Genomic DNA, 54456 nt, shown 5'->3' with positions numbered 1-54456 from the left:
GTACGCCAAGAACGCCGGCGCCACCGTCGTCGCCCTCGCCGGCGGCCCCGCCAAAACCGCCCTCGCGGCCGCGAACGGCGCCGACCTCGCCCTCGACTACACCGCGCCCGGCTGGCCCGAAGCGGTGCGCGCCCGCTACCCCGACGGCGCCACCGTCCTCTTCGACTCCGTCGGCGGCGCCACCGCCCGCGCCTGCCTCGACCTGCTCGCCCCCGGAGCCCTGCACCTGGTCTTCGGCTGGTCCGGCGGTCCCCTGACCCTCACCGACACCGAACGCGCCGCGCTCACCGCCCGCGGGATCACCACACAGCACGTCCTCGGCCCCGCCATGCTCCAGCGCGTCGGCACCCCCGACCCCCTGCGCACCCTGGAGACCCGCGCCCTCGCCGAAGCCGCCACGGGCCGCCTCCGCCCGGCCCTGACCCGCTACCCCCTGGCCGAGGCCGCCACCGCCCACCGAGCCCTGGAAACCCGCGCCACCACGGGCAAGGTCATCCTGGAACCCGTCCCCCGCCCCTCCTGACCCCCGCGCTCACCGCGCCCCGGCCGCGAGCCCGCGCAGCGCGTCGTCCGTCAGCCGGTTCACCGTCCACTCGTCCATCGACACCGCCCCGACCGACTGGTAGAAGTCGACGGCGGGGGTGTTCCAGTCGAGGACCGACCACTCCAGCCGCTCGTACCCGCGCTCCACACAGGTCCGCGCCAGCTCCGCCAGCAGGGCCTTGCCGTACCCGCCGCCGCGCGCGCCCGGGCGTACGTACAGGTCCTCCAGGTAGATGCCGTGCACCCCGCGCCACGTCGAGAAGTTCAGGAACCAGAGGGCGAAGCCGACGACCTCCCCGTCCTCCGTCTCCGCGATGTGCGAGAACGCCGCCGGCCGCTCCCCGAACAGCGCCTCGCGCAGCTGGTCCTCGGTGACACGGACCTCGTGCAACGACTTCTCGTAGTCCGCGAGTTCGCGGATCATGGCGTGCAGGGCGGGGACGTCGGTGACGCGAGCGCTACGGATCATCCGTGCAGCCTAAGTCGTCCCGCCCACGCCCCGCCCGACCCCTTCCATCCCCCGGCGCCCGGCCCCGCCCGGCCCCGCCCGGCCCCGCCCGGCCCCGCTCACCCCTCACCACTCACCGCCGCCCGAGCAGCAGCTCCGCCACCACCAGCTGTTCCTCCTGCATCTCGTCCTCCCCGTCCTCCACATCCCACAGGCAGTTCTGCAGCACCCGCGCCAGCGTCCACGCCCGCGCCCGCTCGCGGTCCAGCCCCAGCACCTCCGTCAGCAGGTCGAACCGCCACCGCACCTCGTCCGCACGGAAGTTGTTGTTGATCGCCGGCAGCAGGTCGAAGCCCGGATCGCCCGCCAGCGGCTTCGGGTCGATCGCCAGCCACGCCTCCCGCTCGCCGGCGAGCACGTTGTCGTAGTGCAGGTCCCAGTGCAGCAGCCGGTCCCCCGGCTCCGCCGCGACCTCCGCCACCGCCGCCGCGCAGTCCCGCAGCAGCGCCCGCGCCCGTGCGTCGGGCAGCCGCCCCAGCGCGTCCGGTACCCCGTCCAGCATCCCCGCGGTGACCTCCCCCAGCCCCCGCAGCCCGGCCGGCGCCCGTACCGCCGTCAGCCGCGCCAGCAGCTCCGCGACCACCCGCACCGCGCGCCGCGAGTCCCGCTCCGCCAGCCACGACAGGTGCCGGCCCTCGTCGAGCCGCTCCAACAGCAGCGTGCCCGTCCCCTCGTCGTGCTCCAGCAGCCGTACGGAGCCCTGCCCGGCCCAGGCCCGCAGCGCGACCGGTTCCCCCGCGCTCTCCTCGTCCAGCAGCTGCAACTTCAGCGCGGCCGCGCTCCCGTCAGCCCGCTCCACCGGCAGCACCAGAGCCGTCACCCCGTGCATCCCGGGCCCGGTGCGCCGCAGCTCCCACCGTTCCAGGAACTCCGCAGCCCGCCCCGGCAGCGCCGCGATGAACTCCCGCCCCGCGTCGCCGTTGTACCTGATCTGCGCCTGGACCAACCCGTCCGGAATGTCGACCATGCCCCGAGCCTAGGCCGATCCACGGCACCCGCTCAGCCGATCCCCACACCCTTCAGCGCCCCCGCGAAGGCCGCCGCGTCGAACATCGACCGGTCCTTGGCCCCCACCGGCTGCCCGTCCACCAGCACCACAGGAGTCCCCTGCGCCCCCGTCGCCTCAAAGGCCCGCTCCGCCTCGCCGACCCACCCCTCGTACGTCATCTCCGCGACGGCCCCGTCGAACCGCGCCCCGCGCAGCCCCGGCACCCGGTCCGCAATCTCCAGCAGCAGCTCGTCCGTGAACTTCCCCTTCGGCTGACTGGCGAAGACCGCCGCCTGGTACTCGGCGAACTTCCCCTCGTCCACCGACGCCCGCAGCGCGTTCACCGCCTTGACCGAACCGCTCACCCCGTCCCGGTCCAGGAAGGACGCCAGCAGGTACTCGACCTTCACGCTGCCCTCCGCCGCCAGCTTGAGCAGCGTCTCGCCCCCGGCCTCCTCGAACCGCGCGCAGTAGCCGCACCGCGGGTCCACCAGCACCTGCGCGGTGCGCGGCGCCTCCGGACGGCCCACGACGACCTTCGCGCCCTCCACCCTCGCGGGCAGCTGCGCCAGTACGTCCGCGATCGGGCTGGTCCGCACCACCGCAGCGGAGGCGGCCGCCCCCGGACCGTCCCCGGAGCCGGAACCGGGCCCGCCCCCGCAGCCGGCGACGGCCCCGCCCAGCAACGCCGCCGCCGCGACCGCCACGACGACGCGCCGCGCGCGCCCTGCCCCACGTACGCCCACCATGAAACGAACCTCTCACCCTAAAACCAGACAAAACCCCCATCACCCTACGGCCCCCAGCACCCCTCCCACATCAGCCATCCGGCCACCCCTCCCGCCCCGACGCACGACAACCCGTCCCTGGACACCCCTCTCGCGCGCCGTGTACCAACTCCCCCATGACGATCAACGGCGGCATCTCCTTCTGGCACGCGACGGACCGCACCGCCCCCACCGCCCCACCCCGCGCCCCCCTCACCAGCGACGCCACGGCCGACGTCGTCATCGTCGGCGGCGGCTACACCGGCCTGTGGACGGCGTACTACCTCAAGTCGTCCGCCCCCGACCTGCGCGTCACCGTCCTGGAGCAGAAGTTCTGCGGCTACGGGGCCTCCGGCCGCAACGGCGGCTGGCTCTACAACGGCATCGCCGGCCGCGACCGCTACGCCGCCCTCCACGGCCAAGAGGCCGCCCGGCGCCTCCAGCTGGCCATGAACGACACCGTCACCGAGGTCATCGACGTCGCCGCCAAGGAGGGCATCGACGCCGACATCCACCGGGGCGGCGTCCTCGAAATCGCCCGCAACCCCGCCCAGCTCACCCGCCTCAAGGCCTTCCACCGCGCCGAAGTCGCCTTCGGCGAGACCGACCGCGAGCTGTACGACGCCGCCACCGCCGCCGACCGGATCGGCGTCGCCGACGCGGTCGGCGCGAGCTGGAGCCCGCACGGCGCCCGCATCCACCCCTTGAAGCTCCTCAAGGGCCTGGCCGCCGCAGCCGAACGCCTCGGCGTCGTCATCCACGAGTCCACGCCCGTCACCGAGATCGCCCCGCGCAAAGCCGTCACCCCCTACGGCACCGTCCGCGCCCCCTACGTCCTGCGCTGCACCGAGGGCTTCACCGCCTCCCTCAAGGGCCAGAAGCGCTCCTGGCTCCCGATGAACTCCTCGATGATCGCGACGGCCCCGCTCCCGCCGGAGACCTGGGACCGGCTCGGCTGGTCGGGCCGGGAGGTCCTCGGGGACATGGCGCACGCCTACATGTACGCCCAGCGCACCGCCGACGACCGCATCGCGATCGGCGGCCGCGGGGTCCCGTACCGCTTCGGCTCCCGCACCGACAACGACGGGCGCACCCAGCCCGCCACGATCGAGGCCCTGACCGACCTGCTGACCTCGTTCTTCCCGATCCTCGCCGGTACGGAGATCACCCACGCCTGGTCGGGCGTCCTCGGCGTCCCCCGCGACTGGTGCGCGACGGTCACCCTCGACCGTGCCACGGGCCTGGGCTGGGCGGGCGGCTACGTCGGCTCGGGCGTCGCCACCGCCAACCTCGCCGCCCGCACCCTGCGCGACCTGGTCCAGGGCGAGTCCACCGACCTGACCACCCTCCCCTGGGTGAACCACCGCGTCCGCCGCTGGGAGCCGGAGCCCTTCCGCTGGCTCGGCGTCCAGGCCCTCTACACCGCCTACCGCGCCGCGGACCGCCACGAAACGGCCACCCACACCCCGACGACAACCCCCCTGGCCCGCCTGGCCGACCGCATCTCGGGCCGCCACTGACGAAACGACGGAAGGCCCCGGGTGATCACCCGAGGCCTTCCGCTTCCGTACATATTCCCTCGATCAACAAGCCTCTGACCTGGGATGGAGCCCCCTGTCGGATTCGAACCGACGACCTACGCATTACAAGTGCGTTGCTCTGGCCGGACTGAGCTAAGGGGGCGCGACAACGCCCGCACATCCACTGCGAGCAAAGCCGCCATCACTCTACACAGCGCCCGATTACCCGAGCCATCACGTTAAGACCACCGGTGCCCTGCCCACGCGAAGTCACCCCGGGGCACCCGCCGCGGGCCCGGACGGCCAAACCGTTGCCCGGGGGGTGCTGACAGGAGCCGTGCGGGCGGGGTAGCGTCGGGCGGAGTCCGGTCAACTGGACTAGACCTTCCACTCGGATCGTCCGGCACGTTCCTGCCGGTAGAAGGGATTCATCACCATGGCTTCTGTCACTTTCGACAAGGCGACCCGGCTGTACCCCGGCGGCGACAAGCCCGCCGTCGACGCGCTGGAGCTGGAGATCGAGGACGGCGAGTTCCTCGTCCTCGTCGGCCCGTCCGGCTGCGGCAAGTCCACCTCGCTGCGCATGCTCGCCGGCCTGGAGGACGTCAACGGCGGCGCCATCCGCATCGGCGACCGCGACGTCACGCACCTGCCGCCCAAGGACCGGGACATCGCGATGGTGTTCCAGAACTACGCGCTCTACCCGCACATGTCCGTCGCCGACAACATGGGCTTCGCGCTCAAGATCGCCGGTGAGGACAAGGCCACCATCCGCCGCAAGGTGGAGGACGCGGCGAAGATGCTGGACCTGACCCAGTACCTCGACCGCAAGCCGAAGGCGCTCTCCGGCGGCCAGCGCCAGCGCGTCGCCATGGGCCGGGCCATCGTGCGCAAGCCGCAGGTGTTCCTCATGGACGAGCCGCTGTCGAACCTCGACGCCAAGCTCCGCGTCTCCACCCGTACGCAGATCGCGGCGCTCCAGCGCGACCTCGGCATCACCACCGTCTACGTCACCCACGACCAGGTCGAGGCCATGACCATGGGCGACCGGGTGGCGGTCCTCAAGGACGGTCTGCTCCAGCAGGTCGACACCCCGCGCAACATGTACGACCGCCCGGCCAACCTCTTCGTCGCCGGCTTCATCGGCTCCCCGGCCATGAACCTGGTCGAGGTCCCGATCGCCGACGGCGGCGTGAAGTTCGGCGACAGCGTCGTCCCGGTGTCGCGCGAGGCGCTGTCCGCCGCGGCCGACGCGGGCGACCGCACCGTCACGGTCGGCGTCCGCCCCGAGCACTTCGACGTCGGCGACACGGGCGGTCTGACCATCACCGTGAACGTGGTCGAGGAACTCGGCGCCGACGGCTACGTCTACGGCTCCACCCCGGCCGCCGAGGGCGGACAGGACATCGTGGTCCGCGTCGGCGGCCGCCAGGTCCCCGAGAAGGGCTCGACCCTGCACGTGGTGCCGCGGGCCGGCGAGATCCACGTGTTCTCGACCTCCTCCGGCGAGCGGCTCTCCAACTAGCAGCGCCGCCGCAAGGGTTCGAAGGGGCGTCCCGTCAAGGGGCGCCCCTTTCCCGTGCGTTGGGGGAACGGGCGCGAGAGAGCCGCCCCGGAGACTCCGCCGGAGGGCCGTCGCAGGACCGTCCCAGGACCCGCCGGAGAGCCCCGCGCAGGACCCGCGGGAACCAGGAAGGAACCCTGGCAGACCGGGCATTCGGCCCCGCCCGTCAACCCATAATTCGAAAAGCCACATCGAACCATCCCCCGACCGGGTGACTAAATGTCGCCAAATCTTCACCGAGCGCTACTCTCGCCCTCGTGACCCACACTGCCCGCCGTATCGGCCGTTCCCTCGCCCTGGTCCTGCCCGTCGTCCTGGTCCTGTCCGGGACCCTCGCGGTCACCATGGTCCCCTGGGCGGACACGTCCTCCTCCCAGATCCTGACCGCTTCCGCCGAGGACGTCTCCGTCCCCGCGAAGCCGCGCGCCGCGCAGGAGCTGCTGCGCGACAAGCTCGTCGACGAGCTGCGCGCCGGCCAGGAGCCGGGTGACGTCCTCACCCACCTCCAGCAGGAGGTGAACAAGCGCCCCTCGCTCGCCGAGCACTGCGTCGGGATCGCCCGGGCGCTGGGGCGGGCCGCCGTGGAGGTGTACGGCCCGACGAAGGCCCAGTCCGTCGCCCGGCCCGTGTGCGACACCTCGTACGCGTCCGGCGTCGCCTCCATGGGCTGAGGGCCGCCGCGTCCCTACGCTGGCCGCCATGACCGACGCGCCTCCCGCACCCCGATCCACCGATCCCGCAGCCGCGTTCCCCGCCGCACCCACCCAGGCAGTCGTCCTGGCGGGCGGCCAGGGTTCGCGGCTGCGGCCGTACACGGACGACCGCCCGAAGCCGATGGTGGAGATCCCGGGGACCGGGGTGCCGATCATCGGGCACCAGCTGGCCTGGCTGGCCGCCGAGGGGGTCACGCACGCCGTGGTCTCCTGCGGGCACCTCGCGGAGGTGCTCCAGGAGTGGCTGGGGCAGGCGCGGCTGCCGCTGCACGTGACGACCGTGGTCGAGGAGGAGCCCCTGGGGCGGGGCGGCGGCCTCAAGTACGCCGCGCGGCACCTGCCGTTCCCCGAGCAGGCCTGGTACGCGACGAACGGTGACATCTGGACCCGTTTCTCGCTCCGGGAGATGGCCGCCTTCCACGCCGAGCGCGGTGCGACGGCGACCCTCGCCCTCGCCCGGCCGCGGATCCCCTGGGGGGTGGTGGAGACGAACGAGTTCGGGCAGGTGCTGGACTTCATCGAATCCCCGCCGTCGCCTTATCTGATCAACGCCGGCGTGTACGTCTTCGGTCCCGAATTCGCCGCGCTGCTGCCCGACTTGGGCGACCACGAGCGCACCACTTTCCCGCGCCTGGCCCGCGAACGCCGCCTGGCGGGCTTCCCGCTGCCCCAGGGGGCCTACTGGCGGGCGATCGACACGGCCAAGGACTTGACCGAGGCGGCAAGGGAGTTGGCCGCGCAGACGGCCTCCTGAGGCTTTTCATACGCGAGTTCGGCGCCCGTACGCAGGTCCCGTACGGGCACACGCGGCCCGGCACACGCGGCCCGGCACACCCGCAGCAAAGGCACGGCACACACGGCCCGGCGCACGCACACCCGCACCCGCACGGCAGAGCCACGGCACACGCGGCGGGGCCCGGCACGCTCGTGCGTACCGGGCCCCGTCGCTTCGTCCGCCGGGCTGATCAGCCGAGGAGGCCGCCCACCAGGCCGGGCTGCTTCGTCGGGGTGCTGCTCCCGCCCGTTCCGCCGCTCCCCGAGGAGGAGGACGGCGCCTTCTGCGGGGCGGACTGCCGGGGGGTGCTGCGCGGGGTCTGCTTGCCGGTGGTGCCACGGGTCGCGGTGGGCGACTCGGAGCCGGTCCCGGCGGTCTCCCGGGCGGGGCCGCCCGAGGCACCGCGTCCGGACTTCGCGGCGGGCTCGGTCGGGGTGGCCGAGGGCTCCGCCGCCTTCGAGGGCTGCTGCGAGGGCTGCTGCTGCTGCGGCTGGCGGGCCGGGGTCTGCGGCAGCGGCGTACCGGGCAGGTAGTTGGCCGGGGGCTGCCCCGGGCCGGGCACGGTGACCACGGTGGTGGAGCGGACGGCTCCGCCGAGGAGCGAGCCGACGAGCAGGGTCAGGCCGCATACGACGGTGGCCATGACGGCCCCGCGCCGCAGGACGCGCCGCCGCAGCCGCCACACCTCGGAGCGCGGTCCGAGCGTGCGCCAGGCCTCGCCGGCGAGCCGCCCGTCGAGGGAGTACACCGGCGCGCCGGCGATGATCAGCGGGGACCAGGCGGCGAGGTAGATGATGTCGGGCGCGTCGTAGGCGGGGACGGTCTTCCAGCTCACCGTCATCAGCAGCGCGGCGGACAGCAGTGCCCCGAAGCAGGCGGCGAACCGCTGCCACAGGCCGAACACCGTCAGCACGCCGACGATGACCTGGAGGAACGCGACGCTGAGCCCGGCTCCGACCGGGTGCGCGAGCGCGAAGTCCCGCAGCGGCTCGGCGAGGGCCCAGGGGTGCAGGGTGTGCAGCCAGGTGACCATGGAGCCGCGTTCGCCGCCGTCGAAGTAGACGGGGTCGCACAGCTTGCCCATGCCGGCGTAGATGGAGATGAAGCCGAGGAAGACGCGCAGCGGGAGCAGCACGACGCCGAGGTTCATCCGGCGGCCGGGGTAGTACGAGGCCTGTCCGCGCGCGTCGGGGCCGCCGCGCCGGGCGTCCGGCCCGGGTTCGGGCGGCCCGTCCGCGTATCCGGCCGCGTACGGCAGGTCGCGTACGGCGGCCAGCGGGCGCGTCTCGCCGGGATCGCCGTAGGTGCGCTGGCCGATGACGGTCGGCGTGACGAGGGTGTCCTCGGCGAGGTCGTGGGCCAGGTCGATGCGCGGGATGACCTGGGTGGCGCCGCCGTCGTACCCGTCGCTGCCTCTGCCTGCCTCCCGTACGGCCTGGAGGAGTCCGCCCATGGCCGCGGCGTCACCGGCGTCCGACTTGCCGCTCCAGACGACGGGGGCCCGGCGGCGGGTGACCCCGGCGGCGGCGACCACGGCGCCGCCGAGCACGGGGGCTCTGCCGGGGGCGTTCGCGGGCTTGGAACGCGCGCTCGGGCTCGGTGCGAGCCGCACGCGGAAGCTGGCGTGGTTGACGATGACCTGTGCGGGATCGCACGGCACCTTGACCATGCTCAGCGCGGGCTGGTCGTCGAACCCTGACGTTCTGGTGTCCACACTCATCTAACCGAGTGATCAGTGTTTAGGACACTGCCTTGACATCAGGGATCTGTCCGAGACCCGTCAAGATCAAGTCACCCCGCCCGAAAAGGACGGGGTGACACGCTCACGGGTCACGGACCGTAGGCCATTCGGCAGAGCTCCGACGCGCGGAGAGCTCAGACGCGCCCACGGTTCGCGCGGCTGCGGGCCGCCTCGTACAGCACGACGCCCGCGGCGACACCGGCGTTGAGGGATTCGGCGCCACCCGGCATCGGGATGCGGACGAGGTAGTCGCAGTTCTCGCCGACGAGCCGGCCCAGGCCCTTGCCCTCGGAGCCGACGACGATGACGACCGGGCCGCCGAGCGCCGCCAGGTCGCTGACGGTGTGCTCGCCCTCGGCCGCGAGACCGACGACGGTGATGCCGGCCTTCTTGTACTCCTGGAGGGCGCGGGTCAGGTTGGTGACGCGGGAGACCGGGGTACGGGCGGCGGTGCCGGCCGAGGTCTTCCAGGCACCGGCGGTCATGCCGGCGGCGCGGCGCTCGGGGATGACCACGCCGTGGCCGCCGAAGGCGGAGACGGAGCGGACGATCGCGCCGAGGTTGCGCGGGTCGGTGACCCCGTCGAGCGCGACGATCAGCGGGTCCTCGCCGTTGTCGTACGCGGCGGCGGTGAGGTCCTCCGGGTGCGCGTACTCGTACGGCGGGACCTGGAGGACCATGCCCTGGTGGTTGAGCCCGTTGGTCATGCGGTCGAGCTCGGGGCGCGGGGCTTCCATCAGGTTGATGTTGCCGCGCTCGGCCGCGAGCTGGAGGGCTTCGCGGACGCGCTCGTCGTTGTCGATGAACTGCTGCACGTACAGGGTGGTCGCGGGTACGCCGTCGCGCAGCGCCTCGAAGACCGGGTTGCGGCCGACGACCATCTCGCTGGTGCCCTTGGGGCCGCCGCGGCGGGGGGCCGGGCGGCGCTTGGCGGCCTGGCGGGCCATGGCGTTGCTGATGCGGTTCGCCTTGTGCTTCTTGCGGTCCTCGGCCTTGGGCGTGGGGCCCTTGCCTTCCAGGCCCTTGCGCCGCTGGCCACCGCTGCCGACCGTCGCGCCCTTCTTGTTGGACGTGCGACGGTTCCTGCGCTGGCTGTTCCCGGCCATGACTTCTACCTGTTTTCGTTGATGCTGCGGTATGTACGTATGAAGAGTGTGCCGCCCGGAGCGCCGGGCGGCACACCAAGTTCAGCGGGCCGGGCTCAGCGGGGGCCGAGCGTCCAGCGCGGACCCGTCGGGCTGTCCTCGATGACCAGGCCGGACTGCTGGAGCTGGTCGCGGATGGCGTCGGCGGTGGCCCAGTCCTTGCGGGCCCGGGCGGACTCGCGCTGCTCCAGGACCAGGCGTACGAGGGTGTCGACGGCGCCGTGGAGGTCCTCGCCGCGGTCGGTCTCGCCCGCCCAGTGCGGGTCGAGCGGGTCCAGGCCGAGGACACCGAGCATGGCCCGGACCTCGGACAGCCGCGCGATGGCCGCGTCCTTGTCGTCGGCGGCCAGGGCGCTGTTGCCCTGGCGGACCGTGGTGTGGACGATGGCGAGCGCCTGCGGGACGCCCAGGTCGTCGTCCATGGCCTCGGCGAAGGCGGGCGGGACCTCGGCGGCGGGCTCGACCGCGCCGCCGGCCTTCTCGATGACGCGCTGGTAGAAGCCCTCGATCCGGGCGAACGCCGACTCGGCCTCGCGCAGGGCCTCCTCGCTGTACTCGATCATCGACCGGTAGTGCGGGGTGCCGAGGTAGTAGCGCAGCACGATCGGGCGCCACTGCTTGACCATCTCGGAGACGAGGACCGAGTTGCCGAGCGACTTGGACATCTTCTCGCCGGACATGGTGACCCAGGCGTTGTGCACCCAGTACGCCGCGAACGCGTCGCCGAAGGCCTTGGCCTGGGCGATCTCGTTCTCGTGGTGCGGGAAGATCAGGTCCAGGCCGCCGCCGTGGATGTCGAAGGCCTCGCCGAGGTACTTGTGCGCCATGGCGGAGCACTCCAGGTGCCAGCCCGGGCGGCCGCGGCCCCACGGGGTCTCCCAGGAGGGCTCGCCGGGCTTGACCGACTTCCACATGGCGAAGTCGCGGGCGTCGCGCTTGCCCGTCTCGCCGGTGGACTCCGGCTGGCGGATGTTGTCGAGGTCCTGGCGGGAGAGCGCGAGGTAGTCGGGGTACGACTTCACGTCGAAGTAGACGTTGCCCTCGGACTCGTAGGCGTGGCCGCGCTCGATGAGGCCGCGCATCATCTCGACCATCTCGGTGACGTGGCCGGTGGCGCGGGGCTCGTAGGTGGGCGGGAGGCAGCCGAGGGCGGCGTAACCGTCGTTGAAGGCGCGCTCGTTCTCGTACCCGATGGACCACCAGGGGCGGCGCTGCTCGGCGGACTTCGCGATGATCTTGTCGTCGATGTCCGTGACGTTGCGGATGAAGGTGACCTCGTAGCCCCGGTACTCGAACCAGCGGCGCATCATGTCGAAGTTGAGGCCCGACCGGATGTGCCCGATGTGCGGGGCGGCCTGCACCGTGGCGCCACAGAGGTAGATCGAGACACAGCCCGCTGTGAGCGGGGTGAAGTCGCGGATCTGCCGGGCGCTGGTGTCGTACAGGCGAATAGTCACGGCATCCAGGGTAGTGCGCCTGTAGCAGTGCCCCGCGACCCTTTCGGGACGCGGGGCGGGTTTGTTGCCGAAGCGGTGCGTCGGCGAGCGGGACTCAGGTCCGGCTCGTGCGGTACACCAGGGCGGTGGCGATGGCGGCGAGCCCCTCGGCGCGGCCGGTGAGGCCCAGGCCGTCGGTGGTGGTGCCGGACACGGACACGGGGGCGCCCGCTGCGGCCGCGAGCGCCTTCTGCGCCTCTTCGCGCCGCTTGCCGATCTTCGGCCGTACGCCGATCACCTGGATCGCGATGTTGCCGATCTCGAAGCCCTCGGCGCGGACGATGCGGGCGGCCTCCGCCAGGAGGGTGACCCCGGCGGCGCCGGACCACTCGGGGCGGGAGGTGCCGAAGTGCGCGCCGAGGTCTCCGACTCCGGCGGCGGAGAAGAGCGCGTCGCAGGCGGCGTGTGCGGCGACGTCGCCGTCGGAGTGCCCGGCGAGCCCGTCCTCGCCCTCCCACAGCAAGCCTGCGCACCACAGCTCACGGCCGGTCTCGAAGGCGTGCACGTCGGTGCCGATGCCGACGAGCGGGATCAGCGGCTGGGCGGTGCGGTCAGTAGGCATCGGTGGCCCTCCTGCGGGCGAGTACGGCCTCGGCGAGGACCAGGTCGAGCGGACGGGTGACCTTGAAGGCCTCTTCGTGGCCGGGGACGACCGTGACGGTGATGCCGAGGCGTTCGACCATCCCGGCGTCGTCGGTGGCGCCCTCGCCGCCGAGGTCGATCTCCCGGTGCGCGCGGGCGAGGGTGGCGAGGTCGAAGCCCTGCGGGGTCTGTACGGCGCGCAGCCGGGCGCGTTCGGGGGTGGCCACGACCGGCTCGGGCTCGCCGGGCTTGCCGGGCTCGACCTCCTTGACGGTGTCGGCCAGCGGCAGGCCGGGGACCACGGCGGGGGCGCCCTCGCGGACGGCCTCGACGACGGCGTCCACGGTGTCCACGGGGACCAGCGGGCGGGCCGCGTCGTGGACGAGTACGGAGGTGATGTGCCCGGGGAGGGCGTCCAGGCCGGCGCGCACGGACTCCTGGCGGGTCTCCCCGCCGGGGACGACCAGGACCTCGGTGCGGTCGGGCAGCGCGTGCTCGTCGAGGAGCAGGCGTACGTCGGCGGCGTCGGCGGGCGGCGCGACGACGACCACGACGGAGACCGCGCGCGAGCGGGCCATCGCGCGGACGGCGTGGACGAGCATGGGGATGCCGCCGAGGGACCTCAGGGCCTTGGGGGCGCCTGGGCCGAGGCGCACCCCGCGGCCGGCGGCCGGGATGACCGCGGCGGTGTGGTGGGGGTGCGGGGCGCCCTCGGGGCGCGATTCGTCATACATCGATGGCTCCGATAGCTCCGGGTTGCGCAGCCAGGTTTGTGGCTTCGGCCGACATGGGTATGGCCTGAAGCGTGCCGGGTGCGACGCCCCTCGCCCCTTCCGTGACGACCGGTCGAGCAGGCTGCCCGGGCCCGGCACGCCAGTGAGGCAACACGCCAGTGAGGCAATGGCTTCAAGGGGTACGTACGGGTGTGCGGGTGCAGACATGCCGCAGCGCCCGGCAACAGGTCTCTCGTGGAGGAGAGACCGCGTCAGCGGGCACCGCGGCACAACTGTGTAAACACTGTTTTGATGAACCCGTGTGATCAGCCGCGTCGAGGACAACGCGGATGAACGCTGATCGGGAACGGTGGACGGGGCCTCGCGTCAGGACGCGAGCACCTCGTCGAGGAGGGCCTCGGCCTTGTCCTCGTTCGTGTTCTCGGCGAGCGCGAGCTCGCTCACCAGGATCTGGCGTGCCTTCGCGAGCATGCGCTTCTCGCCCGCGGACAGCCCGCGCTCGCGCTCACGACGCCACAGGTCGCGCACAACTTCGGCGACCTTGATGACATCGCCAGAAGCGAGCTTCTCCAGATTTGCCTTGTAGCGCCGGGACCAGTTCGTCGGCTCTTCTGCGTACGGTGCGCGAAGCACCTCGAAGACCCGGTCCAGCCCGTCCTGGCCGACTACGTCGCGAACACCGACGAACTCCGCATTGTCCGCAGGCACACGAACCGTCAGGTCGCCCTGGGCGACCTTGAGCACCAAGTAGGTCTTGTCCACGCCTTTGATCTGACGAGTCTCAATGGCCTCGATCAGCGCGGCCCCGTGATGGGGATAGACCACGGTGTCGCCAACCTTGAACGTCATGTGACAGGTACCCCTTCCGTGGCTATCCAGGGTAACACGAGAACTGACTGTTATGAATGGCGTTTTCGCAGGTCAGGGCATATCTCGGGGCTTGACAACAGCGACAGGAACGTGCTGCGGAGGGCTCCTGGAAGGGGGTAATCGCAGGTCGGGGGCGCTGTGCGGACCAGGCGAAAGGGCCACGCTACACCTGTCCGGCACACCCGTCAGCGTGACGTACGTCCCGTTTTGCCGGGTTCGAGGCCGGGAAACCGAACTACTCCGATCGACTGGCGGGCGCCCGTACGGAGGGGTTCCGGCCCAATCCGCAATTGATCACGGAGGCGCGTTCGGGGGAATCCCGGAATTGATCACCGGGCGGCCGCGCGCACGTTATACGAGCGGAACATGATCGGCGAGGGGAACCCCGACGGGGCCGCACCCGGAATGCAAGATCGCGGGACGGATCGCGGGATGGGGCGAGGGTGGCCCGTGTGCTGCGGAGGGTCGGGTGCGGGGGCGGGGCGGCGGCTCGGTAACCTAAGCGCGCTGACACACCCTTAGAGCGGCTTTACCTTCGCCGTTCCGAGCGTCCACCTTCCCGTTCCGTACGTCCAAGGAGATGCCGCCGCCGTGAGCCGCAGCCTTCGACGCGGCGCCCTCGCCGCCACCGCCGTCGTGTTCTCGATCGCCTCGCTGGCCGCCTGCGGTGCGGGCACCCACGCGGAGACCCTCCAGATCAAGCCCGACAACGCCGCCGCCACCAAGGGCGACATCAAGATCCAGAACGCACTGGTCATCACCCAGGGCGAGAAGGACAAGAAGGGCCCCGCGGCCGTCTCGGCGACCGTGTTCAACGCGGGCACCGAGCCGCAGACCCTTGACGCCGTCACCCTCGGGGGTGGCAAGGCCAAGGTCGCGCTGAAGGCCGCCGAGGGCTCCGGCAAGGTCACCGTGCCCGCCGGCGGCTCCGTGGTCCTGGGCGGCCAGGGCAACGCCTCCGCCGTGATCGAGGGCGCGGACGCCCTCGTGGACGGCAACGTGCAGCAGGTCGTCTTCCAGCTGAGCCGCACGGGCAAGGTCGAGCTGGAAGCCTTCGTGGTCCCGGCCACGGGCATGTACGCCGGCTTCGGCCCGACCGTGGCCCCCGCCGCCGGCTCCACCCCGTCGGGCAGCCCCTCGGGCACCCCGTCCGGTTCCCCGTCGGGCGCGGCGTCGGGCTCGCCCTCCGGTGCGGCGTCGGGCAGCCCGTCCGGCACCCCTGCGGGCAAGCCGGGCGGCTCGCCGTCCGGCTCCGCCTCGCACGCCGCGGGTCACTGAGGCCCGCCGCACCACGACGACGTACGGGAAGGGCCCCCGGCCGCTGCTGCGGCCGGGGGCCCTTCCCGCTGTCCCGTCCCACGTGCCCACGTGCGCCCCTCGCGCGGCTGAGGCCCCGGGGGCATCACCGGCTTCCAGGCGCTGCGCCGGCCTCCGACCGGCGTCGGACCGCCGGAACGCCCTCGGCTTACGGCTCGAACTTGTAACCGAGGCCGCGAACCGTGACCAGGTAGCGCGGCGCACCCGGATCCGGCTCGATCTTGGCGCGCAGGCGCTTGACGTGGACGTCGAGGGTCTTGGTGTCACCGACGTAGTCGGCGCCCCAGACCCGGTCGATCAGCTGCATGCGGGTCAGTACCCGCCCCGCGTTGCGCAGCAGCATCTCCAGCAGGTCGAACTCCTTCAGCGGGAGGTCCACCTTGCCGCCCGCGACGGTGACCACGTGGCGGTCGACGTCCATCCGTACGGGACCCGCCTCCAGGGCCGCCGGGGTGACCTCCTCCGGTTCGCCGCGGCGGCGCAGGACCGCGCGGATGCGGGCGACCAGCTCCCGCGAGGAGAAGGGCTTGGTGACGTAGTCGTCGGCTCCTATCTCCAGCCCGACGACCTTGTCGATTTCGCTGTCCTTGGCGGTCACCATGATCACGGGGACGTTGGAGCGGCCGCGCAGCTGCCGGCAGACCTCCGTGCCCGGCAGGCCGGGGAGCATCAGGTCGAGGAGGACGAGGTCGGCGCCGTTGCGCTCGAACTCGTCGAGCCCGTCGGGCCCGGTCGCGGCGATCGCGACCTCGAAGCCCTCCTTGCGGAGCATGTAGGACAGGGCGTCGCTGAAGGATTCCTCATCCTCGACGACGAGCACTCGGGTCACGGAAGGACCTCCGGGGCAGGAATGGCTGGTGCTGTTTCTGGTTCAAGCAGGGGCTGGGTGGATTCGGTGGCCGTCGCCGGGGCCGGCGCGGCCGCTTCGGGAAGTCGCAGGGTGAACGTGGAACCCTGACCCTCCGAGCTCCAGACCGCCACCTCCCCGCCGTGCGAGGCCGCCACGTGCTTCACGATCGCGAGGCCGAGGCCCGTTCCTCCCGTGGCACGGGAGCGGGCCGGGTCCACGCGGTAGAAGCGCTCGAAGATGCGCTCGCGGTCCTTTTCCGGGATGCCGATGCCCTGGTCGGTCACGGCTATCTCGATCAAGTCTCCCCCAGGTGCCGCCACCCTGCGTCCGGCGATGCCGACGCGGGTGCGGGCGGGGCTGTAGTTGACGGCGTTCTCGACCAGGTTTCCGAGGGCTGCCGCGAGCTGTCCGCGGTTGCCCCAGACGCGCAGGTCGGCGGTGCCGCCCGCGGCCATGGTGATCTGTTTCGAGGAGGCCGTGTGACGGCAGCGGTCGATGGCCTCGGCGACCAGCGTGTCCACGCGGACGGGCTCGGCGTCCTCCAGAGGGTCGTCGTTCTGTACCCGGGAGAGGTCGATGAGCTCCTGCACGAGGTTGATCAGCCGGGTGGACTCGATCTGCATCCGGCCCGCGAAGCGGCTGACCGCCTCGGGGTCGTCCGCGGCGTCCATGACCGCCTCGGAGAGCAGGGAGATCGCTCCGACCGGTGTCTTCAGCTCGTGGGACACGTTGGCCACGAAGTCACGGCGTACGGCCTCGATGCGGCGGGCCTCGGTGAGGTCCTCGACCAGGAGGAGCACCAGGCGGGAGCCGAGCGGGGCCACGCGCGCCGAGACCGCGAGGGCCTCGCCGCGGCCGGTGCCGCGCCGGGGCAGGTCGAGCTCGACCTGGCGTATCTCCCCGTCGCGGCGGGTGTCGCGGGCCATGTGGAGCATGGGCTCCACGGCGAGCTTGCCGCCGCGGACCAGACCGAGGGCGTACGCCGCCGAGCTGGCCTTGACCACCGCGTCGCCCTCGTCGAGTACGACGGCGGAGGAGCGCAGTACGGAGAGGACGGTGTCCACGCCGGGCGGGAGCACCGCGTTGATGTCGGGGCGCATGGAGCTCCGGGTGGGGCGGGCTTGGTCGCGCTCGCTCCAGCGGAACGCCAGCATCGCGATCACACCGGTGCAAAGACCGGCGATCGCTGCAGCTGCGGCGACCGCCGCGTTCACGTCCATGCATCCAGGTTAAGCAGGCTGAACGGCACTTCCACAGCCGTTCGGGTGGCACCTCGAACAGTCGTCGCCCAGAGTTCACCCTGGGGACGGGGCTGATTCACTTGCGGTGCCGGAGTCGGACGCGTTTGCGGCTCACCTTGTCAACGTAGGGCGAGAGGCCACTCCCGGCCGGCCGCCCCGGCAGCAGTGCAGTAGGTCAAGAGAGGGACACCAGACATGCGTGACGCGTACCACGAGGAACTGGACTCGATCGGAGAGGGCCTGGTCGAGATGGCCCGGCTGGTCGGTTCCGCGATCGGGCGGGCCACGACGTCCATGCTCGACGCCGACCTGAAGCTCGCCGAGAGTGTCATCGCCGCCGACCAGAAGGTCGACGACCTCCAGCACGACCTGGAGGCCCGCGCCATCGCCCTGCTGGCCCGGCAGCAGCCGGTCGCCACCGACCTGCGCATCGTCGTGACCTCGCTGCGGATGAGCGCGGACCTGGAGCGCAGCGGCGACCTGGCCCAGCACGTGGCGAAGCTCGCCCGGCTGCGCTTCCCGGCCACGGCCGTGCCGCGGGACCTGCACGCCACCATCCTGGAGATGGGGCAGCTGGCGCAGCGCCTGATGGCGAAGGCCGCCGAGGTCATCATCACCAAGGACGTCGACCTGGCGCTCCAGCTGGAGCAGGACGACGACGAGATGGACCAGCTGCACCGCACGCTGTTCCAGCACCTGATGGACGACCGCTGGAAGCACGGCATCGAGACCGCGGTGGACGTGACCCTGCTGGGCCGCTACTACGAGCGCTTCGCGGACCACGCGGTGTCGGTGGCCAAGCGCGTGGTCTACCTGGTGACGGGCGAGCACGCGGACGAGCTCCAGGCGCCGACCCAGGTCGACGGCGTCTGACCCACGGGCGGGCCCGCGGGGGTCCACCGGGGGGGTAGGTCCACAGGGGCAGGTGGTCCAGCACGGCTGGTGGGTCCAGCAGGCCGCGAGGGTCCACCGAGACGGGTGGGCCCAGCGGGCCGTGGGGGCCCAGCGGAACGGTTGGGCCCAGCGGGCCGTGGGGGCCACCGACCTGCGGCGGCCGCGGGGGCGCGAGCCCCAATGCGCCGTTGACGCGCCGGTGTGGCTGGGCATGAATGAGGCGAAGGCGGTCCGTCGTACGGCGGCCCGTACGCCGCCTGCACGAGGAGGAACCATGCCCGATTCCCCCGTCCCCATCACCCCGGAGCAGGAGCAGCAGCCCCGGCCGGAGCCGCTGCGCCTCCCGCTGCTCGCGGCCTGCGGCTGCGGCTCGGGCTGCGGCTGCGGCTGCCAGTCCGGCGCCCCCTGCCAGTGCGGCGGCTGACCCCGCCCATCCCGGCTCGCACGCGCGCGGGGGCCCGAAGCCGGGCCCGGACCAGCGAACGGCCCCCCACCGGCGGACAAACCGCGGGCGGGGGGCCGTTTCGTGCGTGAGGGTTACTTCTTGCCCTGGTTCTTGACGGCCTCGATGGCGGCCGCGGCCGCGTCCGGGTCGAGGTAGGTGCCGCCCGGCTTGAGGGGCTTGAAGTCGGCATCCAGCTCGTAGGCGAGCGGGATGCCGGTCGGGATGTTCAGGCCCGCGATGTCGGCGTCGGAGATGCCGTCCAGGTGCTTGACCAGGGCGCGCAGGGAGTTGCCGTGCGCGGCGACCAGGACCGTGCGGCCGGCCAGCAGGTCCGGGACGATCGAGTCGTACCAGTACGGCAGCATGCGGACGACGACGTCCTTGAGGCACTCCGTGCGCGGGCGCAGCTCCGGCGGGATGGAGGCGTAGCGCGGGTCCTCGGACTGGGAGAACTCCGTGCCGTCCTCGAGGGCCGGCGGCGGGGTGTCGTACGAGCGGCGCCACAGCATGAACTGCTCCTCGCCGAACTCGGCGAGGGTCTGGGCCTTGTCCTTGCCCTGGAGGGCGCCGTAGTGGCGCTCGTTCAGGCGCCAGGAGCGGTGGACCGGGATCCAGTGACGGTCGGCGGCCTCGAGCGCCATCTGCGCGGTGCGGATCGCGCGCTTCTGGAGCGAGGTGTGCACGACGTCGGGGAGCAGGCCGGCGTCCTTGAGCAGCTCACCGCCGCGGACCGCCTCCTTCTCGCCCTTCTCGTTGAGGTTGACGTCCACCCAGCCGGTGAACAGGTTCTTCGCGTTCCACTCGCTCTCGCCGTGGCGGAGGAGGATCAGCTTGTACGGTGCGTCGGCCATGCGTACGAGCCTAATGGACGGGCCGGGCCGCTCGCGCGCGGTCCGGGGGTCGCCCGCGGGGGGCGCCGATTGACGTCGGGCGTCAATTCGCTGGCGCCGGGAAGGGGCCGACTCGTAACGTGCGGAAAGCCGTTGAGACGCTTACACCGCCGGGGGGATCCCTTATGTCCGTTGCCAGTGTCAGACGGGCTGCCCGGGAGAGCGTGTCGGGTCTGCCGCGTGCGTTCTGGTGGCTGTGGGCGAGCACCCTCGTCAACCGACTCGGGGCCTTCGTCGCCACATTCATGACCATGTACCTGACCCTCGACCGGGGCTATTCGGCCTCCTTCGCGGGACTTGTGGTCGCCCTGCACGGGCTCGGCGGTGTGCTCTCCTCACTCGCCGCGGGGGTGATGACCGACCGGCTGGGGCGGCGGCCGACGCTGCTGGCGGCGAACGTCTCGACGGCGTTCTCGGTGGCCCTGCTCGGCTTCATGGAGCACCCGGCGGCCATCGCGGCGGTGGCGCTGCTGGTCGGCATGACCTCGAACGCCTCGCGGCCGGCGGTCTCGGCGATGATGGCGGACATCGTCCGCCCCGAGGACCGGGTACGGGCCTTCGCGCTCAACTACTGGGCCATCAACCTCGGCTTCGCGGTCTCCGCGACCGCGGCGGGGCTGATCGCGGAGTACAGCTACCTGGCCGGGTTCCTGGGCGAGGCCGCGCTGACGCTGGCCTGCGCGGTGCTGGTGTACGCCAAGCTGCCGGAGTCCCGGCCGGACGCGGGCACGGCCGACGGGACGCGTGCCGCGGGGACGGCCGACGGCAAGACCGGCGGCAAGACCGGCGGCAAGGCCGACGACGAGTCCGGGATCGGGCTGGGGACCGTCCTGCGGGACAGGCGGTTCATGGGCGTGGTCGGGCTGTCCTTCCTGATCTCCCTGATCTTCACCCAGGGCTCCGTGGGCCTGCCCGTGGCGATGGGCGCCGCCGGGTTCTCGCCCGGGGACTACGGGCTGGTCATCGCCGTGAACGGCCTGCTGATCGTGCTGCTCCAGCTCCCGGTCACGCGGTTCATCGAGCACCGCGACCCGCAGAAGCTCCTGGTGGTCTCGGCGCTGCTGGCCGGGTACGGGTTCGCGCTGACGGCCTTCGCCGGGCCGCTGTGGGCGTACGCGCTGACGGTGGGCGTGTGGACGCTGGCCGAGATCGTGAACTCCCCGACCCAGATGGGCCTCGTCGTGCGCCTCTCGCCGCTGCACGGCCGCGGGCGCTACCAGGGGATGTACAACATGTCCTGGGCCGTGGCCGCGCTCGTCGCGCCGCTGATGGCCGGTTTCGTGATCGACCGGTACGGGGCGGACTGGCTGTGGGGCGCCACCGGCGTACTGGGCACGGTGGCGGGTGCGGGCTACTGGCTGCTGATGCGGAGGCTCCCCGAGAGTGACGCGGGTTCGGGGCGCGGCGTCGAAGCCGGTACGGCAGGCGGAGCCGGTACGGCAGCCGGAGCCGGTACGGCAGGCGGAGCCGCGGAGACGGCGAAGCCGGCGGCACCGGCCGGCGTGGCGTAGCCACCGGGCTCTGCCCGGATCCGCGCCTCAAACGCCGGCGGGGCTGGATTTGCCCGAACCCGCGCCTCACCCGCGGGCGGGGCCGGATCCACCCGGCCCCGCCCGCGCTACGACGGCTGCGTCAGGTGCTTGAAGGCGTCCAGGTTGTAGGTCGGCTCGCCGCGGGAGACGCGCCATTCGTACTCGCGGCGGATCGCGCTCGCGAAGCCCAGCTCCAGGAGCGTGTTGAAGGCGCCGTCCGCCGCTTCCAGGACCGTGCCCAGTACCCGGTCCAGTTCCTCCGGGTTCACCACCGACAGGGGGAGGCGGGCCGTCAGGTAGACGTCCCCGAGGCGGTCCACGGCGTAGCTCACCCCGTACAGCTTGAGGTTGCGCTCCAGGAGCCAGCGGTGGACGCCCGCCTCGTTCTCGTCGGGGTGACGGATCACGAAGGCGTTGACCGACAGCGAGTGCCGGCCGACCCGGAGGGAGCAGGTGGTGGACAGCTTGCGGGTGCCGGGGAGCTGGACGACGTACGAACCCGGCTCGGGGCTCTCCCAGCTCAGCTCGGCGCCGGTCAGCGTCGCTTCGATGATCTCGGCGGTGTCAGCCATGGTGGGAGCGTACGCGACGGCGATGATCATGCATGGCCGCGGTGTACACGTCGGCCGTGCCGCTCGCGGCCGTGTCCCAGCCGAAGAACTGCGCGTGCCGCGCGGCCTCGCCGCCCATCCGCTCCGCGAGCCGGGGCTCGTCCACGAAGCGCCGTAGCTCCCGCGCGTAGTCCACCGGGTCGTGGCCGGGTACGAGGATCCCCGTGACCCCGTCGTTGACGGCGACCGGCAGCCCGCCGACCTCGGCCGCGAGCACCGGCGTACCGGCGGCCTGGGCCTCGATCGCGACGAGCCCGAAGGACTCGCTGTACGAGGGCATGACCAGCACCGAGGCCGCCCGGAACCAGTCGGCGAGCCGGTCCTGGCCCACCGGCGGGTGGAAGTGCACGACGTCGGCGATGCCCAGCTTCGCGGCGAGCTTCTGCAGCCCCTCCGGCTTGGCCAGACCACTGCCGCTGGGGCCGCCGACGACGGGTACGAAGAGCCGCGAGCGCAGCGACGGGTCCCGGTCGACCAGCTCGGCGACGGCGCGCAGCAGGATGTCGGGGGCCTTGAGCGGCTGGATCCGGCCCGCGAAGAGCGGGATCACGGCGTCCTGCGGCAGTCCGAGGCGGGCGCGGGCGGCGGCCCGGCCGTCGCCGACCGTGAAGCGTTCGAGGTTCACGCCGGGGTGGACGACCGCGACCTTGCCCGGGTCGGCCTCGTAGTGGCGGACGAGTTCGTCGGCTTCCTCGGCGGTGTTCGCGATGAGCCGGTCCGCGGCGGCCACGATCTGGGTCTCGCCGATGACGCGGGCGGCGGGCTCGGGGGTGTCCCCCTCGGCCAGCGCGGCGTTCTTGACCTTGGCCATGGTGTGCATGGCGTGCACGAGCGGGACGCCCCAGCGCTCGGCGGCGAGCCAGCCGACGTGGCCGGACAGCCAGTAGTGGGAGTGGACGAGGTCGTAGTAGCCGGGGCGGTGGCCGGCCCAGGCCTGCATCACGCCGTGGGTGAAGGCGCACAGCTGGGCGGGCAGCTCCTCCTTGGCGAGGCCTTCGTACGGGCCCGCGTCCACGTGCCGTACGAGGACCCCGGGGGCCAGCTCGACCACGGGCGCGAGGCCGCCCTCGGTGGCCCGGGTGAAGATCTCGACCTCGATGTTGATCGCGGCGAGGCGTTTGGCCAGCTCGACGATGTACACGTTCATCCCGCCGGCGTCGCCGGTGCCGGGCTGGTGCAGCGGCGAGGTGTGCACGCTGAGCATGGCGACGCGGCGCGGCTTGCGGTGGTGGCCGACGGCCGGGAGGCGCAGCCGCGGCGGGTCGTGGCGGGTGCCGCGCGCGGAGGCGATCCGGCCGCTGATGCTGCCGCCGAGGCGGGACACGTACTGACTCAAGGGGAGCAGTCCTCTCGCTCGGGCGGCATGACGCGAAGAGCGCGGTCGGCGCGCTTCAAGCAGTGCAACCCGGATGGCCGTGCCCCGCATTCCGTGGCGCGCTGACTTTTCCTCGGGTTGCCGGGTTTTCCTCCGGCATGCGCGCACCGGCAGGGGGTGTCCGGCGGCTCAGGGACGGAAGCGCCTAGTCTCGCCTCATGTCCTCGCGCAGTACCCCGCCGCCCCCGAGCCGCCCCGGCCGCCCCGTGGGCACGGTGACCCGCGGTACGACGAACCCGAACCGCTTGCGCCGGATGGACCGCTGGATCGCGGCCACGCACGGGGCCGCGCTGCGCCGTGCGCAGGCGCCGGTCGCGGTGGACCTGGGGTACGGGGCCGCGCCCTGGACCGCGGTGGAGCTGCTGGCGCGGCTGCGGGAGGCGGCCCCGCAGGTGCGGGTGGTCGGCATCGAGATCGAACCGGCGCGGGTCGCGGGGGCGAAGCCGTACGAGCGGGAGGGCCTGAGCTTCCGGCACGGCGGCTTCGAGGTGCCCCTGGACGGCGGTGCGCGCCCGATGCTGATCCGCGCGGCGAACGTACTGCGCCAGTACGACGAGGAGCAGGTCGCCGAGGTGTGGGGGCGGCTGTGCGCGCGGCTGGCTCCGGGCGGGCTGCTGGTGGAGGGGACCTGCGACGAGATCGGGCGGCGGCACGTGTGGGTGGCGCTGGGGCCGGAGGGGGCGCGCACGGTGACGTTCGCGACGCGGCTGGGCTCCCTGGAGCGCCCCTCGGACCTGGCGGAGCGGCTGCCGAAGGCGCTGATCCACCGGAACGTGCCGGGCGAGCCGGTGCACGCGTTCCTGCGCGACTTCGACCGGGCGTGGGCGGCGGCGGCCCCGTACGCCTCCTACGGGGCTCGGCAGCGCTGGATCCGGACGGCGCGGGCGCTCTCCGGCGACTGGCCGCTGGCGGACGGGCCGGCGCGGTGGCGGCAGGGGGAACTGACGGTGCGCTGGGAGGCGTTGCGCCCGGCGGGGTGAAGGCGGTCCGTGGGGACTCCGATGGGGCGGACAAGATCGGCACGCCATCCACAAGGGTGTCGGAATTCATCGACTCGTGGCACCATCCCGAAGGCAGTGCCAAGTTACTGATGAATAGTCAGATCTCATGAACGGTCTGACTCCTGGTGCCTGGGGGAACCATGCGGACCGTAAGGCGGCGGCGCGGCGCGAGCGCCTTCACACTGGTGTGCGCACTGGCGGTACTGACGGCCCCGGGCCTGGCGGCGGGTACCTCGTACGCGGCGCCGGCGCCCGAGCCGGGGCCGCCCCCGGCGCCGGCGCCCGCCCCGGGCGCCAAGTCCCTGGAGCAGGTCCGCAAGGAGATAGAGGAGCTGTACCGGCAGGCGGGCACGGCCACCGACGCCTACAACCTCGCCGCGAGCGAGGCCAAGGCGCAGTCCGACAAGATCGTGGAGATCGCCAAGCTGGTCGTCGCCGGCCAGGAGCGGATCGCCACCCTGAAGAACCGCGCGGGCGCCGCCGCCCGCGCCCAGTACCGCTCGGGCGGGCTGCCGCCGGGCGCGAAGCTCGCACTGAGCGAGAGCCCCGGCAAGTACCTCGACGGGGCGGACCGGCTGCGACGGGGCGAGAAGGCCGCCTCGGACATGCTCTCCGAACTGGACCGTACCCAGGCCGACTTGGAGCAGTACGCGCGGGACGCGAGCACACAGTGGCAGAAGCTCGAGGCCAACCGGATCAAGCAGGAGGACTCGAAGAAGGAAGTCGAGGCCAAGATCAAGGCGGCCGAGGAGCTGGAGAACAAGCTGGAGGCCGAGGAGAAGGCCCGGCTGATCCAGCTGGAGCAGGACGCCCAGTACAAGGCGCAGAAGGCGTGGCTGTCGACGGGCGCGATGAAGGACGTCAACGGCCTGGCGACGGACGCCGGGAAGACGGCCGTCCAGTACGCCACCGCGCAGATCGGCAAGCCGTATGTCTGGGGCGCCGAGGGCCCCGGCTCGTTCGACTGCTCCGGGCTGACCTCCCAGGCCTGGCGGGCGGCGGGCAAGGGCATCCCGCGCACCTCGCAGGAGCAGCTGCGGCTGCTGCCGAAGGTCGCGCTGAAGGACATGCGTCCGGGCGACCTGATCATCTACTTCGACGACGCGAGCCATGTCGGGATGTACGTCGGGGACGGCGCGATGGTCCACGCGCCGCGCCCGGGGCGCAACGTCACGATGGCGGGCGCGGGCTCCATGCCGATCAAGGCCGTCGTCCGCCCGGACGCGTAGCCCTCGGGGTCGGGGGCCGGGCGGGTCTGCGCGGCCTTGTGCCGCCGGGGCCGGGCTTGGCTGCCCTGCCCCAGGGCCAGCTGTGCCTGGGGCTCCGCCCCAGACACCGCGCCTCAACGCCGGCGAGGCTGGATTCGGCCCGGTGTGGGCCGGATGGTGCCCGGCAATTCCAGCCCCGCCGGCGTTTGAGGCGCGGGGTACGGGGCGGAGCCCCGGTCTTCGAACTGTGCGTTTTGCGCCGACGGCAGGCGGGCTCGGCAGTGGCACGACATCGGCTCGGCCCTTGCCGCAGGGCTCGGGCCTGGTGGCCCGGCGGCCGAATGGCGCTTCGCCGCCCCCGCCGCGGGGAGATCGGGTGGAGATCGGGTGCAGAGGCAACCATGTGGGCGGCGGCCACGTCTCGCTAGGCGGGACAAACCGCGCCCCGCCGTGACGTTGGTCATCCAGTGAGGCCGATTTTCCCCCGCGATGTCGGCATATGACGCAGGACCCCGCCAGGAGCGGCATTCCGCTCGCCCCGCCGGGACCGCTAGGGTCTGCCGGACGAGCGCACCCTCGGGGGGAGGGAAGGAACCGGAGACGATGCCCGCACCCGTACCGCGGCAGAGGGACACCCCCGCCACGGAGAGCGCTCAGGCCGTTCTGCAGACAGCCGCCGAACAGCTCGCCGCCGCGCCGACGCCCCCGCACACGACCCCGCCTGCGACCCTGCCGACGACCGCCCACACCACCCCGCTGACCCTGCTGGTCATCGAGGACGACCCGGCCGGCGGCCTCACCGTCCCCGAGATCCTCGACGCCGACGGCCACCGCATCCGGCTCCGTACCGCCCGCAACCTCACCGAGGCCGCCCGGCTGCTCACGCCCGACGTCCACTGCATCCTGCTGGACCTCTCGCTCCCGGACGCGGGACCCCGTACGGCGGGCGCCGCCGTCGACCAGCTGTCCGCCCTCCGCCAGGTGCTGCGCATCGCGCCCCGCCACGCCGTCCTCGTCCTCGCCGGCGAGGCCGACGCCGAGCGCGCCGCCGAGGCCGTGCGGGTCGGCGCCCAGGACTTCCTCTTCCGGGACGAGCTGGACGGCCGGCTGCTGAGCCGCACGATCCGCTACGCGGTGGAGAGAAAACGGGCCGACATCGCCCAGTACAAGCTCGCAGAATCGAAACTGCGCGCCCAGGAGAACGCCCGCCTGGAACGCGGCCTGCTCCCCACCCCCCTCCTCGAGGGCTCCGACCTCCGCTTCGCCGCGCGCTACCGCCCCGGCCGCAGCCGGGCCCTGCTCGGCGGCGACTTCTACGACACCGTGCGCACCCCCGACGGCACAGTCCACGCCATGATCGGCGACGTCTGCGGCCACGGCCCCGACGAAGCGGCCCTCGGGGTCGAGCTGCGCATAGCGTGGCGCGCGCTGACGCTGGCCGGGCTGTGCGGTGACGATCTGCTGGCCACCCTCCAGGAGGTACTGGAGGTGGAGCGGCCCTGCGACGAGATCTTCGCGACGCTGTGCACGGTGGACATCGCCCCGGACGGCCGCCGCGCCGGCCTGTGCCTGGCCGGCCATCCGGCCCCGCTGATCTCCCGGCCGGGCCGCCCCGCGCGCCTGCTCCCGTACGAGAACAGCGGCCCGGCGCTCGGACTGCTGCCCAAGGCCCGCTGGCCGCGCCGCCAGGTCGAGCTCGGCGGCACCTGGAGCCTGATGCTCTACACCGACGGCCTGATCGAGGGCCGGATCGGCGAGGGCAAGGAGCGCCTCGGCCAGGACGGCATGGTCGAGATGATCAACCGCCACCTGGACCGCGGCCTGAGCGGGGAAGCCCTGCTGGAGGCCTCGGTGACCGAGGCGCGCCGCCTCAACGGCGGAGAGCTCACCGACGACGTGGCCGTGGTCCTGCTCTCCCGCGCGGAGGGCTGAGGTCCGACGGGGCCGAGCGAACAGCGGGGGGGGGCAGGCGGCGGCAACGCCGAGGGGGCTTACCGCCCGCCGTTGTAGGGCCCGTACGGCCCGTCACTGCTGCTGCCGCCGCGGCGCTTGCCGCCGCCCGAGACCTGCTTGAGGGCCGGGCGTACGTCGACGAAGAACACGATGGTGGCGACCAGGCCGGCGATCGTCAGGAACAGCATCCGCGGCAGGAAGAAGTCCACCAGGACGGTGATGCCGAGAAGGACCAGCCAGAAGGTCTTGGTCTTCTTGTCGGCAGCCCGGTACGCGTCCTCACGGGCCATCAGGGCCATGACGAACGCCACGACCGCGAGCACCAGCATGGCGAGCCCGAACAGCGGGACCACCCCTCGATCGAACCCTTCCATCAACATCGCTGCGACCGCCTTCCATGCCGTGCGCCTGATGCCGTCCGACTCCACGCTACCGGCACGGGCACCTTCACGAACTACAACGGGCCGGACACCTTCCAGGTGCCCGGCCCGCCGTACGTCATGCGGTTCAGCTCTCGTCGCCCGCCGTGGCGGCGGCCTTCTTGGCCGTGCTCTTGCGCGCGGTGGTCTTCCGGGCGGCGGGCTTCTCCCCGCCGTCGGCCTCGGCGGCCGGCTCCCCGTCGGCCTCGGGAGCCGTCTCCGGCTTCGGCTCGACCGCCACGGCGATGTCGACGATCTCCTCGGAGACCTCGCCCCGCCAGTTGCGCACGGCCTGCTCGCCGTGCTCGGCGACCTTGTCGTAGGTCTCCTTCGCACGTACGGCGTACTCGGCCGCCACGCCGACCCCGCGCAGCGCCAGGTCCTGGGCGGCCTCCCCGAGCTTCTTCGGGTCGATCGCGCCGAACACCTCGGCGACCTTGGCGGAGACCGCCTCCTGCGCCTCCTTGGCCTTCTCCTGCACGACCTTCGGGTCGGTGTTCTTCACGGCCTCGATGCGCGCGGGGGCCTCGGCGCGCAGCTGCTCGATAAGCCCGGGCACCTTCTTGGCCTGCTGCACGGCGAGGTCGGCGGTGCCGGCGGCGAAGTAGAGCGGCGTCGGGTCGGTGAGGGTCTTCTTCAGGTCATCGGCGATGGCCATGCGGTGGTCCTCCCGGATCAAGTTCAGTTCGTCTTCGGCGGCATCTCGTCGGCGGGCGCGTCGAGCGCGTTCTCCTTGCGGAACGACTCGTAGATCTGGAGCAGCACCTGCTTCTGCCGCTCGTTGATGGACGGGTCGGCGAGGATGACGGCGCGCGTCTCCACCTCGTCCCGGTCCCGCTCATCCAGGATCCCGGCCTGCACGTACAGCGTTTCCGCGGAGATCCGGAGCGCCTTGGCAAGCTGCTGCAGGATGTCCGCGCTCGGCTTGCGCAGCCCGCGCTCGATCTGGCTCAGGTACGGATTCGACACTCCCGCGGCCTCGGCCAGCTGCCGCAGCGAAAGCTGGGCCTGCCGCCGCTGCTCGCGGAGGTATTCGCCGAGATTTCCGACGTTGAGCGATGCCATGCCCCGATCCTGCCGCACTCTGCTAACTATTGCAAGCAGCTGCTTGCAGAAGCTCGCACCCGTGTGCGATGGCCGGATGTGACAGAGAGCCGTCATTGCCGTCATGACGCGCCGACGTGACCATGGACGCATGCCCACTCCTCACCGCGTCGTCGTCGCGGTCTTCCCGGACGTCGACCTGCTCGACGTCACCGGCCCGGCCGAGGTCTTCGCCCTCGCCAACCGGGTGACCGGCGGCGCGGCGGGCTACACCGTGCGGCTGGCCGGGCCCGGCGCCGAGCCGGTCGTCACCTCGGCCGGGGTGCGGCTGGTGCCCGACCTGGCCTTCGCCGAGGTGGGGGCCGCGGTGGACACGCTGCTGGTGCCCGGCGCGGTGGACATGGGCCCGGACGGTCCGGTGGCCCGGGTCGACGACGGCGTGGTCGAGTGGGTGAAGGCCACGGCTCCGCACGCCCGCCGGATCGCGTCGGTGTGCGTCGGCGCGCACCTGCTCGCCGCCGCCGGGCTGCTGGACGGGCGGCGGGCGACCACGCACTGGTCGACCGCCGCGCAGCTGGCGGCCGAGCACCCGCGGGTACGGGTCGACGCCGACCCGATCTTCGTCCGCTCCGGCCGGGTGTGGACCGGGGCGGGCATCAGCACCTGCATGGACCTGGCGCTCGCCCTGGTGGCCGAGGACCAGGGCGAGGAGGTGGCCCTGGCCGTGGCCCGGCAGTTGGTGATGTACCTGCGGCGGCAGGGCGGCCAGAGCCAGTTCAGCGTGCCGCTCAGCCGGCCGGCGGCGGCCCGCAGGGACATCGACGCCCTGCGCGTGTTCATCACCGAGCACCTCGACGAGGACCTGTCGGCGTCCGTGCTGGCCGGGCGCATGTGCCTGAGCGAGCGTCATTTCGCCCGGGTGTTCCGCCAGGAGACCGGCACCAGCCCGGGCTCCTACGTGGAGGCCGCCCGGGTGGAGGCGGCCCGCCGCCTGCTGGAGACCACCGACCAGCCGCTGGAGCAGGTCGCGGCGGCCACCGGGATGGGCTCGGTGGAGACCCTGCACCGGGCCTTCCGCAAACAGATCAACACCACCCCGGCGTCCTACCGCCGCCGCTTCCGCACCCTTTCCTGACCCTCGGGCCTTCCTGGCCCCCTGGTTTCCCGACCCCCTGGTACGCGAGCCCGCGCGAGCTCCGCCCGTGCGCTGCTCCGTCCTGCCCACCCAACACCCGAAAGGCACCTTTTATCCATGAATGCCTCTGCGACCCTGCGTGACGTCATCGGCCTCGACAACACCCTGCCGCGCCTCGGCGGGGCCACCCTGATCATGATCGACTTCCAGAACACCTACCGCACCGGCGTCATGGCCCTCGACGGCGCCGAGCCCGCCCTCGCCGCCGGGGCCCGCCTGCTCGCCGCCGCCCGCGCGGCCGGCACGCCGGTCGTCCACGTCGTGGACGCCGGCTACGACATCAGCTCCGAACTCGGCGCCATCAGCCCCGAAGTGGCGCCCGCCGAAGGCGAACCGGTCGTGGTCAAGCACGTGCCCAACGCCTTCCACGGCACCGACCTGGAGAAGACGCTGCGCGAACTGGGCGCCGGACCTGGCCGGCCCGACCTGGTGCTGGCCGGGTTCATGACGCACATGTGCATCACCTTCACCGCCCAGGGCGCCTTCAACCTCGGTTACCGGCCCACCGTCGTCGCCGAGGCGACCGCCACCCGCCCGCTGCCCGCACCCGACGGCAGCACCGTGCCCGCCGCCACCCTCCAGACGGGAAGCCTGACCACCATCGCCGACCTCTTCGGCACCGTGGCCCCCACCGTCGGACACCTCACCCGCTAGTGCTGTGACCGGAAAGGTTCACCGGGTCCGCCGAAGTGGCCCCTGCGGGGGAGGGGCCGCTTCGGCCACTCCCTAGCCCGCCTGGACGCTGCCGATCACCACGGTCGCGTACAGCTCCTCCGAGGTGAGCGCCCGCACCGCGAGACCCGCCGAGGCCAGCGCCCCGGCGGTCGCCTCGGACTGGCGGGCGCTCGTCTCGATCAGCAGGTGACCGCCCGGGGCCAGCCACGGCCGGGCGCCCGCCGCGACCCTGCGGTGGACGTCCAGGCCGTCCGCGCCGCCGTCCAGGGACACCAGCGGCTCGTGGTCCCGGGCCTCCGGCGGCATCAGCCCGATCTCCTGCGTCGGCACGTACGGGGCGTTGACCACCAGGACGTCGACCCGCCCCCGCAAGGACGCGGGGAGCGGCCCGTACAGGTCGCCCTCCCACACCGCCCCGCCGTACGGGGCCACGTTGCGCCTCGCGTACGCCAGCGCCGCCGGGTCGATGTCCGCCGCGTGCAGCTCCACCCCGCCCGGCACCCGCGCCGCCACCGCCGCGCCCAGCGCGCCCACCCCGCAGCACAGGTCGAGCACCACCGCGCCCGGCCTGGTCAGCGCCGCAGCCTGCTCCACCAGGAACTCGGTGCGCCGGCGCGGTACGAAGGCCCCTTCTCCGACCTCCATGCGCAGCCCGCAGAACTCCGCCCAGCCCACGACGTGTTCCAGCGGTTCACCGGCCACCCGGCGCGCCAGCAGGTCCGCCAGGTGGCCGTCGTCCCTGGCGGCCGAGGCCAGCAAGTCCGCTTCCTCTTCTGCGAAGACGCAGCCGGCCGCGCGCAGGGATTCCACAAGTGACGTCAAATACCTCAGTCCTCAGATGTTGCCGATATTGCTCGTAGTGCTTCTCGTACTTCAGTCCAGCACGGTGACGTCGACGCGCTCCAGCCGCTCCGGGTCCGCCAGGATGTCGATCGCGACGATACGGCCGCCGCTGACCGTGAAGCCCATGACCCCGACCGCCTTGCCGCCCGGAGTGATCGTGACGAGCCCGGGCACCCCGTTGACCAGCGCGGGCCGTGCGTACGGCGCCAGGCGCTGGAAGGTGAGGGCCTGGCGGGCCACCGCGCCCGCGCCCAGGGCCATCTCGGACAGGTCCACGCGGAGCACGACCTCCGGGTCGAGCACCGCGATCAGGCCCTCGAAGCTGCCGCCCCGGGCCGCGGTGAGGAAGGCCCCGACGATCTCCTTCTGCCGCCCCGTGTCGGCGTCCGGCGTCGGCGCCCCGCCCTGCACCCGCCGCCGCGCCCGGCTCGCCAGCTGCCGGGCCGCCGCCGGGGTCCGCTCCACGATGGGCGCGATCTCGTCGAAGGGCACCCCGAACATGTCGTGCAGGACGAACGACAGCCGCTCGGCGGGCGCCAGCTGCTCCAGTACGACGAGCAGCGCCAGCCCGACCGAGTCCGCGAGCAGGACCTCCTGCTCCGGGTCGAGTCCGTCCGGCGGGCTCAGCAGCGGCTCCGGGAAGCCCACCGGGCCGTCGAGGGACTCCTCGCGGCGCGCCTTGCGCGAGCGCAGCTGGTCCAGGCAGACGCGGGCGACGACCGTGGTCAGCCAGCCGCCCAGGTTCTCGACGGCGCTGGTGTCCGTCCGGTCGAGCCGGAACCAGGCTTCCTGGACGGCGTCCTCCGCCTCGGACAGCGAACCGAGCATCCGGTAGGCCACGGCCCGCAGATGCCCGCGCTTCTCCTCGAACCGCGCCGCCAGGTACTCGCTGTCGGTGGTCATCCCGGGCTCCCCTCGTCCATGCGCCGATACGCCTTTACGCCTTTACGCCTCTGCACCACCCTGACGTACGGCGGCCCGCCGATGTGACAAGAGCCGGAACAGGAAGCACAGACGCAGGTCAGAAGACGTCCGGGCACCACGGCCGGCGCGCGGTGCGGAACACCGCGTCCGCCAGCGCCACAGCCCCGGGCCGCTCCTCGGCCACCCGGCCGAGCGCGGCCAGCCGCACCGCGGACTCGTCGCCGAGGTACAGCGAGCCCAGCGCGGCCACGTCCAGCCGCAGGTCGGCCGCCTCCCCGGTCCGCGCGCAGGCGCCGGTGCCCGCGTCCAGCCGGTACCGGCCGTCCGCCAGCCCCGCCGCGTCGGTCACCTCCAGTACGAGCTCCCCGGGCGCGGCGTACGTCCGCGCGCTCAGCGCCGCCTCGACGTCCAGCAGCCGCACCCACAGGAAGTCCGCCGAGGTCAGCGGCCTGGCGGACCGCGGGTCGGGCAGCAGCTGGGTGACGAGGTCGTCGGGGGCCCGCCCGCCGGTGCGGACCTTCAGCACCCAGTCGATGGAGCACAGGAAGTGCCACAGCGCCCGCTCCGCGTCCGGGGTGAGCGCGATCAGGTCCTTGACCTGCACGGTGTTCAGCGGGACCTTCGCGTCCGTCCAGTGGCCGTCGCTCTCGTAGACGGCCAGCCCGGCCACCTCGCCCGCCGCCGTCCGGTACACGGCCTGGAACTTGCCCTTGTACGGCTGGTGCGACATCTCCTCCAGCCCGGTCCTCAGGTTCCACCAGCGCTCGTCCCGGTTCACCGCCCCGTGCGTGGCCGCCCGCACCCGCTCGTGCAGCTGCGGGCCCACCCGGCGCAGCTCGGCCACGTCCACCAGGTCGATCCGTCCGCCGTCCGCGGGCGCCGACCAGCGTGGGTCCAGTCCGGTGCGCGGTACGTCGATCTCCCACTCCGCGATCGAGGCGGCGGGCCCGTACCCGTACCGCCCGTAGATCGGGTACTCGGCGGCGATCAGCGTGGAGAGCACGTCCCCGCGCTCCCGGGCCGCGGTCAGCTCGGCGGTCATCATCCGGGTCAGCAGACCCTGGCGGCGGTGGGTGGGCAGGACGGCGACGTTCGAGACGGCGCTGGCCCGGACGGCGGCCCCGCCCGGCACGGTGAGCTCCTGCGCGAAGGAGCGGAAGGCCGCCACGCAGCGGCCGGTGTCGGTGTCGAAGCCGCCCTGGATACGGGCGAGGTCACTGTGCTTGGCCCGCTGGGCGACATCGGACTCCGTCACCTGGGCCGGGGTGAGGAACCCCGAGTGCAGGGTCGTCATCCACTCGGCGAGTTCGGATTCGGCGATCGGCCGGACGTCAGCGCTCATAGCGGACCACGCTAAGCGGGAGCACGGGCCGCCGTCGCCCGGTTTTTCCCCGGTTCAGGCCAGCAGGTCGTCCACCTGCGCCTCGCCCTCCCGGTACCGCCGGGTGATCTCCGCGCTGCACTCGTCCACCGTGCGCTGGAGCTGCTGGCGGCGCCGCGAGACCTGCTGCTCGTACCGCACGAGCCGGCCCATCCCCTCGTACAGCTCTCCGTCCGTGCGGGCGCCCAGGTCCGACAGCTCCACGTCGGCCAGCATCTCGGCCGCCAGCAGCCGGTACTCCTCGCTGTGCGGGGTACCGAGCGTGACGTGCCGGGCGGAGGCGCTGCGGCTGGAGGGGGCGTCCGCGAGGATCTCCGACAGCCGGTCCACCACCGGGGTCTCGGGGTCGCTGCGCCGGGCGAGCTCGGCGCGCAGGATGTCGATGCGGCCCTGGAGCAGGCGGCGTACGTAGCTCAGGTCGGCCTCGTCGCGCTGCGCTTCGCGGCGCAGCGTACGCAGTTCGGGCAGGCCGAGCGCCGTGGTCGCCGGCCCCGGCTCCTGCGGTTCGGCGGTGCGCTGCGCGGGCGGTCGTACCGCGGCAGCGACAGCGGACATGGACGACGTGGAAGCGGGTGATGCAGGTACGGAGGTACCAGAAGTATTCATACGAACGAGTCCGTCCCCTCGACCGGTGCGGCGCACCCGCACCGCCTGCGTGCATCGTGCCACTCTCCGTGGCCACCGTGCAGTCCCACTCCACCCGATCGGCCCCGGACGGGTGCACGGCTGGTACACAGGTGGTATGCGAGCAGTGGTGCAGAGGGTGGACGGCGCGAGCGTCGTCGTGGGCGGCGAGACCGTGGGCGAGATCGTCGGCGAGGGACTGTGCGTCCTGGTCGGTGTGACGCACGACGACACGCCGGAGAAGGCGGCTGTGCTGGCGCGCAAGCTGTGGTCGGTGCGGATCCTGGAGGCCGAGAAGTCCTGCAGCGACGTGAACGCGCCGCTGCTGGTGATCTCCCAGTTCACGCTCTACGGCGACGCCCGCAAGGGCCGTCGGCCCACGTGGAACGCGGCCGCGCCGGGCCCGGTCGCCGAACCTCTGGTCGACGAGGTCGTCGCGCAGCTGCGGGCACTGGGCGCGACGGTGGAGACGGGCCGGTTCGGCGCGGACATGCGGGTCTCGCTCACCAACCACGGCCCGTTCACCATCGTCATCGACGTCTAGGGCCAACCAGCTACGGCGCTACGACGACCTCCTGCGCGGCGGCCGTCTTCCCGGCCAGCAGCGGCGCGTCCACCGGAACGTTCCGCTTGACCAGCGCGAGCGCGATCGGGCCCAGCTCGTGGTGGCGGACCGCCGTGGTCACGAAGCCCAGCTGGCGGCCCTCCTCCCCGTCGGCGGCGAGCCGCACCGGCGTGCCGTGCGCGGGGAGCAGCACCTCGGATCCGTCCAGGTGCAGGAAGACCAGGCGGCGCGGGGGCTTCCCCAGGTTGTGGACGCGGGCGACCGTCTCCTGGCCGCGGTAGCAGCCCTTCTGGAGGTGGACGGCGGTGCCGATCCAGCCCAGCTCGTGCGGGATGGTGCGGTGGTCGGTCTCCAGGCCCAGCCGCGGCCGGTGCGCCTCGACGCGCAGGGCCTCGTAGGCGAGGAGGCCCGCGGCCGGGCCGTGCGAGGCGGCGAAGGACTCCAGCTCGGCGCGGGGCAGGAAGACGTCACGGCCGTGCGCGGTCTCCCGTACGACGTGCTCCTTGGCGACCTCGGCGATGGAGCCGGCCGGCAGGTGCACGACCGCGAACTCGGCGGTGCGGTCCGCGACTTCGACGCGGTAGAAGAACTTCATGGACTCCAGGTAGGCGATCAGCTCCTCCTGGGTGCCGGGCTCCACATGCGCCCACGTCGTCTCGCCGTCGTCGACGAGGTAGAGCGCGTGCTCGATGTGGCCGTTGGCGGAGAGGATCAGCGCTTCGGTGGCCTGCCCGGCCGGCAGCTCCGTGAGGTGCTGGGTGAGCAGCAGGTGCAGCCAGCTCAGCCGCTCCGGGCCGGAGACGGTGACGACTCCGCGGTGCGAGAGGTCGACGAAACCGCGGCCGTCCGCGAGGGCGCGCTGTTCGCCGTACAGCTCTCCGTAGTGGGCGGCGACGCCCTCGTCGCGGCCTTCGGCCTGCACGGCGCCGGGGAGATGGAGCAAAGGGCTGGTCATGGGACCAAGACTACGACCCGGCTACGCCTGACCGGCACGGTGTTTGGCGGCACATTTCTTGCAGAGTCCGAAGATCGCGAAGTGCTTCATGTCGGTCTCGAAACCGAAGGCGGTACGGAGCTTCGCGGTGAACTCGGCGGCGATGTCCACGTCCGCCTCGATGACGTCGGAGCACTCGCGGCAGACCAGGTGGATGTGGTGGTGCCGGTCGGCGAGGTGGTAGGTGGGGGCGCCGTGCCCGAGGTGGGCGTGCGAGACGAGCCCGAGCTCCTCCAGGAGTTCCAGCGTCCGGTAGACGGTGGAGATGTTCACCCCGGAAGCGGTCTTGCGCACCTGGACGAGGATCTCGTCCGGAGTGGCGTGCTCCAGGGAGTCGACCGCCTCCAGGACAAGCTGGCGCTGCGGAGTCAGCCGGTATCCGCGCTGCCGCAGGTCGGTCTTCCAGTCGGTGCCCTCGGTGCTGTCGGTGCTCACCACCCGGCCAGTGTAAGCGCGCGAAGGGGACCGCGGGCGGGCCCGCGCTCCCCTTCTTGCACAACCTGTGGACGACCGGACGCGCCGGGCGGCCGGATCCGCTGGACCGCCCCGACCGTCAGCGGAAGAAGGCGATGCCGTCGTCCGGCATGTCCGGGAGGTTGCGCGCCATCTCGGCGACCTCCTCGGGCGTGACGACCTTCTTCAGCTGGGCCGACATGTACGGGCGCAGCTCGACGTCCGGGGTGGCCTTCTCGCCGACCCACATCAGATCGCTCTTCACGTAGCCGTAGAGCCGCTTGCCGCCGCTGTACGGGCCGGCGGCCGCGGTGCGGGCGACCGCGTCGGTGACCAGGTCGATCTGGGGCTTCTGGTCGGCGAGCTCGCCGTACCAGACCTCGACGACGCCCTGGTCGCGGACCATGACGATCTCGACCTTGCGGTCCTTGTCGATGCGCCAGTAACCCGACTCGGACTCCAGCGGCCGCACCTTGTTGCCCTCGGCGTCGAGGACCCAGGTGTGGGAGGTGTACTCCAGGAAGTCCCGCCCGTCGTGGGTGAAGACGACCTCCTGGCCGAAGTTGCACTTTTCCTCACCCGGGAAGTCGAAGACGCCCGCGCCCTCCCAGTTGCCGAGGAGGAAGGCGAGGGGGACGAGGCCCGGGTTCAGGTCGGACGGGATCTGGATCATGAATGGCTGCTCAGGCGATCTGTGGGAGGGGTTCCGGGGCGGTCTGCTGGGCCGGAGCTCAGCGCTGACCCTGGTACAGCTTCTTGACGGCCAGGCCGGTGAAGGCCATGACGCCGACGCAGACCAGGACCAGCAGGGAGGTGAAGACTGCCTCAAGCACGGGGTGCTCCTCGGAGGATTCGGTGCGGTGTACGGGCCGGTCCCCAAGCCTACTGGCCCGGAGACCGGCCCACTCTGTGAGGTCGGCCGTACCCGTCGTACCGGGAGGATCAGCCCAGCAGCTGGTGCTGGAGGATCACCGCCTGGTGCAGGGGCACGGAGGCCACCTCGCCCTTGCGGGTCTGGAGGATCACCGCCTGCACGTCACCGGACTGGATGCATCCTGCCTTGGTCTGCTCGTCGCCGACCGGGGCGGATCCCGTCCGGGTTGCCCTTGGCGAAGGGCAGAGCAGCGCCGGGGGGGCAGGGTGGGCTCGGCCAGGGCCGGGTAGACCCCGCGCCCGTCGTCCTTGGTGGACAGGCCCGGTATCTGGGGGTGGACAGGCCCGGTATCTGGGTGCGCTCGGGCTGGGCGATCCCGTACGCGACCCCCGCCCTCACGGCGTCTCAGTCCTCGTGACGCCGCTTTCCGTCCAGTTCGTCCCACCACTCGTCGGACTTCGGATCGCCCGAGGGGTCGTCCCACCAGCGGTCTTCCGGCCCGCGCCGGTTGGCGACCACCGCGGCGACCGGCGGGATGACCATGGCGACCACGCACAGGGCCACGGCCGCCTCCACCGAGAACAGCCGCACGAAGGACCAGGCGGAGACGAAGAGGAACAGGCATCCGCCCATGAGCAGGAAGTAGACGCGTCGGCGCCGGGCGTACATGCCTCCAGCGTAGGCCCGGCGCAGGCGCGCACAAGGTACGCGGACGGCACGAAGGGCCGCACCCCGTTCCAGTGGCGTCCAACCCCCGGGGGTGCGGCCCTTCGGCCGGTCGATCAGTGCGCGAGCACGGTCGGTCAGACCGCGATCGCCACGTCCGTCACGCCGCCGGCCTCGGCGACGACGACGCTGCGGTCCGCCGTGGCGCCCGGGACGAGCGCCCGCAGCGTCCAGGAGCCGGTGGCGGCGTAGAAGCGGAACTGGCCGGTGGCCGAGGTCGGGACCTCGGCGGTGAACTCGCCGGTCGAGTCCAGCAGGCGGACGTAGCCGGACACCGGCTCGCCCCCCTTGGTGATCTGACCCTGGATCGCGGTCTCACCGGGCTTCAGCGTCGCGAGGTCGGGCCCGCCGATCTGTGCTCCACACATGTTCTCTGTCCTGTCCTAGAGAGGTCGTACTGGCTACTACGGGCCCTGCGTGCCCGGCAGGGTTACTTGTTGGGGCCGAGCTCGATCGGCACGCCGACCAGCGAGCCGTACTCGGTCCACGAACCGTCGTAGTTCTTGACGTTCTCCTGGCCCAGGAGCTCGTGCAGGACGAACCACGTGAGCGCGGAACGCTCACCGATGCGGCAGTAGGCGATGGTGTCCTTCGCCAGGTCGACCTGCTCGGCCTCGTAGAGGGCGGTCAGCTCTTCGTCCGACTTGAAGGTGCCGTCGTCGTTGGCGTTCTTCGACCACGGGATGTTGCGGGCGCTCGGCACGTGGCCGGGGCGCTGCGACTGCTCCTGCGGAAGGTGCGCCGGGGCGAGCAGCTTGCCGGAGAACTCGTCGGGCGAGCGCACGTCGACCAGGTTCAGGGAGCCGATCGCGGCCACGACGTCGTCGCGGAAGGCGCGGATCGACTTGTCCTGGGGCTTGGCCTTGTACTGGGTGGCCGGGCGGTTCGGGACGTCCTTGCCGTCGACCAGGTCGCGGGAGTCGAGCTCCCACTTCTTGCGGCCGCCGTCGAGGAGCTTGACGTCCTGGTGGCCGTAGAGCTTGAAGTACCAGTAGGCGTAGGACGCGAACCAGTTGTTGTTGCCGCCGTAGAGGACGACGGTGTCGTCGTTGGAGATGCCCTTGGCGGAGAGGAGCTTCTCGAAGCCCTCCTGGTCCACGAAGTCGCGGCGGACCGGGTCCTGGAGGTCGCTCTTCCAGTCGATCCGGACGGCGTTGGTGATGTGGTTCTTGTCGTAGGCGGACGTGTCCTCGTCCACCTCGACGACGACGACGTTCGCGTCGTTCAGGTGGGCCTCGACCCAGTCGGCGTCTACGAGGACGTCGCTGCGGCTCATGGTGTTCTCCTCCGGGGCAGTGTGCGGCGGGGCTGTACTGGTGCGGCTGCGGACCTGCCGGTCGTGAGACCTGCTGGCTGCGGGTGCTGCTTGCGTGCGTCCGGGTGCGCTCGAGGGTCCTGCGCGGGGAGGCGGCAGGGGATCAGGAGGCAGGTGCGGTCACGCGGGAAGTGCTGTCGTCCGGCTGGTGGAGCGGATCGCTCACAGGTCACATGGATCGACAGAGCATGGCGGCGACGCGACACAGGTCTACTGCCCGCCGCTTCGTGAGGTCCGCCTGCTGATGCTTCATAGGCATGGATCGTAGGGACGAATCAGCCGCCCTGTCACCGGTGTGTCATATTCCGAGACAGGATCGTCCGGATACTGGGATACGAGCGCCCCGGGCGGCCGCCGCGCCGCCTCCGGGACCCCCTGTCCGGCCCATCCATCTGCGGATCGGACCGCACCGTCTCACGATCCGGCCAGCACCACGTTCGAGCCGCCCAGCGTGAGGTGCACACCGGCCTCGTCCGAGGTCAGCGAGGTCAGCTGGAGCCCGGCCGGCAGGCCGTCGTCCAGCCGGCGGTCGAAGTCGGTCTTCTTGCGGATCAGCTTCTCGACGGCGGGAACGCCGCCGCCCGGCACCTCGTCGGCGCGCACCCGGACCACCTTGCCGCCCTTGCCGGCCTCGGCGTCCACGAGGCTGATGGTCGACACCACGCTGTGCGTCAGGGACTTGCCGAGGACGTCGACGGTCGCGGTGACCTTCACCTTGCCCGGCGCCCCGCCGTAGGTGAGGGTCGCGCCGGTCTGCGAGGCCGCCGTCAGGTCCGCGTACGTGATGAGCGCGCCGCCCTCGGCGCGCGCGGCGGTACCGCCGGCGTAGTCGTCGTTCAGCTTCACGTCGTGGAAGCGCGCGTCGAGCTCCGTGAGCCGCGTCTTGCGGCCGTCCGCCGTGGCGTCGACGCCCTTGAGCCTGAGGTCGACCCGCTCCAGGTCGTGGCTGAGCGCCTGGGTCAGGAAGGGGAAGCCGTGGATGTCCACCTCGGTGCTCCCGGCCAGGCCCTGCCGGGCCTGTATCCGGTCGGCCAGCCGGTTCTCGGCATAGCCGACCGCCCAGCGGTCCACACCCGCGAGCAGCGCCCCGAGCACCACTGCGACGATCACCACGACACGCAGGAAACGCACGTGTCCACCCCCCTACTAGTCGGTACGTGCGTTCTAGTTGACCATGACCGGCCGTCGGACGGCCGTCAGCCCACCACCCGGCCGATCAGGTACACGGCGGGCGCGGCCGCCGCCAGCGGCAGCGCGACACCGGCCGTCATGTGGACGAACTTCGACGGGTAGTCGTACGCCGCCACGCGCAGCCCGATCAGCGCGCACACGCCCGCGACCAGGCCGAGCAGCGCCCCGCCGCCCGCCCCGACGGTCAGCCCGCCGACCGCGATGCCGGCGCCCGCGGCCGAGGCCAGCGAGACGCCCACCGAGGGCGCGGCGGGCAGGGGCAGGGCCCGGGCGAAGACGGCCGCGGCGACGGCCGCGCCGCCGACGGTGACGGCCTGGGAACCGGCGGCCAGGTAGCCCGCGCAGACGATGGCGAGGGCGGCCGAGGCCACCGAGGCCATCAGCCCGTACATCCGTTCGTCCGGATCGGCGTGGCTGCGCAGTTGGAGGACCAGCGTGAGCAGCACCCAGGCGCCGAGGGTGCCGATGATCGCGCCGGGGCCGTACACGGGCTCCACCGCGAGCACGGCCGCGTCGGCGACGAGGGCTCCGAGGAAGGCGAGGGCGATGCCCTGGCGGGCCGGCCACATGCCGTTGAGGCGGAACCAGCCGGCCGCGGTGAGCCCCTGGAGGGCGATCAGCGGCACGAGCAGGGCGAACTCCCCGAGGGCGGCGGCCACGGCCAGCAGCACGCCGAGGGCGGCGGTCAGTATGGCCGACTGCGGGCCCGGGTCGATGATCGGCGACAGGCCCTCGGCGCGGGCCTGGGCGGGATCGACGGCGCGGATGGTGTTGCCCGCGAGGGTGGGCGGCGACCAGCCGGGCTCCTCACCGGGCGCCGGGGGCTGCCCGGCGCCCGGCTCGGCGCCCACGGCCGCGGGACGGGCCTCGGGACCGGCCTCGGGACCGGGGTACGGCGGCAGGTACGCGGTCTCCTCGGCCGAAGCCGAAGCCGGGGCCGGAGTCGGAGCCGCTGCCTGGGCTTGGGCCTGGGCCGGTACGGGGGCCGCCGGCTGGGGCGGCAGGTACGCGGTCTGCTCGGCCGCGGCGTAGTCCGGCCAGGGCGCACCGCCCTGGGACCAGTCCTGGACGGGTGCCGGAGCCGGAGCCGGGGCCTGGACCTCGTCGCGGAACCAGCCGTCCGGAGCCGCGACGCCCTGCTGCTGCCCCGGACCCGGGTACGGCGGCAGGTACGCGGTTTCTTCGGCCGGAGCCGGGGCGGGGGCTGCCTGCTCCTGGTAGGGCGGCAGGTACGCGGTCTCCTCGGCCGGAGCCGGGGCGGGGGCCGGGGCCGCGTGCTCCTGGTACGGCGGCAGGTAGGCCGTCTCGGCCGCCTGGGACCAGTCCTGGACCGGAGCCGGAGCCGGGGCCTGGACCTCGTCGCGGAACCAGCCGTCCGGAGCCGCGACGCCCTGCTGCTGTCCCGGACCCGGGTACGGCGGCAAGTAGGCGGTCTCCTCGGCCGGAGCCGGAGCGGGGGCCGGAGCAGGCGAGGGAGCCGGGGCCTCGTCCCGGAACCAGCCCTCGGGCGCCACAGGCTGCCCGGGCACCGCGCCCAGCGGCGGGTGCACCGGCTGGTACCCGGTCTCCCAGGTGTCGGCCTGCCAGGTCTGGGTCCCGTACGGGTCCTCCTGGGGCTGCTGCGGGTGCTGCCCGTGCTGCTGCTGGTACTGCTGTTGCTGTTGCTGCTGTTCCTCAGGCGTGCTCATCGGTTTCCGCTCACCCGCCCGCGAACGGCGGGAGCACCTCGACGGTGCCCCCCTCGGTCAGCTGGACGGCATCGTGCGGGCGCTTGCCCACGGGCTCGTCGTTCACGAGGAAGGAGCAGCGCAGCAGGACCCGGGTCAGCTCCCCGGGGTGGCGTTCCCGCACGGCGTCGAGCGCCTCGGCCAGTGTCCGCGCCGAGTACGGCTCCTCCGCCGTCTTGGCCGCGGCCTTGGCCGCCGCCCAGTAGCGGATGGTTCCGGTTGCCACTGCAGCTCCTATCGTCGGCTCTCTACCGTCGGCCTCCATGATGACCCCTCCCCGCCGCCGCCCCGGCGTGCCACCGCGCGCCCCCGGTGCGCCCACCCGGTCCAGGCGGGGTCCACCCATACGGTGAAACCAGGGCATACGGTGGTCGTGGGCGTGGCACGAACCACAGAAGAGGACCCTCCGCAGACCTCGGCCCCGAACGGACCGGTGGGCTATTCTGCTGGCGAGAGGATCCGGGCAACGTTGCCCCCGGGTCCTTTTGTGCTTTCAGCACGTTGAACGACCCGAGAACAGTGGCAGCCGTCCGGACCTCAGGGCGCGGGGACCGCACGGACGCCAGACGAGACGCACCACGTACGAAGCAGCACGTCCTCGACGGGACCGAGGAGGAACCGACGTGATGGACCAGCGAACCGTGCTCGACCGGCCGACCGGAACAGGGCGGGGTGGTCGGGCATGAGCTCACTCCTGCTGCTGACCAACGCCCTGCAGCCGTCCACCGAGGTGCTTCCGGCACTCGGCCTGCTGCTGCACAACGTCCGGGTGGCGCCCGCCGAGGGTCCGGCCCTCGTGGACACCCCGGGCGCCGACGTCATCCTCGTGGACGGCCGCCGCGACCTGCCGCAGGTGCGGTCGCTGTGCCAGCTGCTGCGCTCCACCGGGCCGGGCTGCCCGCTGATCCTCGTCGTCACCGAGGGCGGCCTCGCGGCCGTCACCGCCGACTGGGGCATCGACGACGTCCTCCTCGACACCGCGGGCCCCGCCGAGGTCGAGGCCCGGCTGCGGCTGGCCACCGGCCGTCAGCAGCTCGGTTCCGACGACTCCCCGATGGAGATCCGCAACGGCGACCTCTCGGTGGACGAGGCCACGTACTCCGCCAAGCTCAAGGGGCGGGTGCTGGACCTCACCTTCAAGGAGTTCGAGCTGCTCAAGTACCTCGCGCAGCACCCCGGCCGGGTCTTCACCCGCGCCCAGCTGCTCCAGGAGGTCTGGGGCTACGACTACTTCGGCGGCACCCGGACGGTGGACGTCCACGTACGGCGGCTGCGGGCCAAGCTCGGCCCGGAGCACGAGTCGCTGATCGGCACGGTCCGCAACGTCGGATACCGCTTCGTCACGCCGGAGAAGGTCGAGCGGGCGGCGGCCGAGGCGGCCGCACAGGCGGCGGCGAAGGCGGCGGCCCAGGCGGCCGCGCAGACCGGTGCGCAGAGCGGCGCGGCCGTCACCCGGACGGCGGAAGACCCCGTGAGCATCCACTCCGCAGGACGCCCTGCCCAGAGGTAGGTCACCCCGCGTAGACTGCCGCGCGTGGCCAAGGTGACGCGGGATGACGTGGCGCGACTTGCGGGTACCTCTACCGCCGTCGTGAGCTACGTCATCAACAACGGACCCCGGCCGGTTGCCCCGGCCACGCGCGAGCGTGTCCTCGCCGCGATCAAGGAACTGGGCTACCGCCCGGACCGGGTCGCCCAGGCGATGGCGTCGCGGCGCACCGACCTCATAGGCATGATCGTCCCGGACGCCCGGCAGCCGTTCTTCGCGGAGATGGCGCACGCGGTCGAACAGGCCGCCGCCGAGCGCGGAAAGATGGTGCTGGTCGGGAACTCCGACTACCGGGACGAGCGCGAGGTCCACTACCTGCGGGCCTTCCTCGGCATGCGGGTCTCCGGCCTGATCCTGGTCAGCCAGGGCATGAGCGAACGCGCCGCCTCGGAGATCGAGGCCTGGGACGCGCGGGTCGTGCTGCTGCACGAGCGGCCCGAGGCCATCGACGACGTCGCCGTGGTCACGGACGACATCGGCGGCGCCCAGCTCGCCACCCGCCACCTGCTGGAGCACGGGCACGAGTACGTGGCCTGCCTCGGCGGCGTGGAGACCACCCCGGAGGTCGGCGACCCCGTCGCCGACCACGTCGAGGGCTGGCGCCGGGCGATGCTGGAATCCGGCCGCTCGATCGAGGGGCGGCTCTTCCAGGCCCCGTACAACCGCTACGACGCCTACCGCGTGGCCCTGGACGTCCTGTCCGGCCCCGACCGGCCGCCGGCCATCTTCTGCGCCACCGACGACCAGGCGATCGGCCTGCTGCGCGCGGCGCGCGAGCTGCGGATCGACGTGCCCGGGGAACTGGCCGTGGCCGGCTTCGACGACGTCAAGGAGGCGGCCCTCACGGACCCGCCCCTCACCACCATCGCCTCGGACCGCCCGGCGATGGCCCGCGCGGCGGTGGACCTCGTCCTGGACGACGGCCTCCGCGTGGCCGGCTCCCGCCGCGAACGCCTGAAGCAGTTCCCCTCGGCGCTGGTGATCCGGCGCTCCTGCGGCTGCCGCTAGCCTCCGGCGGTCAGCAGAACCCGGCTCCGGCCCGGCCCGCCCGCCGGGCTCCGCCCCGCGCCCCCCCCCGGCTGCGGCCCGGCTCCCCGGGGCTCCGCCCCGCACCCCGTACGGCGCTCCGCGCCGCGCCTCAAACGCCGGCGGGGCTGGAATTGCCCCCGGCGTTTGAGGCGCGGGGTCCGGGGCAGCGCCCCGGCAACGGCGCCGCAGGGCACGCCCAAGCGGAGCCGCGGCAGCGGGACCGCACCTGACACCCCGGCGCTTATATCCGGCATACGCGGTTCTGTCGGGCTTCTCAGGCCGGACTCAGGAAGCTCTCATCATCCGCGGCCAGAGTCATAGCCATGACCGACAGCTTCCGCCGCGAAGGCGAGTACCCGCAGGAGAGCCCGACCCGGCACGCGCCCTTCGGCGAGGACTGGCAGCGGGGCCGTGACCGGCTGGCGCAGGACGCCGGGACCGGGGCGTACCCGCCGCCGCCCTCGTACCCGCCCGCCGCGCCGGGCTGGCACGAGGCGCACCAGCCGCCGGTCATCCGCGGCGAGACGGTCCCCGACACCGGCCCCGCCGGCCCCGCCACCTCCGGCCCCGCCCACGCCGCCACCCCCGCCCCCCGCGCCAGGCGGCCCGTCGCGCTGCTGGCCGCGGTGGCCCTCGCGGCGGCAGTGGTCGGCGGTGGCACCGCGGCCGCGGTCCAGCAGCTGATGGGCCCCCAGCAGGGCACCGGCGGCGGCGTCAACGGCACGAACGTCTCGCAGTCCAGCACCGGCACCGTCTCCGGCGTTGCCGAACAGGTCAGCCCCTCCGTGGTCCGCATCGACACCGGCACGGCGTCCGGCCAGGGCACCGGTTCCGGCATCGTCCTGACCGCCGACGGCGAGATCGCCACCAACAACCACGTCGTCAGCGGCGCCACCCAGATCCAGGTGACGACGAGCGACGGCAAGAAGTACTCCGCCAAGATCGTCGGCACCGACCCCGACAAGGACCTGGCCCTGATCAAGCTCCAGGACGCCTCCGGCCTCAAGCCCGCCGAGCTCGGCGACTCCGGCAGCCTCAAGGTCGGCGAGCAGGTCGTCGCCATCGGCTCCCCCGACCGCCTCACCGGCACGGTGACCAGCGGCATCGTCTCCGCGCTGGAGCGCGAGGTGAACGTACCGAAGTCGGAGCAGCAGTCGCCCCAGCGCCAGCAGCAGGGCGGCGGCTGGCCGTTCTCGTACGGCGGTCAGCAGTTCAACGGGAACACCGGCTCGGACACGACCTCGTACAAGGCCATCCAGACGGACGCCTCCCTCAACCCCGGCAACTCCGGCGGCGCCCTCGTCAACATGAACGGCGAGATCGTGGGCATGCCCTCGGCGATCTACTCCCCCTCCAGCAGCGGCGCCGCCGCGGGCAGCGTCGGCCTGGGCTTCGCCATCCCGGTCAACACCATCAAGGCCGACCTGGACTCCCTGCGCAAGGGCGGCCCCGGCGGCGCCGGGACCGAAGGCGGCGGCTCCGGCAACAACGGCCTGAGCACCACGTACTAAGTCCGGCGGCCGTCCCCGCCGGCCCGGCGGCGCCCGCGTGCGACGCTGGGGAGGAGCTCCGCGGGAGGCCTCCCGCGGCTCCGCCGGACACGGACCGGACGACCACGAGACGACCACGACCACCCTGGGGGAGCACCCATGAATCCCGCCGAAGGCGACCAGCAGCGCGTCCTCGTCGTCGACGACGAGCCGGCCGTGCGCGAGGCCCTGCGCCGCAGCCTCGCCTTCGAGGGGTACGCCGTGCAGACCGCCGTCGACGGGCTCGACGCCCTCGACAAGGCAGCCTCGTACGCACCGGGCCTGATCGTCCTGGACATCCAGATGCCGCGCATGGACGGCCTGACGGCGGCCCGCAGGCTGCGCGCCGCCGGGAGCGTCACGCCGATCCTGATGCTGACCGCCCGCGACACCGTCGGCGACCGCGTCACCGGCCTCGACGCGGGCGCCGACGACTACCTGGTCAAGCCGTTCGAGCTGGACGAGCTCTTCGCGCGCGTCCGCGCCCTGCTGCGCCGCAGCTCCTACGCCGCCCCGCAGGCCGGCGCCGAGGGCCCCGAGGACGCCCTGACCTTCGGCGACCTGCGCATGGACCTGGCGACCCGCGAGGTCACCCGGGCGGGGCGGCTGGTGGAGCTGACCCGGACCGAGTTCACCCTGCTGGAGATGTTCCTCGCGCACCCGCGCCAGGTCCTCACCCGCGAGCAGATCCTCAAGACCGTGTGGGGCTTCGACTTCGAGCCCAGTTCCAACTCCCTGGACGTGTACGTGATGTACCTGCGCCGCAAGACCGAGGCGGGCGGCGAACCCCGCCTCGTGCACACCGTGCGCGGGGTGGGCTACGTCCTGAGGGCCGGCGAGAGCGGGCCCGAGTGAGCCCGGTCGCCCGGTTCCGCGCGCTGCCGCTGCGTTCCCGGCTCGCGCTGCTGGTCACGGTGGCGGTGGCCCTCGCGGTGGCCGCCGTGGCGGCGGTGTCCTGGGTGATGGTCCGCACCCAACTGCGCGACCAGTTGGACAGCTCCCTGCGCGCCACCAACGCGGAGGCGCAGGCCAACCAGGTGGTCCGGTCGATCGGCTGCGTCGCGGTCTCCGGCAACGCCCTGCCGGAGCGGCCCGCGAACAACCTCAGCGCCCAGGTGCAGATCGTCCTGCCGGACGGCGGCCACTGCTGGGTCGACGGCCGCAGCACCCTGCGCATCAGCGACACCGACCTGGAGGTCGCCCAGCGGCGGCGCGGCGCCGCCCTCTACGACGCGACCACCTCCGAGGGGGTCGCGGTGCGGGTCTACACCCAGCCCGCCCTGCTGGAAGGACGGGCCGCCGCGCTGTCGGTGGCCAAGCCGCTCGCCGACATCGACAAGCCGCTGTCCACGCTGGCCTGGGTACTGCTCCTGGTCTGCGGCATCGGCATCGTCGGCGCGGGCGCGGCCGGCCTGTGGGTGGCCCGGACCGGGCTGCGGCCGGTCGACGAACTCACCGGCGCCGTCGAGCACATCGCCCGCACCGAGGACCTCACCGTCCGCATCCCCGACGAGGGCGACGACGAGATCGCCCGCCTGTCGCGGTCCTTCAACTCCATGACCGCCGCGCTCGCCTCCTCCCAGGAACGGCAGGCCCAGCTCATCGCGGACGCCGGGCACGAGCTGCGCACCCCGCTGACCTCGCTCCGTACGAACATCGAGCTGCTGGCGCGCAGCGAGGACACCGGCCGGGCCATTCCGCCCGAGGACCGCAAGGAGCTGCTGGCCTCGGTGAAGGCGCAGATGACGGAGCTCGCCGCGCTGATCGGGGACCTCCAGGAGCTGTCCCGGCCGGACGCGGTGTCCCCCGGTCCGCTCCAGGTGGTGGCCCTGCACGAGATCGCCGGCGCCGCGCTGTCGCGGGCCCGGCTGCGCGGTCCGGAGCTCCGCTTCCGCTCGGACCTGGAGCCCTGGTACGTACGCGGCGAGGCGGCCGCGCTGGAGCGGGCGGTGGTCAACGTCCTGGACAACGCGGTCAAGTTCAGCCCGCCGGGCGGCGAGGTCGCGGTGACGCTGCGGGCGGGCGAACTGACCGTACGGGACCACGGGCCGGGCATCCCGGCCGAGGACCTGCCGCACGTCTTCGAGCGGTTCTGGCGCTCCCCGTCGGCCCGCGCCCTGCCCGGCAGCGGGCTGGGGCTGTCGATCGTGGCCCGTACGGCTGCCCGTACGGGCGGCAGCGCCGAGCTGCGGGCGGCGGCCGACGGCGGCCCGGGCACGGAGGCGTTGCTCCGCATCCCGGGGGCGCCGACCCCGCCGCCGGCCGGCCCGTCAGTTGTGCCGGATCAGTGAGGCGACCAGTCCGGAGCGGGTGTTCGGGAAGTCCATCGGGACGATGCCGAGCCCGGTCCGGCCGGCCATTTCCCCGCCGTCGACGAAACCGTGCACCTGCGGGTTGAGGCGGTCGGAGTTCCAGCGCGGCGGCATGTAGGCCGCGGTGCTCGTGTAGTTCACGAAGAGCTTGCCGGGCTGCTGGACGGCCTTGCGGAAGTGGTTCTCGATCCTGCCGCGCTTGGCGAAGGGCTCGGCGTTCCAGTCGTCCTGGATGTCGAAGACGTTGCTGTCGCCGTAGCGCAGGCCGGGCAGGCCGCCGTTGTCGGCGAGCAGGACCACCTTGCCGCGGGCCTGCCCGAGGGAGGGCAGGGTGTCGGCGATCCGGAACAGCGATCGCCAGCCCCGGTTGTCGAGGTAGTCGTCGAAGACGGCGCGGAAGGTCGCGTCGCTGTCGGTGGAGTACTCCTGCTTGAGCCGCATCAGGACGGTCTCGGAGGGCCGTGCGGTGAGGAAGTTCCGGCAGGCGACGAGCACGTCGCCGAACATCAGGTTCTGGTAGAAGGAGCCGTGGTGGATCGCGAACGATCCGCCCGTCACCCGGCAGCGGACGTCCAGGAAGCGGATCCCGGAGTCCAGCTGTTCGGCGATCGAGGTGTTCTGGCAGGCCACGTAGAGCCCGCCGTGGCGGGCGCCCGCGTCGTGGGTGCCGGGGATGGTCATCCGCTGGAGGGCGGTGGAGTCGGCCAGGCCAGCCATCCAGTCCTGGGTGCCGAGCGTGCGGGCGGCGGCCGGGGCCGCTCCGGCCAGTCCGACGGCGGCCGTGGCCGCCAGTGCCCCCGCCCCGGTGAGGAATGCCCGCCGGTCCAGTGCCATGCCCATGCCCGCCCCTTTGCCGACCCAGTGGTGGGACCGGATTATGGCGTGCGGAACCAGCCTTTACTACCCGTCGGTAAGGCCTACTTCTCCAGCAACTCGGCGATGGCGCGCAGCCCTTGGGCGATTTCCCGCCCGTCCGGCGCGTGCTCCGGGTCGGTCAGGCACTGCACCATCACCCCGGCCAGCAGGGCGATGTGCACCGACCCGAGGGACCGTACGTCCTCCTCGGCGACGGCCTCCTCGGACACCCCGCGCAGCTGCGCCGCAGCCATCCGCCGGGACCCGCGCTGACCCTCGGCCAGGATCGCGAGCAGTTCGGGCGAGGACTGGGCGTGCACGAAGGCCTCGACGGAGGCGGTCCACAGCCAGCGCGTCTCGCCGAAGTCCTGGATCTTGCGGTCCCACATGTCGGCGTAGCGCGCCTCGGCGCTGTCGCCCTGCCCGGCGAGGCGCCCGGCCCCGGCGGCCCACTCGTCCATGGCGGCGAACAGGGCCTGGTTCAGCAGGGCCTCGCGGGAGCCGAAGTGGTAGCCGATCGCGGCCATGCTCACCGATGCCGCGGAGGCGATGTCGCGCACGGTCGTGCGCAGGTACCCCTTCTCCTCCAGGCAGCGGCGCGCCCCGGCCAGCAGGTCCTCACGATTTCCCATGCCGGGATCGTATCCGCGTCATCCCTTTTGGGCGCTCGCCCAAGACAAACGTATTGCGCGCTTGCCCAAATCCTGGCAGGCTTCCCCACGAAGGCAGACCGGCGGACCGGCAGACAGGCGGACCGGGGAGCCCCGGAGGCCCTCGAAGCCGGACCACACGACACGGGGAGACGAAGAACCATGCGCCACGAGCTGAAGATCGACGACCGCACCCTGTCCTACGTGGACTTCGGCGGCCCCGGCCGCCCGCTGCTCGCCCTCCACGGCGGTCTCTCCGAAGGCGCCCACTACGCCGACCTGGCCGCCTCCCTCGGCGACGCGTGGCGGGTCATCGCCCCCGACCAGCGCGGCCACGGCGACTCCGACCGCACCACCGAGTACAGCCGCGAGGGCTACGTCTCCGACGCCGTCGCCCTGCTGGAGCACCTCGGCCTCACCGGCCCGCTGCCCGTCCTCGGCTTCTCCCTCGGCGGGATCAACGCCTACCACCTGGCCGCCACCCGGCCCGACCTGGTCTCCGCGATGATCAACGTCGACTCCCCGGTGGAGCGCGCCGAGGGCCCGAGCCCCTTCGAATTCCTCCGCCGCCTGCCCTACACCGCGCCCACCCGCGAGCAGCTCGTCGCCGCCTGCGGCCCCTGGGGCGAGTCGGTCGCACCCGCCCTGCGCCCGCTCCCCGACGGCAGCGGGTGGCGGCTGCCGTTCCACCCCCAGGACACCCTGGACACCATCGCCGAGTTCCGCGCCTCCCAGTGGGACGTCTGGACCGCGAGCCGCTGCCCGGCCCTGCTGATCCACGGCAGGCGCAGCCAGGCGCTCCCGCAGGAGCAGGCCGACGCGATGGTCTCCCGGCGGCCCGGGACCTCGTACACCGGTCTCGACACCGAGCACTTCGTCCCCTTCCAGGACCCGAAGGGCTTCACCGAGGCCGTGGCCGCCTTCCTCGCGACCCTCTAGGAACGCCGGTCCCGGGAACGCCGGAGGGGCGGCGGGCCACAGGGCCCGCCGCCCCTCCGGGCGCGCTGTGCGCGGGTGTTACTTGATGACGGTGATCCGGTTCGCCGCCGGCGGCGCGATCGGCGCCTGCTCCGAGGAGTTGTTCGTCAGGTAGGCGTTGAAGCAGTCCAGGTCGGACGCGCCCACCAGCTTGTTCTTGTGCTCCTTCAGGACGGTGAAGCCGTCGCCGCCGCCCGCGAGGAACTCGTTCATCGCGACCCGGTAGGTCTTGGCGGGGTCGATCGCCGCGCCGTTCAGCTTCACCGAGTCCACGACGATGCGGTCCGCGCCCGTCTTCGTCATGTCCAGGGTGTACGTGAAGCCCTTCGACACCTGGAGGATCTTCGGGCTCGTCCCGTTGACCGGCCCGCTGACCTGCTGCTGGAGCGCGGTGATCAGCTGCGCGCCGGTCAGGTCCACGATGTTCATCATGTTGGTGAACGGCTGGACCGTGAAGGACTCGCCGTACGTCACCACGCCGTCGCCCTCGCCACCCGAGGCCTTGTACGCGAGGTCCGAACGGATGCCGCCCGGGTTCATGACGGCCAGCTGCGCGCCACCCTTGTCGGCCGGGGCCAGCGCCTCCAGCTGCGCGTCGGCGATCAGGTCACCGAGCGGCTTCTCCGGCGCGTCCGAGCCGCGGCCCGGGATGTCGGCCGAGATGAAGCCCTGCGGACGGTTGGCGATCGGGGCGGCGAGGGCGTTCCAGCGCTGGATCAGCTCGGTCATGTCCGGGGCCTTGGGCTGGTCCCGGGTGACGACCTTGTTGACCGGCTTCGGCGAGGCGACCGGCGTACGGACGATGTCCTTGGTCTGCCGGTCGTAGGTCAGCGTGGTGTCCGTGTACAGGCGGCCGATGGAGGCGGCCGAGGTGACCGTACGCGGGTTGCCCGCCGGGTCGGGGATGTTGCAGGCGTACGCCTGGTGCGTGTGGCCCGTCACCAGCGCGTCGACCTTGGCGTCCACGTTCTTGGCGATGTCCACGATGGCACCGGAGATGCCCGCGCCCGCACCGGGGACGTCGCAGTCGTAGTTGTACGCGCCGCTCGCGGGCAGACCGCCCTCGTGGATCAGCGCGACGATCGACTTCACGCCCTGCTTGTTCAGCTCGGCGGCGTACTTGTTGATCGTCTCGATCTCGTCGCCGAACTTCAGGCCCTTGACGCCCTCGGCCGTCACGACGTCCGGCGTGCCCTCCAGGGTGACGCCGATGAAGCCGATCTTCACGTCCCCCTTCTTCCAGACGAAGGTGGGCGACATCAGCGGACGCTTGGTCTTCTCGTCCGTCACGTTCGCGGCGAGGTACTGGAACTCGGAGCCCGTGAACTCCTTGCCGGGCTCGAAGCAGCCCTCGACCGGGTGGCAGCCGCCGTACGCCATGCGGCGCAGCTCGGCCCGGCCCTCGTCGAACTCGTGGTTGCCGACGCTGGAGACGTCCAGGTCCAGCTTGTTCAGCGCCTCGATGCTCGGCTCGTCGTGGAAGAGCCCGGACAGCATCGGGCTGCCGCCGATCATGTCACCGGCGGCGGCGGTGACGGAGTACTCGTGGCCCTTGCGGGCCTCGCGCAGGCTGGTCGCGAGGTACTCGACCCCGCCCGCGGGTATGGCCTTGGTGGTGCCGTCTGCCTGACGCTCGGTCACGTTGCCGGAGGAGCCCTGCGGGGGCTCGAGCGTGCCGTGGAAGTCGTTGATCGACAGCATCTGCACATCGACGGTGCGGCTCTTGCCCGCACCGCCACCACTCGCGGCCCCGGCCGGCAGTGCGGCGGCGACCATCGCCCCGGCCCCGGCCGTGGCGGCGATGGCAGTGAGGGTCAACCGGCGGACTCGGCGGTGCCGTTGTGGCGTCGCTGACATTTAATCCCCTTTGTGGACAGCGATACAGCTTGGGAGGTCCGCCGAAGCCTATGGTCAACGCGCGTAGCACGACAGGGGGTATCGGGTATCGAGGTGGTTACGCACAGAAGACGGACCGACGCCCGGTCCGCACTCCACGGCGCGCCCGTCGCGGTCGTAGGCTCGTGTCATGACTGACGCAGCAGCGGCCCTGGAGCCGGGACGGCAGATTGAGACCCTCGAGGAACTGACGGAGGAGCAGGCCGACGCCGTACTCGCCCTGATCGAGGACGCGGCGCGTACCGACGGCACCACCGCCGTGTCCGAACAGGGCCGGCTCCAGCTGCGCGGCGGCCCGCGCGAGGGCATCCGGCACTTCCTGCTCACCGTCGGCGGCCGGCTCGTCGGATACGGACAACTGGAGGACACCGACCCGGTGGAGGCCCCCGCCGCCGAGCTCCTCGTCCACCCCGCGCTGCGCGGGCGCGGCCACGGGCGGGCGCTGGGCACGGCCCTGCTGGCCGCCTCCGGCAAGCGGATCCGGGTGTGGGCCCACGGCGGCAAGTCGGCCGCCCGGCACCTTGCGCAGGTGCTCGGCCTGACCCTCTTCCGCGAGCTGCGGCAGCTGCGCCGCCCGCTGTCCGGGGGTGACCCGCTGCCCGAGCCGGTGCTCCCGCCGGGGGTGACCGTACGGACCTTCGTACCCGGCGCCGACGACGCGGCCTGGCTCGCGGCGAACGCGGCCGCCTTCGCCCACCACCCCGAGCAGGGGGCGCTGACGCAGCGGGACCTGAACGACCGGATCGCGCAGCCCTGGTTCGACTCCAAGGGCTTCTTCCTCGCCGAGCGGGAGGGCGAGATCATCGGCTTCCACTGGACCAAGGTCCACGCGGAGCAGCGGCTCGGCGAGGTCTACGTGGTCGGCGTCCGCCCCGGCGCCCAGGGGGGCGGCCTCGGCAAGGCCCTCACCGCGATCGGCCTGCGCCACCTGGCCGCGCAGGGCCTGCCCACCGCGATGCTCTACGTGGACGCCGACAACCCGGCGGCCCTCGCCGTCTACGCGGGCCTCGGCTTCACCACCCACGAGGTCGACCTGATGTACCGCACGGAAAGCTGACCCTTCCCCTGCCGGGGGCCGCTTCCCTGGGCGGGGCCGGTCCCCTGGCGGGGCCGGTCCCCTGGCGGGGCCGGTCCCCTGGCGGGGCCGGTCCCCTGGCGGGGCCGGTCCCCTGGCGGGGCCGGTCCCCTGGCGGGGCCTGCTCGGGGTTGGCCTGTCCCCGGCGGCCCGTTCCCCTGGCAGGGCCGGTTCCCTGGCAGGGCCTGCTCGGGGTTTACCTGTCCCTGGCGGGGCCTGGTCGGCTGCGCCAGGCCTCGACGTTGTGCGGTTCGGCTTTGCCGGGGCCTGGTCGGTGGGGTCGGTCCGCGGTGCCCCTCCGGGCTGTCTCCTCGGCTCGCGCACTGAGCCCCCGCTACGCAAGTGGGACCCAGGTTGCGCGCTCGTCCTG

Annotated in this window: 56 protein-coding genes and 1 tRNA gene (1 of these 57 only partly in view); 22 read left to right on the top strand and 35 right to left on the bottom strand. The window is 72.6% G+C overall.

The genetic code is table 11. The annotated features are described in order from the left end of the window. On the top strand, nucleotides 1-523 hold the 3' portion of the coding sequence (locus AB0D94_RS27805; protein ID WP_362056793.1) for a zinc-binding dehydrogenase. It extends 488 nt beyond the left edge of the window; the window shows 523 of its 1011 coding nt (coding positions 489-1011); its start codon lies beyond the left edge, outside the window; its stop codon occupies nucleotides 521-523. A gap of 9 nt (nucleotides 524-532) precedes the next feature. Here the strand turns inward: AB0D94_RS27805 and AB0D94_RS27800 are convergent, their stop codons facing one another. The 3 genes from AB0D94_RS27800 to AB0D94_RS27790 all read right to left on the bottom strand — a co-directional run bounded on the left by AB0D94_RS27800 (nucleotide 533) and on the right by AB0D94_RS27790 (nucleotide 2788). Then, nucleotides 533-1012, bottom strand: coding sequence for a GNAT family N-acetyltransferase (locus AB0D94_RS27800; RefSeq protein WP_362056776.1), 480 nt, complete (start codon nucleotides 1010-1012; stop codon nucleotides 533-535). 112 nt (nucleotides 1013-1124) lie between these two features. Continuing rightward, nucleotides 1125-2018 (bottom strand): aminoglycoside phosphotransferase family protein, encoded by an 894-nt coding sequence (locus AB0D94_RS27795; protein WP_362056773.1) that lies wholly within the window; start codon nucleotides 2016-2018, stop codon nucleotides 1125-1127. Between the two features lie 32 nt (nucleotides 2019-2050). Next, nucleotides 2051-2788: a thioredoxin domain-containing protein gene (locus tag AB0D94_RS27790; protein ID WP_362056770.1), complete on the bottom strand. Its 738-nt coding sequence runs from the start codon at nucleotides 2786-2788 to the stop codon at nucleotides 2051-2053. Between the two features lie 155 nt (nucleotides 2789-2943). Here AB0D94_RS27790 and AB0D94_RS27785 point away from each other — a divergent pair, with 155 nt between their 5' ends. Then, entirely contained in the window at nucleotides 2944-4326 is a 1383-nt protein-coding gene (locus AB0D94_RS27785) for an FAD-dependent oxidoreductase (RefSeq protein WP_362056767.1), read from the top strand. An 85-nt stretch (nucleotides 4327-4411) separates the two neighbouring features. On the opposite strand, the gene AB0D94_RS27780 is transcribed toward AB0D94_RS27785, so the two are convergent. Continuing rightward, nucleotides 4412-4489 (bottom strand) — tRNA-Thr (locus AB0D94_RS27780). A 273-nt stretch (nucleotides 4490-4762) separates the two neighbouring features. On the opposite strand from AB0D94_RS27780, the gene ugpC reads away from it, so the two are divergent. The 3 genes from ugpC to AB0D94_RS27765 all read left to right on the top strand — a co-directional run bounded on the left by ugpC (nucleotide 4763) and on the right by AB0D94_RS27765 (nucleotide 7357). Next, complete coding sequence (gene ugpC / locus AB0D94_RS27775) at nucleotides 4763-5851, top strand: sn-glycerol-3-phosphate ABC transporter ATP-binding protein UgpC (protein ID WP_362056764.1); 1089 nt, start codon at nucleotides 4763-4765, stop codon at nucleotides 5849-5851. A 296-nt stretch (nucleotides 5852-6147) separates the two neighbouring features. Then, nucleotides 6148-6561: a hypothetical protein gene (locus tag AB0D94_RS27770; RefSeq protein WP_362056761.1), complete on the top strand. Its 414-nt coding sequence runs from the start codon at nucleotides 6148-6150 to the stop codon at nucleotides 6559-6561. A 28-nt stretch (nucleotides 6562-6589) separates the two neighbouring features. Further along, nucleotides 6590-7357 carry a nucleotidyltransferase family protein gene (locus AB0D94_RS27765; protein ID WP_362056758.1) on the top strand — a complete coding sequence of 256 codons (768 nt, stop codon included), beginning with the start codon at nucleotides 6590-6592 and terminating at the stop codon, nucleotides 7355-7357. Between the two features lie 211 nt (nucleotides 7358-7568). Here AB0D94_RS27765 and AB0D94_RS27760 read toward each other — a convergent pair whose 3' ends face one another. From AB0D94_RS27760 to AB0D94_RS27735, 6 genes are all read right to left on the bottom strand, one after another. Next, nucleotides 7569-9098, bottom strand: coding sequence for a DoxX family protein (locus AB0D94_RS27760; protein WP_362056755.1), 1530 nt, complete (start codon nucleotides 9096-9098; stop codon nucleotides 7569-7571). Nucleotides 9099-9253: 155 nt separating this feature from the next. Further along, entirely contained in the window at nucleotides 9254-10225 is a 972-nt protein-coding gene (rlmB, locus tag AB0D94_RS27755) for a 23S rRNA (guanosine(2251)-2'-O)-methyltransferase RlmB (RefSeq protein WP_362056752.1), read from the bottom strand. Between the two features lie 95 nt (nucleotides 10226-10320). Then, nucleotides 10321-11721 carry a cysteine--tRNA ligase gene (gene cysS, locus AB0D94_RS27750; protein ID WP_362056748.1) on the bottom strand — a complete coding sequence of 467 codons (1401 nt, stop codon included), beginning with the start codon at nucleotides 11719-11721 and terminating at the stop codon, nucleotides 10321-10323. A gap of 94 nt (nucleotides 11722-11815) precedes the next feature. After that, nucleotides 11816-12322 carry a 2-C-methyl-D-erythritol 2,4-cyclodiphosphate synthase gene (gene ispF / locus AB0D94_RS27745; RefSeq protein ID WP_362056745.1) on the bottom strand — a complete coding sequence of 169 codons (507 nt, stop codon included), beginning with the start codon at nucleotides 12320-12322 and terminating at the stop codon, nucleotides 11816-11818. Continuing rightward, nucleotides 12312-13076 (bottom strand): 2-C-methyl-D-erythritol 4-phosphate cytidylyltransferase, encoded by a 765-nt coding sequence (gene ispD, locus AB0D94_RS27740; protein ID WP_362056742.1) that lies wholly within the window; start codon nucleotides 13074-13076, stop codon nucleotides 12312-12314. The genes ispF and ispD overlap by 11 nt, the downstream gene beginning before the upstream one ends. 366 nt (nucleotides 13077-13442) lie before the next feature. Then, entirely contained in the window at nucleotides 13443-13925 is a 483-nt protein-coding gene (locus AB0D94_RS27735; RefSeq protein ID WP_003953493.1) for a CarD family transcriptional regulator, read from the bottom strand. 612 nt (nucleotides 13926-14537) lie between these two features. Here AB0D94_RS27735 and AB0D94_RS27730 point away from each other — a divergent pair. Continuing rightward, nucleotides 14538-15224, top strand: a complete 687-nt coding sequence (locus AB0D94_RS27730; RefSeq protein WP_362056739.1) for a DUF461 domain-containing protein — start codon at nucleotides 14538-14540, stop codon at nucleotides 15222-15224. 187 nt (nucleotides 15225-15411) lie between these two features. Here AB0D94_RS27730 and AB0D94_RS27725 read toward each other — a convergent pair whose 3' ends face one another. Both AB0D94_RS27725 and AB0D94_RS27720 read right to left on the bottom strand, forming a co-directional pair. Continuing rightward, nucleotides 15412-16092, bottom strand: a complete 681-nt coding sequence (locus AB0D94_RS27725) for a response regulator transcription factor (protein WP_030387286.1) — start codon at nucleotides 16090-16092, stop codon at nucleotides 15412-15414. After that, nucleotides 16089-17333, bottom strand: coding sequence for an ATP-binding protein (locus tag AB0D94_RS27720; protein ID WP_362056735.1), 1245 nt, complete (start codon nucleotides 17331-17333; stop codon nucleotides 16089-16091). The genes AB0D94_RS27725 and AB0D94_RS27720 overlap by 4 nt, the downstream gene beginning before the upstream one ends. Nucleotides 17334-17549: 216 nt before the next feature. On the opposite strand from AB0D94_RS27720, the gene phoU reads away from it, so the two are divergent. Further along, the gene (gene phoU / locus AB0D94_RS27715; protein WP_362056732.1) at nucleotides 17550-18227 is read left to right on the top strand and encodes a phosphate signaling complex protein PhoU; all 678 of its coding nucleotides are present in this window, start codon (nucleotides 17550-17552) and stop codon (nucleotides 18225-18227) included. Between the two features lie 295 nt (nucleotides 18228-18522). Further along, a complete protein-coding gene (locus AB0D94_RS27710) occupies nucleotides 18523-18672 on the top strand; it encodes a hypothetical protein (protein ID WP_008743931.1) in 150 nt (49 codons plus the stop codon). 113 nt (nucleotides 18673-18785) lie between these two features. On the opposite strand, the gene AB0D94_RS27705 is transcribed toward AB0D94_RS27710, so the two are convergent. Beyond that, complete coding sequence (locus tag AB0D94_RS27705; protein WP_362056728.1) at nucleotides 18786-19544, bottom strand: phosphoglyceromutase; 759 nt, start codon at nucleotides 19542-19544, stop codon at nucleotides 18786-18788. A 164-nt stretch (nucleotides 19545-19708) separates the two neighbouring features. On the opposite strand from AB0D94_RS27705, the gene AB0D94_RS27700 reads away from it, so the two are divergent. Further along, nucleotides 19709-21094 (top strand): MFS transporter, encoded by a 1386-nt coding sequence (locus AB0D94_RS27700; protein ID WP_362056725.1) that lies wholly within the window; start codon nucleotides 19709-19711, stop codon nucleotides 21092-21094. A gap of 107 nt (nucleotides 21095-21201) precedes the next feature. Here AB0D94_RS27700 and AB0D94_RS27695 read toward each other — a convergent pair whose 3' ends face one another. Both AB0D94_RS27695 and mshA read right to left on the bottom strand, forming a co-directional pair. After that, the gene (locus AB0D94_RS27695; RefSeq protein ID WP_266935270.1) at nucleotides 21202-21687 is read right to left on the bottom strand and encodes a YbjN domain-containing protein; all 486 of its coding nucleotides are present in this window, start codon (nucleotides 21685-21687) and stop codon (nucleotides 21202-21204) included. Beyond that, nucleotides 21680-23062, bottom strand: coding sequence for a D-inositol-3-phosphate glycosyltransferase (mshA, locus tag AB0D94_RS27690; protein WP_362056721.1), 1383 nt, complete (start codon nucleotides 23060-23062; stop codon nucleotides 21680-21682). Before mshA ends, AB0D94_RS27695 begins: the two co-directional genes overlap by 8 nt. Nucleotides 23063-23259: 197 nt before the next feature. Here mshA and AB0D94_RS27685 point away from each other — a divergent pair, with 197 nt between their 5' ends. From AB0D94_RS27685 to AB0D94_RS27675, 3 genes are all read left to right on the top strand, one after another. Then, entirely contained in the window at nucleotides 23260-24081 is an 822-nt protein-coding gene (locus AB0D94_RS27685; RefSeq protein WP_362056718.1) for a class I SAM-dependent methyltransferase, read from the top strand. Nucleotides 24082-24242: 161 nt separating this feature from the next. Beyond that, nucleotides 24243-25331, top strand: a complete 1089-nt coding sequence (locus AB0D94_RS27680; RefSeq protein WP_362056715.1) for an NlpC/P60 family protein — start codon at nucleotides 24243-24245, stop codon at nucleotides 25329-25331. Nucleotides 25332-25913: 582 nt separating this feature from the next. Further along, nucleotides 25914-27242 (top strand): fused response regulator/phosphatase, encoded by a 1329-nt coding sequence (locus AB0D94_RS27675; protein WP_362056712.1) that lies wholly within the window; start codon nucleotides 25914-25916, stop codon nucleotides 27240-27242. Nucleotides 27243-27301: 59 nt separating this feature from the next. Here AB0D94_RS27675 and AB0D94_RS27670 read toward each other — a convergent pair whose 3' ends face one another. From AB0D94_RS27670 to AB0D94_RS27660, 3 genes are all read right to left on the bottom strand, one after another. Then, nucleotides 27302-27643, bottom strand: a complete 342-nt coding sequence (locus AB0D94_RS27670) for a DUF2516 family protein (protein ID WP_362056709.1) — start codon at nucleotides 27641-27643, stop codon at nucleotides 27302-27304. Nucleotides 27644-27770: 127 nt separating this feature from the next. Beyond that, complete coding sequence (locus tag AB0D94_RS27665; RefSeq protein ID WP_362056706.1) at nucleotides 27771-28340, bottom strand: hypothetical protein; 570 nt, start codon at nucleotides 28338-28340, stop codon at nucleotides 27771-27773. A 23-nt stretch (nucleotides 28341-28363) separates the two neighbouring features. Continuing rightward, nucleotides 28364-28747 carry a helix-turn-helix transcriptional regulator gene (locus AB0D94_RS27660; protein WP_073920886.1) on the bottom strand — a complete coding sequence of 128 codons (384 nt, stop codon included), beginning with the start codon at nucleotides 28745-28747 and terminating at the stop codon, nucleotides 28364-28366. Between the two features lie 130 nt (nucleotides 28748-28877). On the opposite strand from AB0D94_RS27660, the gene AB0D94_RS27655 reads away from it, so the two are divergent. Next, nucleotides 28878-29861, top strand: a complete 984-nt coding sequence (locus AB0D94_RS27655; RefSeq protein ID WP_362056702.1) for a DJ-1/PfpI family protein — start codon at nucleotides 28878-28880, stop codon at nucleotides 29859-29861. Between the two features lie 117 nt (nucleotides 29862-29978). Further along, nucleotides 29979-30575: an isochorismatase family protein gene (locus AB0D94_RS27650; protein ID WP_362056700.1), complete on the top strand. Its 597-nt coding sequence runs from the start codon at nucleotides 29979-29981 to the stop codon at nucleotides 30573-30575. Nucleotides 30576-30647: 72 nt separating this feature from the next. On the opposite strand, the gene AB0D94_RS27645 is transcribed toward AB0D94_RS27650, so the two are convergent. From AB0D94_RS27645 to AB0D94_RS27630, 4 genes are all read right to left on the bottom strand, one after another. Next, complete coding sequence (locus AB0D94_RS27645; RefSeq protein WP_362056790.1) at nucleotides 30648-31427, bottom strand: putative protein N(5)-glutamine methyltransferase; 780 nt, start codon at nucleotides 31425-31427, stop codon at nucleotides 30648-30650. A 42-nt stretch (nucleotides 31428-31469) separates the two neighbouring features. Then, nucleotides 31470-32342, bottom strand: a complete 873-nt coding sequence (locus AB0D94_RS27640) for a sigma-70 family RNA polymerase sigma factor (RefSeq protein ID WP_362056698.1) — start codon at nucleotides 32340-32342, stop codon at nucleotides 31470-31472. A 118-nt stretch (nucleotides 32343-32460) separates the two neighbouring features. Next, a complete protein-coding gene (locus tag AB0D94_RS27635; RefSeq protein WP_362056697.1) occupies nucleotides 32461-33705 on the bottom strand; it encodes a GNAT family N-acetyltransferase in 1245 nt (414 codons plus the stop codon). A gap of 54 nt (nucleotides 33706-33759) precedes the next feature. Next, a complete protein-coding gene (locus AB0D94_RS27630; protein WP_362056695.1) occupies nucleotides 33760-34299 on the bottom strand; it encodes an ABC transporter substrate-binding protein in 540 nt (179 codons plus the stop codon). Nucleotides 34300-34486: 187 nt separating this feature from the next. On the opposite strand from AB0D94_RS27630, the gene dtd reads away from it, so the two are divergent. Further along, on the top strand, nucleotides 34487-34912 hold the full coding sequence (gene dtd, locus AB0D94_RS27625; RefSeq protein WP_319724899.1) for a D-aminoacyl-tRNA deacylase: 426 nt from the start codon (nucleotides 34487-34489) through the stop codon (nucleotides 34910-34912). A gap of 10 nt (nucleotides 34913-34922) precedes the next feature. On the opposite strand, the gene AB0D94_RS27620 is transcribed toward dtd, so the two are convergent. From AB0D94_RS27620 to AB0D94_RS27575, 10 genes are all read right to left on the bottom strand, one after another. Then, a complete protein-coding gene (locus AB0D94_RS27620) occupies nucleotides 34923-35888 on the bottom strand; it encodes a folate-binding protein (protein ID WP_362056693.1) in 966 nt (321 codons plus the stop codon). Between the two features lie 21 nt (nucleotides 35889-35909). Further along, nucleotides 35910-36365, bottom strand: coding sequence for a Fur family transcriptional regulator (locus AB0D94_RS27615; RefSeq protein WP_362056691.1), 456 nt, complete (start codon nucleotides 36363-36365; stop codon nucleotides 35910-35912). A 115-nt stretch (nucleotides 36366-36480) separates the two neighbouring features. Further along, nucleotides 36481-37053 (bottom strand): FABP family protein, encoded by a 573-nt coding sequence (locus AB0D94_RS27610; RefSeq protein ID WP_266935298.1) that lies wholly within the window; start codon nucleotides 37051-37053, stop codon nucleotides 36481-36483. 606 nt (nucleotides 37054-37659) lie between these two features. Continuing rightward, entirely contained in the window at nucleotides 37660-37923 is a 264-nt protein-coding gene (locus tag AB0D94_RS27605; protein WP_266935305.1) for a DUF3099 domain-containing protein, read from the bottom strand. 134 nt (nucleotides 37924-38057) lie between these two features. Beyond that, a complete protein-coding gene (locus tag AB0D94_RS27600; protein WP_031145203.1) occupies nucleotides 38058-38348 on the bottom strand; it encodes a DUF1416 domain-containing protein in 291 nt (96 codons plus the stop codon). 62 nt (nucleotides 38349-38410) lie between these two features. Continuing rightward, nucleotides 38411-39256, bottom strand: coding sequence for a sulfurtransferase (locus AB0D94_RS27595; RefSeq protein ID WP_362056687.1), 846 nt, complete (start codon nucleotides 39254-39256; stop codon nucleotides 38411-38413). A gap of 208 nt (nucleotides 39257-39464) precedes the next feature. After that, nucleotides 39465-39548: a putative leader peptide gene (locus tag AB0D94_RS27590; protein ID WP_350206375.1), complete on the bottom strand. Its 84-nt coding sequence runs from the start codon at nucleotides 39546-39548 to the stop codon at nucleotides 39465-39467. Nucleotides 39549-39709: 161 nt separating this feature from the next. Continuing rightward, on the bottom strand, nucleotides 39710-40426 hold the full coding sequence (locus tag AB0D94_RS27585; RefSeq protein WP_362056685.1) for a DUF2993 domain-containing protein: 717 nt from the start codon (nucleotides 40424-40426) through the stop codon (nucleotides 39710-39712). 65 nt (nucleotides 40427-40491) lie between these two features. After that, on the bottom strand, nucleotides 40492-42174 hold the full coding sequence (locus AB0D94_RS27580) for a hypothetical protein (protein WP_362056683.1): 1683 nt from the start codon (nucleotides 42172-42174) through the stop codon (nucleotides 40492-40494). Between the two features lie 10 nt (nucleotides 42175-42184). Next, nucleotides 42185-42439 carry a MoaD/ThiS family protein gene (locus AB0D94_RS27575; RefSeq protein ID WP_031145199.1) on the bottom strand — a complete coding sequence of 85 codons (255 nt, stop codon included), beginning with the start codon at nucleotides 42437-42439 and terminating at the stop codon, nucleotides 42185-42187. A 456-nt stretch (nucleotides 42440-42895) separates the two neighbouring features. Between AB0D94_RS27575 and AB0D94_RS27570 the strand changes: the two genes are divergently transcribed. The 5 genes from AB0D94_RS27570 (at nucleotide 42896) to AB0D94_RS27550 (ending at nucleotide 48611) form a co-directional block, all read left to right on the top strand. After that, complete coding sequence (locus tag AB0D94_RS27570) at nucleotides 42896-43723, top strand: response regulator transcription factor (RefSeq protein WP_362056681.1); 828 nt, start codon at nucleotides 42896-42898, stop codon at nucleotides 43721-43723. A gap of 24 nt (nucleotides 43724-43747) precedes the next feature. Next, the gene (locus AB0D94_RS27565) at nucleotides 43748-44770 is read left to right on the top strand and encodes a LacI family DNA-binding transcriptional regulator (RefSeq protein ID WP_266935316.1); all 1023 of its coding nucleotides are present in this window, start codon (nucleotides 43748-43750) and stop codon (nucleotides 44768-44770) included. A gap of 344 nt (nucleotides 44771-45114) precedes the next feature. Beyond that, a complete protein-coding gene (locus tag AB0D94_RS27560; RefSeq protein ID WP_362056678.1) occupies nucleotides 45115-46302 on the top strand; it encodes a trypsin-like peptidase domain-containing protein in 1188 nt (395 codons plus the stop codon). Between the two features lie 138 nt (nucleotides 46303-46440). Beyond that, entirely contained in the window at nucleotides 46441-47175 is a 735-nt protein-coding gene (locus AB0D94_RS27555; protein ID WP_362056676.1) for a response regulator transcription factor, read from the top strand. After that, complete coding sequence (locus tag AB0D94_RS27550) at nucleotides 47172-48611, top strand: HAMP domain-containing sensor histidine kinase (protein WP_362056674.1); 1440 nt, start codon at nucleotides 47172-47174, stop codon at nucleotides 48609-48611. Before AB0D94_RS27555 ends, AB0D94_RS27550 begins: the two co-directional genes overlap by 4 nt. On the opposite strand, the gene AB0D94_RS27545 is transcribed toward AB0D94_RS27550, so the two are convergent. Both AB0D94_RS27545 and AB0D94_RS27540 read right to left on the bottom strand, forming a co-directional pair. After that, the gene (locus AB0D94_RS27545) at nucleotides 48591-49472 is read right to left on the bottom strand and encodes a phosphatidylinositol-specific phospholipase C (RefSeq protein WP_362056672.1); all 882 of its coding nucleotides are present in this window, start codon (nucleotides 49470-49472) and stop codon (nucleotides 48591-48593) included. The two genes, AB0D94_RS27550 and AB0D94_RS27545, sit on opposite strands and share 21 nt — an antisense overlap. Nucleotides 49473-49549: 77 nt before the next feature. Continuing rightward, entirely contained in the window at nucleotides 49550-50119 is a 570-nt protein-coding gene (locus tag AB0D94_RS27540; protein WP_362056670.1) for a helix-turn-helix domain-containing protein, read from the bottom strand. A gap of 180 nt (nucleotides 50120-50299) precedes the next feature. Here AB0D94_RS27540 and AB0D94_RS27535 point away from each other — a divergent pair, with 180 nt between their 5' ends. Further along, nucleotides 50300-51076 (top strand): alpha/beta hydrolase, encoded by a 777-nt coding sequence (locus tag AB0D94_RS27535; RefSeq protein ID WP_362056668.1) that lies wholly within the window; start codon nucleotides 50300-50302, stop codon nucleotides 51074-51076. A 78-nt stretch (nucleotides 51077-51154) separates the two neighbouring features. Here AB0D94_RS27535 and AB0D94_RS27530 read toward each other — a convergent pair whose 3' ends face one another. Then, nucleotides 51155-52972 carry a bifunctional metallophosphatase/5'-nucleotidase gene (locus AB0D94_RS27530; protein ID WP_362056666.1) on the bottom strand — a complete coding sequence of 606 codons (1818 nt, stop codon included), beginning with the start codon at nucleotides 52970-52972 and terminating at the stop codon, nucleotides 51155-51157. Between the two features lie 169 nt (nucleotides 52973-53141). Here AB0D94_RS27530 and mshD point away from each other — a divergent pair, with 169 nt between their 5' ends. Then, nucleotides 53142-54068 carry a mycothiol synthase gene (gene mshD / locus AB0D94_RS27525; RefSeq protein WP_362056664.1) on the top strand — a complete coding sequence of 309 codons (927 nt, stop codon included), beginning with the start codon at nucleotides 53142-53144 and terminating at the stop codon, nucleotides 54066-54068. Nucleotides 54069-54456: the final 388 nt, after the last annotated feature.

The sequence above is a fragment of the Streptomyces sp. NPDC048255 genome (assembly GCF_040652415.1).
Taxonomy (GTDB): Bacteria; Actinomycetota; Actinomycetes; order Streptomycetales; family Streptomycetaceae; genus Streptomyces.
Note: the sequence above shows the minus strand (reverse complement) of the source record. Positions and strands in the feature narration are given on the sequence as shown.

Coding starts and splice junctions, on each gene's coding strand:
- AB0D94_RS27800 (WP_362056776.1), bottom strand. CDS start 1,012: ATGATCCGTAGCGCTCGCGTCACCGACGTCCCCGCCCTGCACGCCATG.
- AB0D94_RS27795 (WP_362056773.1), bottom strand. CDS start 2,018: ATGGTCGACATTCCGGACGGGTTGGTCCAGGCGCAGATCAGGTACAAC.
- AB0D94_RS27790 (WP_362056770.1), bottom strand. CDS start 2,788: ATGGTGGGCGTACGTGGGGCAGGGCGCGCGCGGCGCGTCGTCGTGGCG.
- AB0D94_RS27785 (WP_362056767.1), top strand. CDS start 2,944: ATGACGATCAACGGCGGCATCTCCTTCTGGCACGCGACGGACCGCACC.
- ugpC (WP_362056764.1), top strand. CDS start 4,763: ATGGCTTCTGTCACTTTCGACAAGGCGACCCGGCTGTACCCCGGCGGC.
- AB0D94_RS27765 (WP_362056758.1), top strand. CDS start 6,590: ATGACCGACGCGCCTCCCGCACCCCGATCCACCGATCCCGCAGCCGCG.
- AB0D94_RS27760 (WP_362056755.1), bottom strand. CDS start 9,098: ATGAGTGTGGACACCAGAACGTCAGGGTTCGACGACCAGCCCGCGCTG.
- rlmB (WP_362056752.1), bottom strand. CDS start 10,225: ATGGCCGGGAACAGCCAGCGCAGGAACCGTCGCACGTCCAACAAGAAG.
- ispF (WP_362056745.1), bottom strand. CDS start 12,322: ATGCCTACTGACCGCACCGCCCAGCCGCTGATCCCGCTCGTCGGCATC.
- ispD (WP_362056742.1), bottom strand. CDS start 13,076: ATGTATGACGAATCGCGCCCCGAGGGCGCCCCGCACCCCCACCACACC.
- AB0D94_RS27735 (WP_003953493.1), bottom strand. CDS start 13,925: ATGACGTTCAAGGTTGGCGACACCGTGGTCTATCCCCATCACGGGGCC.
- AB0D94_RS27720 (WP_362056735.1), bottom strand. CDS start 17,333: ATGGACGTGAACGCGGCGGTCGCCGCAGCTGCAGCGATCGCCGGTCTT.
- phoU (WP_362056732.1), top strand. CDS start 17,550: ATGCGTGACGCGTACCACGAGGAACTGGACTCGATCGGAGAGGGCCTG.
- AB0D94_RS27710 (WP_008743931.1), top strand. CDS start 18,523: ATGCCCGATTCCCCCGTCCCCATCACCCCGGAGCAGGAGCAGCAGCCC.
- AB0D94_RS27705 (WP_362056728.1), bottom strand. CDS start 19,544: ATGGCCGACGCACCGTACAAGCTGATCCTCCTCCGCCACGGCGAGAGC.
- AB0D94_RS27700 (WP_362056725.1), top strand. CDS start 19,709: ATGTCCGTTGCCAGTGTCAGACGGGCTGCCCGGGAGAGCGTGTCGGGT.
- AB0D94_RS27695 (WP_266935270.1), bottom strand. CDS start 21,687: ATGGCTGACACCGCCGAGATCATCGAAGCGACGCTGACCGGCGCCGAG.
- AB0D94_RS27685 (WP_362056718.1), top strand. CDS start 23,260: ATGTCCTCGCGCAGTACCCCGCCGCCCCCGAGCCGCCCCGGCCGCCCC.
- AB0D94_RS27680 (WP_362056715.1), top strand. CDS start 24,243: ATGCGGACCGTAAGGCGGCGGCGCGGCGCGAGCGCCTTCACACTGGTG.
- AB0D94_RS27675 (WP_362056712.1), top strand. CDS start 25,914: ATGCCCGCACCCGTACCGCGGCAGAGGGACACCCCCGCCACGGAGAGC.
- AB0D94_RS27670 (WP_362056709.1), bottom strand. CDS start 27,643: ATGTTGATGGAAGGGTTCGATCGAGGGGTGGTCCCGCTGTTCGGGCTC.
- AB0D94_RS27665 (WP_362056706.1), bottom strand. CDS start 28,340: ATGGCCATCGCCGATGACCTGAAGAAGACCCTCACCGACCCGACGCCG.
- AB0D94_RS27660 (WP_073920886.1), bottom strand. CDS start 28,747: ATGGCATCGCTCAACGTCGGAAATCTCGGCGAATACCTCCGCGAGCAG.
- AB0D94_RS27655 (WP_362056702.1), top strand. CDS start 28,878: ATGCCCACTCCTCACCGCGTCGTCGTCGCGGTCTTCCCGGACGTCGAC.
- AB0D94_RS27650 (WP_362056700.1), top strand. CDS start 29,979: ATGAATGCCTCTGCGACCCTGCGTGACGTCATCGGCCTCGACAACACC.
- AB0D94_RS27640 (WP_362056698.1), bottom strand. CDS start 32,342: ATGACCACCGACAGCGAGTACCTGGCGGCGCGGTTCGAGGAGAAGCGC.
- AB0D94_RS27635 (WP_362056697.1), bottom strand. CDS start 33,705: ATGAGCGCTGACGTCCGGCCGATCGCCGAATCCGAACTCGCCGAGTGG.
- AB0D94_RS27630 (WP_362056695.1), bottom strand. CDS start 34,299: ATGTCCGCTGTCGCTGCCGCGGTACGACCGCCCGCGCAGCGCACCGCC.
- dtd (WP_319724899.1), top strand. CDS start 34,487: ATGCGAGCAGTGGTGCAGAGGGTGGACGGCGCGAGCGTCGTCGTGGGC.
- AB0D94_RS27620 (WP_362056693.1), bottom strand. CDS start 35,888: ATGACCAGCCCTTTGCTCCATCTCCCCGGCGCCGTGCAGGCCGAAGGC.
- AB0D94_RS27610 (WP_266935298.1), bottom strand. CDS start 37,053: ATGATCCAGATCCCGTCCGACCTGAACCCGGGCCTCGTCCCCCTCGCC.
- AB0D94_RS27605 (WP_266935305.1), bottom strand. CDS start 37,923: ATGTACGCCCGGCGCCGACGCGTCTACTTCCTGCTCATGGGCGGATGC.
- AB0D94_RS27600 (WP_031145203.1), bottom strand. CDS start 38,348: ATGTGTGGAGCACAGATCGGCGGGCCCGACCTCGCGACGCTGAAGCCC.
- AB0D94_RS27595 (WP_362056687.1), bottom strand. CDS start 39,256: ATGAGCCGCAGCGACGTCCTCGTAGACGCCGACTGGGTCGAGGCCCAC.
- AB0D94_RS27590 (WP_350206375.1), bottom strand. CDS start 39,548: ATGAAGCATCAGCAGGCGGACCTCACGAAGCGGCGGGCAGTAGACCTG.
- AB0D94_RS27580 (WP_362056683.1), bottom strand. CDS start 42,174: ATGAGCACGCCTGAGGAACAGCAGCAACAGCAACAGCAGTACCAGCAG.
- AB0D94_RS27570 (WP_362056681.1), top strand. CDS start 42,896: ATGAGCTCACTCCTGCTGCTGACCAACGCCCTGCAGCCGTCCACCGAG.
- AB0D94_RS27560 (WP_362056678.1), top strand. CDS start 45,115: ATGACCGACAGCTTCCGCCGCGAAGGCGAGTACCCGCAGGAGAGCCCG.
- AB0D94_RS27555 (WP_362056676.1), top strand. CDS start 46,441: ATGAATCCCGCCGAAGGCGACCAGCAGCGCGTCCTCGTCGTCGACGAC.
- AB0D94_RS27545 (WP_362056672.1), bottom strand. CDS start 49,472: ATGGGCATGGCACTGGACCGGCGGGCATTCCTCACCGGGGCGGGGGCA.
- AB0D94_RS27540 (WP_362056670.1), bottom strand. CDS start 50,119: ATGGGAAATCGTGAGGACCTGCTGGCCGGGGCGCGCCGCTGCCTGGAG.
- AB0D94_RS27535 (WP_362056668.1), top strand. CDS start 50,300: ATGCGCCACGAGCTGAAGATCGACGACCGCACCCTGTCCTACGTGGAC.
- AB0D94_RS27530 (WP_362056666.1), bottom strand. CDS start 52,972: ATGTCAGCGACGCCACAACGGCACCGCCGAGTCCGCCGGTTGACCCTC.
- mshD (WP_362056664.1), top strand. CDS start 53,142: ATGACTGACGCAGCAGCGGCCCTGGAGCCGGGACGGCAGATTGAGACC.